Raw genomic sequence first — 57,671 nt, forward strand, 5'->3', positions numbered from 1 at the left:
CAGCCAACGTTGCCGCTGGACCCACGGTTCGCCACCAACGGCGCACGGGTGCAGCACCGCACTGTATTGGCTCCTCTACTGGAGGCTGTATTACTAACGCAGAAAACTGATGAATGGCTGGCTGCCTTTGAAGCCGCCGGTGTGCCTAGCGGGCCAATCAACACCTTGGATCGCGTCTTCGACGACCCCCATGTCAAAGCACGTGGCTTGAAGCAAACGCTTCCCCACAGCCAAGCCGGTCACGTCGATTTAGTCGCGAACCCTATCCGTATCAACGGCGAGTCCATCAGCGCTCAGACTCCCCCACCCTCACTGGGTGAGCACACGCAGCAGGTGCTTGACGAGCTTGGCATTACCAGCGAACAGCGCCACGCACTGCAACAAGCTGGCATTATTTAACGCTCGTTATTCTCCTTTTTTCATATCTACTTAACGATTCATCTTAGCGCCCGCCTGGGCGCTTTTTTGTCGCTACGGCGCACCTATCAATTTCTATACAAAACCTATACGAAAAGTTCACAAGCGACTAAACTGACTTCGTCTATGATTAGATAGTTAAAAAAAATTTTAAATTAACCGGCAACGGCTAACGTAGATTGGCCAGCGAGTAACTTGGCGCACTGCTATAGGGGGATTTCATGGGTCACTGCGCACGGGTAGACGGTAGCTGCAAACGATGCGAGGGGGACCTTCCTTTTGATTTCACTATGGCCTTTCAACCGATTGTAGACGTGTCACTTGCTCGCGTGGTGACACATGAGGCGCTTGTCAGAGGGGTTAATGGCGAATCTGCCTGGAGCGTTATCTCTCAGGTGACTGACGGCCTACTGTATCGGTTTGATCAAGCTTGTCGCGTTAAAGCGATTGAGATGGCAAGCGCTTTGAATATGCCAACGGCGTTATCAATCAACTTTTTACCCAATGCTGTCTACGAACCGGAAGCCTGCATTCAAGCAACGCTTGATATTTCTCGACGCGTTGGATGGCCAATGGAGCGGCTAATTTTTGAAATCACTGAAACCGAACGCGTACGTGACCGCCAGCACCTGCGCAATATCATCGAAGCCTATCGCGAGATGGGCTTTAAAACAGCCCTTGATGACTTTGGCAATGGCTATGCCAACCTGGATCTGTTGACTGACCTAACACCGGACAAGCTCAAAATCGACCGCGAGCTGGTGATGAACTGTGACCATGATACGCGTCGCCAAGCGCTGCTCAACTCCATCATTTTGCTAGCTAAAGAGTTGAACATGACGCTCATTGCCGAAGGGGTAGAAACACGCGAAGAAGCATTATGGCTAGCGCGGGCGGGCATTGTTCGTCAACAAGGCTTTTTCTACGCCAAGCCGGCTATTAATTCCTTAGGCCCAGACCTAACCTCGCAATTATTAGACTTAAGAGAAGAGGTGTACGCAGGCTTAGAAGCATCAAGCTACTGATGCAAGCCTATTGCTTACTGCCTATTACCGATTATCTTTTAACTACTCTCCATTAACTACTATCTTTTAATCAGCGTCTTTTAACGACTGTCTGTCACCTGCTGTCTGTCACCTACTACCCATTACCCCCGTTTTATCGTCTATATAACGAATTTGAAACAATGACGACCGAACCTGTCACATAAACAGTGACACTACACATTTCTCACAGGCACCATCCAACACCCAAAGGAGTTGAGCCATGAGCAACGCCGAGCTAAACGAACTGAAGCAGAAGTATGTCGCAGCGGGCGCCGCCAGCCCCGCCACTGCTTTTGCAGATCGCGCTGAGAATGCTGAGATCTGGGACGCCGACGGCAATCGCTTTATCGACTTCGCGGGCGGTATTGGCGTTTTGAACGTAGGCCACCGTCATCCTAAAGTGGTTGCTGCGGTGAAAGCCCAGCTGGATAAGGTCATGCACACCTGCCAAACAGTGATGCCTTATGAAGGCTATGTAAAAGTTGCTGAAAAACTTAGCCACCTCGTACCGGTTCGCGGCCACGCCAAAGTAATGCTGGCTAACTCCGGTGCAGAAGCGTTGGAAAATGCCGTTAAAATTGCCCGCGCTGCCACCGGTCGCTCTAACGTCATTTGTTTTGACGGCGGTTATCACGGCCGAACGTTCTACACCATGGCCATGAACGGCAAAGTAGCTCCCTATCAAACCGATTTTGGCCCGATGCCAGGCACGGTCTTCCGCGCTCCTTATCCGGTGCCCTACCACGGCGTCAGCGAAGACGAAGCCCTTCGTGGTCTGAAAATGACCCTGAAAACCGACGCCAACCCAAAAGATACCGCCGCGATTGTCTTGGAGCCGGTGCTTGGCGAAGGTGGTTTCTATCCTGCATCTAAAAGCTTCCTGGAGAAGATCCGCGAAATTTGCGATGAGCATGGCATGCTGATGATCATCGACGAAGTGCAGTCTGGCTTTGGCCGAACCGGCAAAATGTTCGCCATTGAACACAGCGGCGTTGAGCCGGACATCATGACCATGGCGAAAAGTATGGCTGACGGTATGCCAATCTCTGCGATTGTCGGCACCGACAAGGTCATGGACGCCTCAGGCCCCAACTCGCTCGGCGGCACCTATACCGGCAGCCCTACCGCCTGCGCCGCGGCACTAGCCGTGATGGAAGTCTTCGAAGAGGAAAATATTCTTGAGAAAAGCCGAGCGCTGGGTGAAAAGCTAGCGGCTCGTTTTGGCGAGTGGCAGACCAAGTTCGACTGCATTGATAATGTACGCAACATGGGCGCTATGGCGGCATTTGAACTGGTCTCGAACAAAACGGATCGCACGCCCAATCCAGAACTTGCCGCAGCGCTGTGTAAGAAAGCCCGTGAGGAAGGGTTGATCCTGCTCTCCTGCGGCATGTACGGCAATACGATTCGCTTTTTGATGCCTGTCACGATTGAAGACAGCGTCCTCAACGAAGGGCTGGATATTATCGAATCTTGTTTGGAGTCGCTGGTTTAGCAGTTACTAGCGCCAACATAGACGCCGCCCAATCGGGCGGCGTTTTAGTTACTTAACCCCGCTTAGTCAGGGCTGTCTCTTACCGAGGACGTCGGTCGCCTTCGAGGAAATTAGCCGTAAAGACCGCTTTGCCGTGAGTCTCGAACGACCACTTCATCACATCGCTTAAAGCGGTCATCACCGCATCGAACTCTCCGAACACCTGGGTACTCATTCGATTAGGGTGAACTTCTAATCCTGTCGCTTCCAAACGTTTTACCACCTCTTTCACCACTGGCTTAAAATCATCGGCCAGTGGGTAATAGCTTAGCTGTACGGAAAGATACATCCTGCCTCCTTATACGCTTTATGCGCGCTTACTGGCTCCCTGTGAAAAGCTCTGCCATGCCGCCAATATAGCCGCCCGTGTCTCATCAGGATGTTCCATAGGGAACATATGAGTACCGGGAACCTCACTGATAGCTAACCCACGACGCTGAAGCCGCTTGACCCGTGTGGGGGTGAGCAAATGCGACTCCTGCCCTGCTACCAGGTGGATCGGCACACCGACGCGACGTGGCAATCCCGATAGATGATCCGGCAGATGGCGAAATATCTCTACCTCAATACCTGGGTCGAAGGTTAGCTCAGCGCTACCGTCATCCAGCAAGCGCGTGCCTGCTTCAATGTAGTCGTTCAATGCCTCTGGGGTAAAGCGGCGAAATAACCCACGGCGGCGCAGCGAGTCAGCCATGGCTTCTCGGCTAGGCCACACACTGCGCCGCCCCTGGGTTTTACCAGCAGGGGTGATGCGGTCCATAAAACCAAATCGCTTCGCCGCTTTCATCACCCAGGCATCCGGCCCCAGCATCAACGGCGGGTCAAGCATAATGACGCCGCAGAAGCGTTCTGGCTGTTTATCTGCCGCCATGGCCATCAGCGTACCGCCTAACGAGTGACCAACACCCAATAACGGCGCGTCTGTAACCGGCAAGTAGCTCAACAGTTCATCGACTAAATTGCCCCAGTTATGGTTCACCGGGTAATCCGGGTGATGCCCCAATCGATCTAGCGGATGGAGGTCAAACGACTCTGCCAGTGGTTCCAGCAGCGTGCGATAGCTTAAGCCAGGAAAGCCATTCGCATGGGCAAACACTAAACGAGGGCGTTGGGTGGCATGGGCAGACATGGTTAGCTCGCAAGGTAGGAAGACAGGAAAGCAGCGTGGCAGCAGCACCCACGCTAACTAGCTAGCAAGTAGACAAACTATCATACGTCTGTTTTAACGCGCCTTTGTATGAGCGTCAATCGACATAAGTATTAACAGGCTAATTAAAACAGCGAGAGTTGCTGAACGGTGGCTTCTTCTGCCAAACGATAGCCCACGCCTAATAGCCGAACGGGCCTCTCCCCTCGCGCCCAACCAATAGTTAACAGGGATTCGAATTGATCCAGGCTAGGTGCTGGGTCGGCGTGTTCAACCGTGGTTTGGGTAAAGTCGTTGAATTTGACCTTGACCATGACGCCACGCACGCCGGGCGCGGGGTCTAGTCTGGCATAGCGCTGCTCTAAGTCGTTGAGCAGATCTGGTAATTGTCGGCGACAGGCTTCCAGGGTGGGTAAGTCCTGGGAGTAAGTTTGCTCGGTGCTGATCGATTTCCGCTCACGATGAGTTTTCACTGGTCGCTCGTCGCGCCCAAAGCTAAGCTCGAACAGCCGATGACCGAAGCGGCCAAACTGTTCGACCAGCTCAGTGAGCGGACGAGACCGCAAATCCGCACAAGTTTGAATACCCAACCCCGCCAATTTTTCAGCCGTGCGCGGCCCTACGCCGTGGATTTTCTTGACCGGCAGTTGCTGCACAAAGCCATCGATATCGTTCGGCGTGATCACAAACAGACCATCGGGCTTGCGCCAGTCGCTGGCAATTTTGGCAAGAAACTTATTGGGTGCGACACCTGCCGAGACGGTAATGCCTACTTCCTGCTTAACCCGTTGGCGAATCGCTTCGGCCATCCGGGTGGCGCTGCCGTTGCACAGGGAAATATCAGTAACGTCTAAAAAGGCTTCATCTAGCGAGAGCGGTTCAATCAGTTCAGTCACATCGCGATAAATCGCAAATACTTGACGCGCCACCGCTTTGTATTTGGCCATATCACCGCGGATAACGGTCAAATGTGGGCAGCGTTTGAGTGCCTGCGCCATGGGCATGGCCGAGTGGATGCCAAATTCGCGGGCGGGGTAGTTACAGGTAGCGACAACCCCGCGCTGCTCAACGCTGCCGCCTATCGCAATAGGCACATCGTTAAGCGCTGGGTTGTCGCGCATTTCAACCGCTGCGTAGAAGCAGTCACAGTCGCAATGAATAATTTTGCGCACAGGTTGCCCTTGCCTCCGCCCTTACCTGTAGATAATCACAGTTTACCACAGGAAAAGCCGAGGTTACGTACCGCAAAACGTTCTTAGTACCTGCTCGTTTTCCGTTGCGGGGGCTGCAAGGCGGCGTGCTTGTGCGGATTCATCAAAGGGCTGGGTGACCACAGCAAGTAAGCTGTGAAACGGCGCAAAATCGCCCTCGTAAGCCGCATCAATAACTTCCTGAACGCGGTGATTGCGGGGAATAACAACCGGATTGGCTCCCCGCATAGCCGCTAAGCGCTCGCTGTCTTGGCTGGCAACCTGTGCGGCTTGCCACTTATCTAGCCATGCCGCCAACTCATTGGGCTGGGTGGTCAGCGCCAGCAGTGCTTCTTTATGCGTTTCACTTGAGGTGCTGGCGTAATGTGTCAGCGCATCAAAGGTGGCGGTCATATCCATCCGCCCCTGGTGCATCTGGCTTTCCAGCATCTCCATTAGCGGTACCGCTTGGTCGCTGTCTGCTGCAAGGCCGAGCTTATCCGCATGCAGGCGGCGCTGCTCGGCATCAAACAGTGGCCCAAAGCGGCGGATGATATCGGTGGCCTGCTCGACGACGGTATCGCCCTCTTCGCGCATCAGCGGCAGCAGCGTTTCGGCAAAGCGGGCTAGGTTCCATTGAGCAATGGCGGGCTGGTTATCAAAGGCATAGCGCTTGCCTTGATCAATCGAGCTGTAGACTTTTTGCGGGTCAAACTGCTCCATAAAGGCACAGGGGCCGTAATCAATGGTTTCTCCGGCAATGCTGCAGTTGTCGGTATTCATCACGCCATGAATAAACCCAAGGCTCATCCACCGCGCCACCAGCGCTGCTTGGCGAGCAACCACCGCCTCTAACAAGGCTAAATAAGGATCGTCTGCACTAGCGGCTTCGGGATAGTGACGCTCAATCACATGGTCGGCCAACGCTTTCAGGGCAGCTTCATCTCTGCGTATCGCAGCAAATTGAAAGGTGCCCACACGAATATGACTGCTTGCCACGCGAGTAAATACTGCGCCGGGCTCAGGCAGTTGGCGCACGACTCGCTCACCGGTCGAAACAGCAGCTAACGCACGGGTGGTGGGTACGCCCATTGCAGCCATAAATTCACTGACCAGATACTCCCGCAGCACCGGCCCCAGCGGCGAACGACCATCACCACCACGGGAAAATGGCGTGCGCCCGCTGCCCTTGAGCTGAACGTCGCGCCGTATGCCATTCTGGTCGATGACCTCCCCCAGTAACAATGCGCGGCCATCGCCCAGCTGCGGTACAAAGTTACCAAACTGATGCCCAGCGTAACCCAGCGCCCGTGGCTCTGCGCCCGGCGGCAACTGATTGCCACTAAACCACTGGGCAAGGGTGGCATCATCAGGCTTACTCTTCAGCCCTGTCTTAACCCCCAGCGTTTCTGCCAGGCGCTCATTAAATGCAATCAGCGTGGGCTGGCTCACTGGCGTGGGCTGGCAGGCCATCCACAGTGGCTCGGGAAGCGTTGCAAACTGGTGTTCAAATGACAGCACGGGCGACTCCGCTGTTGGTGACAATCGTTGCCTAATACCCTAGCACTTTAGTCAAGTAAACGCTGCTGCAAACAGCCGACAGCATGCTCTAACACTGGTGTTAACGGCGCACGCCACTGATGGGTTAATAGCGCATCGGCGCGAGTGACGCCCAACGACAGCGAGGCCACCGGCAAACCCATGGCGTGGGCATCACGGCAGAAGCGGTAGCCGGAATACACCATCAACGAGGTACCCACAGCCAACACGGCATCGGCGTTTTGCAGCCCTGCTTGGGCAGCCAAGCGCCGCGCTGGCGGCACCACATCGCCGTAATAGACAACCTGGGGCTTTAAGATGCCTTGGCAGCGCGGGCAATCCAGCACCTTAAACGTCGAAAAATCAGTTTCTAAATCCGCATCGCCGTCGGGCGCATGGTGGGCATCTAGCGCTGCAAAACGCGGGTTCATCCTGGCCATTTCGCTGTGCATGGCGTGACGCATAAGTTGATAACCGCATGTCATGCACGCCACCACGTCTGCTCGTCCGTGCAGATCAATGACCTTGCTAGAACCCGCCCACTGATGCAGACGGTCTACGTTCTGTGTCACCAACAGCTCCACATAGCCCATGCTTTCAAGCGCCGCTAGCGCTTTATGCGCACCGCTCACTTGGGCTTCACGCATGGCTTTGAAACCGATCAGCGCCCGCGCCCAATAGCGCTGGCGCACGGCAAGTGAGGCCATAAAATCGCCATGCTGTACCGGCGGCGGTCGCTTCCACTGCCCGTCGGCATCGCGGTAATCAGGAATGCCGCTGTCGGTGCTTACTCCCGCGCCAGTAATCACCCACAGTTTAGGGTGGCGCTCAATAAACTCCGCCAGCGCTTTCCCCGCCTGCGCGATGCTATCTGTCATTTCCACGGCCTGCGTCAATGGATCACCCTATGCAACACTGCGACAAGTAACCGATACTGTATGACAATAAAGGGGTATGCAATATGCCCTCGTTATTCAACGTAAGGAGTGTCTCATGCAGTGGGATCACGAGATTATCATTGTCGGCGGTGGCATGGTGGGTGCCGCTCTGGCGGCTCGTTTAGGCCATACCGGCATGTCGGTTGGGCTGGTAGAACGCGGCAGCGCCCCCACCCCGCTCAGCGGCGATTATGACCTGCGTATCTCCTCACTCAATGCCCGTTCATTGGCGTTTGTAAAAGCGAGCGGCACCGTACTTCCCGAAGAGCGCTGCTGCCCGTTTCGTCATATTGATGTCGCCAACCAGGATGGCTCCGGCCACTCGCTGTTTTCTGCCCAGGACAGTGGTATGGACGACTTCGGCATTTTTATCGAAAACCGCACCCTGCAATATGCGTTGTGGCAACGTTTAGAGAATCTTCCCAGCGTGACCTGCTACACCCAGTGCGCACCGCTCAGCACCATGGCGGCCAGCACCGGCCGCATGCTGGAGTTAGATAACGGCAAAACCTTAAGCGCCCGCTTGATTGTTGGCGCAGATGGCGCGCATTCGACGCTACGAGAACTTGCTGGCATTGCCGTTAGTAGCTACGACTACCATCAGCGGGCGATGATTATTAACGTGGAAACCGAGCTACCCCAACAGGATATTAGCTGGCAGTGCTTCACCCCCACCGGCCCGATTGCCATGCTTCCCTTACCAGGCCATCGTGCATCGTTGGTGTGGTATGACAGCGACGAAGCCACCAAAGCCCGCGAACAGCTCTCCAACGACGCCCTAAAAACGACCGTTGAAACAGCCTTTCCCAAGCGGCTAGGCAAGCTAACCCGTGTGGTCGCAAAGGCGAGCTTTCCAATTAGACGCCAGCACGCCAAACGCTATATCGGCAAGCGCTTAGCCCTGATTGGCGATGCCGCCCACGTGGTGCATCCGTTGGCAGGGCAAGGGCTGAATATTGGCCTGCACGATGCCGATACCCTGGCAGAGCTGATCATCAAAAGCCGCGACCCAGGTGACGCTATCAGCCTGCACCGCTTCGAATGCCAGCGCCGCTTGGCCAACCAAGCCATGATTGCCGCCACCGACAGCTTCCATCACTTGTTTACCGGTGCAAAACCGCTACGCCAGCTGGGTGATCTCAGCCTGCACCTTGCCGAACGCGTACCGCTCGCCAAACGCATGATGATGCAACAAGCTAACGGGCTAAACCCATTTAAAATGCGCTAAAGCCGACTACGCTATGAGGGTGGCAACGCAGCCGTTGCCAACAATAATCATAACAATCCCTCATTTAAGGAAGGCGTATGGTTCTCAAGCAACGACACTCTTTATTAACCGTGGTGACAGTTACCAGCCTCGGATTACTGGCAGCATCACCGCTACTGGCCTGGGATGGCGTCGTCGAAAAGCAAACCTTCGAGATGCAAGACTTCACCACTCAAGGCGGCGAGATGATTCCCGAACTTGCGGTGGGTTGGGAAGCCTACGGTGAATTAAACGACGCCCGTGACAATGCCATCTTAATCACCCATTTCTTCTCTGGTACCAGCAACGCAGCAGGTCGTTATGACCCGGATGGCGAGCCAACCGGCTACTGGGATGCCATCATTGGCCCCGGCAAACCACTGGATACCGACGAGTACTACATTATTGCGTCCGATACGCTGGTGAACCTCAACGCCCACGACCCCAATGTCACCACCACTGGCCCCGCCTCTATCAATCCAGACACCGGCGAACCGTGGGGAATGGATTTTCCTGTGGTAACGATCCGTGACTTTGTCGAGGTACAGCGTGCGTTGTTAGAGAGCCAGGGCATTGAGTCACTACACGCGGTCATGGGTGCCTCAATGGGGGCGCTTCAAGCGTTTGAATGGGCCAGTGCTTACCCTGACAAAGTGGATAGGTTGATTCCCGTTATCGGTGGCGGCGTTACCGACCCCTGGTTGCTGGCAACGCTTAGCGCTTGGGCGGCGCCCATCCGCTTAGACGCCAACTGGAATGAGGGCGACTACTATGATGGCGAGCCACCCACCGATGGCCTAAAAGAAGCGCTCAAGATCGTCACTCTCAACGCCAATCACTGGCAGTGGGCCAACGAAACCTTCAACCGCGATTGGGCCGACGAAGAGCGCGATCCCGCTCAAGATATCAACGCCCGCTACGCCATTGAGCAAACGCTGGATGACGTCGCCGCCGCCCGCGCCGAACTTTCTGATGCCAACCATCTGCTGTACTTGGTTCGCGCCAACCAACTCTTTATGGCGGGCCACGGTGATTCACTAGAAGAAGGACTGGCCGCCATCGACGCCCCCACGCTGATGCTGTATAGCGAAAACGACCTCGTCTTCGCCCCCGAAGGCGTGCGCCGCACTGCCGAGCTGATAGAAGCCGACGGCACCGAAGTGACGCTTGAAACCCTGGAAGGCAACCGCGGTCATTTAGATGGCGTCGTCTCCATCGACCAAGCCAGCGAAACGCTGCGGGAGTTTTTGAAATAGCTTTTGAAATAACGAAGTAAGCACTGGCTTCCCTGGAAGCCAGTGCTTGAAGACTACGAAGCGTTGCTAATCGCCCAGTTTCGGTATCACTACTGATAAACGCGCGGAAAAACTACTCGCCCACCACCTCAGAAAAGTGGCCCGTTTTTTCTAAGGTATATTCGCCAAAATCCCGCGCCAAGAAAAGCGAGCCTGAATAGGCGCCCTCAGCTTCTTTGCGGATGTCCTCGATGGACGGCGACGCATTGGGGCTAAACTGATAACGCGGGCTGAAGTGCGTCAGCACCAAATTAGGTAGCTTTATCGATTCGGCAAAAGCTGCGACAAGCTTGGCGTAACTATGCCCCACATCACCGACCTTCTCAGCCATCTCTTCGGTATAGGTGGCCTCATGCACCAGCACCTGCGCCTCTGCACACGCCTCGTTCAATAAGTCAGGTTGATCATTATCCCCAGCGATCACTACTTTCCTGGGCGTGTTCTTGAAGATTAGGTAGTCATGGCTTTTTAACGGCTCACCTGCAAACTCAATATCAACCCCTTGCTTCAACTGCCCCCACAACGGCCCTCTTGGAATCCCCTTTTGCGCTAGCTTTTCCATGTCCAGGGCAGCATCAACCTTTCGCTCCGTAAATGCATAGGCATAAGACGCCACCCGATGTGAAAGGCTGAATGTCTCAACCGCGATGTTCTCAAACTCAACGCTTGGCAGGTCGTCTGAGGCGATAAACTCCAAGGCAAAAGGTAAGCATAGCTGCGTCACCTCACAGGTTGCCGCCAACCAAGTTTTGATACCTGCGGGCGCAACGATGGTCAGCGGCACTTTCCGGCCCCCCATGGCCGCACTCGCCAGAATGCCCGGCAGCCCGTAGCAGTGGTCGCCGTGCACATGGGTAATCAAGATGGCCTTCAACGAATGGAACGACAGCTTGGTATGCAAGACCTGATGCTGGGTGCCCTCACCACAATCAACCAGGTACCACCCCTTACCTTTGCTTTCACGCAAAGCGATCCCGGAGACATTTCTTTGTTTGGTGGGCACACCGGCGGAGGTACCGAGGAAGAGTAGGTTCATATCGCGTCCGTGCTTTCTCTTTAGAAACCTGAACCTAGTCTGGCGGCATACAGATTTCCAATAAGTTTGGTTGCTCAGCTTTTTACGACAGGATGCCAACGACAACAGTCGCAATCGTTAAGCGGCCTCAAAGTCCAATGGCTGCAGGTCGTCCAAATTAATTGTGCTGCGAGCCACCCATAGGTCATACATGTCCTGCATTGATAGCCAGCTCTCCGGGGTACGTCCGAGAACCTTCGACAAGCGCAAAGACATTTCGGGGCTAATGCCACTATCCCCTTTGAGCAACCGTGACAAGGTGGATGGTGAAACGCCCAAGTTGGAAGCAAGCTGACGGGAGCTTATACCAAAAGGTTCTAGGTACACTTCCCGAATAAATTCGCCGGGATGCGGCGGATTATGCATCGTCATTAGTGATAATCCTCATAATCAAGAATGTACGCATTGCCATCTCGAAATTCGAACGTCATGCGCCAATTTCCGTTGATCCAAATTGACCACCGCGCTTTGTCTCTCCCCTTCAAAGGGTGGAGCCTAAAACCAGGGATATCCATATCTTCTACTGACACGGCCGTGTCCAGAGCGGCAAGCTGCATACGCAATTTCTTGGCATGATCCGCCTGTATACCAGAGGTGCTACCACTAGCGTAGAAGCGCTTGAGTCCCTTGTGGCGGAATGATTTAATCATAAACACATCATAGCTTGTTGCGCACCGCGCAACAAGCAGGCTTATATTATTTGAATTACCCGAACCCGAGCCAACAACTTACCCTTTCGGGATTTAGAGTAGCGATAATCTAATTTTTCCAGTGTAGGGAATCGCTCTAGGATTCGTCAGTACATACCTGGCTATACATGGGTTTCCTCTGGGATATGAACCAACAGGTCAGTCACCCCGATATCCACACCCGCCTGAGATAGCAAAGTAGAAACTTGCCCACGATGGTGAGTGTGATGATTAAAGAAATGAAGAACCAAGCTCGAGTATCGTTTATTTGCAGGAATCCCTTTGCTATTGCGATAGCTGAGAACGAAATCCAGGTCACCGTCGGATAGTTCGGTTACCCAATCAATAATTCGCTGATCCAACCAGCTTCGGTGTTCAAATAGACGACCAAAATCTTCAAAGGCAATCTGATCTAGCCTGGTCGGCTTTGGAAGATCAGCAACCTCGCGCAAAGAGGCCGCACAGGAGGGGTGTGTAGCAAACCGTTTGAGCCAGATAGTGTCACCCACTAGGATATGATTTAGGGTTCCTAAGATGGAACCGAAGAAAGCCCCACGGTCTTTGGCTAAATCAGCGGCGGAGAGGTGGCCTGCAGCCTCATAAACCTTTGAGTTCATCCACTGATTGTAGGAAGCCAGCATTGCAAAGTGATCTTTAAGGCTCATCCGAGGTTCCTCTCAGGTATAACGTCGAGCATAGAGGCGCGAGCTTGCGAGCGTCCTGCGCGCGAAGGGCACGTACTGCTGCGCCTAGTCATACTATTTTTCTTTCGGGGTTACCTTCAGCAAGTTAAGTTTGGTGCTCAATACTCTAAGCCCAAGCTCTGACCTGATAAAATTCCTAACCTCAACAACCAACTCAGTATGATTAGCACTTCCTGACAAGGCTATGTCATTCACAAACTTATCGCATAATTCAACTTGTTTGGTATTTCCGTACAAATGAATATAGCTAATCGCTCGCTCAACTTCCCTATAATTACCGAGAATGTCAACATTTCTTCCAAGCTCAATAAAGACATCATATGCTTCAGAAAGGTATTTTAGTCTAATTTCACGCTGCTTATTCCTAACATCACGCGCAGCATTAAGTTTGTGGGCTACAACCCAGCCAATCACTGCCGCCAGAGTGGCAATTGTAGTTGGTATCAATAACTTCCAGTCCATCTTTTGGGTACACCTCACTTTATGTATAACGCCGTGTTAAGTAGTGAGCAACGCTGTCACCAAGCCTAAACCATTGCACCGCAAACACGAAACCCAACCTTGAACTGAAAATACCAAGCGTTGGGTATCACTCTTAAATGCCTTGTTATGTGCTATTTTTACCATCATAGGCTAAAGCAGCACTTTTTAGTTGCTGAATATCTGATGCACACAAATGGCGTTTTAATGCTTCAAATTTTTCTGTAGGCCAATCATATATTTTCAACTGCAAAAGCTCATCAATTACAGATATCTCAAAGCGATACTTGACTAGTTTTGCCGGTGTACCACCAACTACACTATAGGGAGCAACGTCTTTAGTAACAACACTATTGGCTGCAACAATAGCTCCTTCTCCGATAGTGACGCCAGGCATTATCATCGCTCTCATTCCAAGCCATGCACCATCACCTATAAAGGTATCCCCTTTACCAACATATGCTTCATCAATGTAGTCCATAAATGGGTATAAACAGAACCAATCTGCTCGATGGGTATGATTTCCGCCCATCAAAATAATGACTTCCGCGCCAATACAGACATAATCACCAATATGAAGCTTATCGATTTCCCAACGCGGCTCCCACTTACGACTCACTTCGTCACCATGTAGATACCTAATAACCGACTCTTCAAAGCCGTTGTCCCAGCAATCACTGTAATAACTGTGAGTACCCTTTATTGAGATATTAGGATTAGTCACTACTTCATGTAGCAACTGATATTTTGACCAATGTTTATTCTGCATACTAAACCTCAAGCTAATATTAAACAATAAAAACTATTGAGTTAACACTTTGCTCGTCAGTGAATTCGAGGTTGCTTTAATAGAGGAATAAGTTTCATAAAAACACTCTGAGATAGAAGGTAACTGATGATAGCAAATGGCACCAAATTCAGCGGACGATTGAAGCGAAGTATAAACTGTTCCACTGTAGCTGATTGTTTAGTGCCACACCCTATTCATCGCTGCTGTGTTTATCCCTGTTTTTGCGCATACTCTCGAAGCAATTCGGGAAGCTTTTCCTGCGCTGGAAACTTACAAAAACTATGCTCTGCGCCAGTGGTAGCCCACTCCAGTTTTTCATCTGTGTAAGTTTCAATAAATGGTTTGTAGGTTCGAGAATCCTCTAGCAACGTTGAGCGAACATTAACAAAGTTATCCATACCTTCGGGTCGAGTGAACAGCCAGCTCATACAATGCCCGCAGAAATAGTGGCGAGTGTTCCCATGCAGCCCACCGATAACAGGCTCTCCGGTTTTGATTGAGAATGCCTCGCTTGGATAAAGCGAACTCAAGCTAAACGCGCTAGATGTCATTTGCTGACATCCTGTGCAGTGACATGCCATGGTGATCATTGGCTTAGCGCTAACCTCAAATTCTACCTGCCCGCAACGACAATGGCCTTTAACCTTACTTGATGTACTGTCCACTGAAATTTACCTCTAAGTTGGATATGGCTAGCACTCTCCCCCTTCCCCAGTCCAGAGGTTGGGAAAATGGCTATATGGCGCATAACGCCGCGCTCTGCGGAAAATTTTGAGCCGCGAAGCGGTGGAAAAATTTTCCGCCAACCGTGAATGGTTAGGGAGTATGTATACGCTGCAAAATGAACGCAACACGCTCATTAATATTGCCTCGTGGGACTTCCAGTGTTTCGTACCCCCACTGCGAATACCACCTTTTCATACCGTCAAACACCGCTACGGACTCCTCAAACGTTTGATCACGCTCTGAATCAGTATCGTAAATTTCTTTCCATGGCGGCAGAAGAAAGATAACGCTGTTATATGGAAATTTTTGAACGTATTGCGCTATTTCAGCTCGCGTTAATGCGCTCTCCGCATCGAGCATATACAGCGCATCCAGTACTCCGCGATCAAACAACATGGCATAGTCGCAGGAGGCTGCATTCTGATACTTTTCGATATCCGCACTAAGTATCTCTTTGGCAAAAGAGACAGGGTCCGGTCGAGGCGATAACCCCGCCGCTAACCGCTCTTTGATTATTTTCCTAGCGGACTCCGGTGCGAAGCTATATCCACGCTCCGCTAGAGCACTCAGAATGGTCGTTTTTCCACCACCAGGGCCGCCGGTGACTACGAATCGATGGTTCATCTCACTCCTAACGAGGCTGTAGGAAAACTAGATTTCGAGCTGTCTCCCCTGCCTATCATCCTAATTTATTTACTCAGCAAGTTTTGCCCCATGCGGTGAATCAACGGAGTGGCAGAGCCGATCCAGGGCGTGGGTTGCCCACAGGGCAACCAGACTGGGTCGTGCTTCACGATTTGAGGTAAATCTCCGATAGCCATGGGATTGAGCGTCACTTCATAGTAGAAGTCGGCTTACCCCATCACCCGCTCATCCGATTTCAAAAGACGCCACGCCAAATAGGCGAGCTAACGGCAGGGTTGGCGCCTCCCCCCGGTACATTCGGGCGGTTTCAAATGACTCCCTCATGCCATACTGCTCAGCCAATGACACAGCCGCAGGGTTGATGGCTGGCACATCAAGGAAAATCGGGTCCGATGGCGTCGTGCGGGCTCTCAAGGCGAGAAGAAGCGACTCGGCCAATGCCGGGCTGTCCGCTAACAGGGGACCGACCTTGTAACCGTTGCGGCATTTCCGGATAACCCCATAGCCAGACAGCCTGTCATGCTGCATCACGCCCAGTGCATGAGCATCGGGCTGGCTGATCCAGGCACGGGTGAACTGTTCCCTGTTGGCAGGAAAAAAGGGCCGGTCATAGGCGTCAATGGTCTCAAAAGGCAGGCTGGATAGCTCGACGACCCCAGCGTGTTGAGGCGCCTTTCCGCCACCCCTTCCCTCGTAGCGAATGTTGCGATAGGCCAGCGTAAAACCGGATTTCCGGTAATTTTCCTGCTGATCAAAGACACCATCGAGTCCGATGTGCAGGCCTTGAAGATAGCTCATCCCGGCCTGCCATAGTTGAAGCCCATACCCTTGTCCCCGGTATTCCGGCTTGACGATATAGAAGCCAAGAAAACCAAAGGCGTCGTCGTATTTGATCACCGAGATGGTGGCGATAGGCTCGTCGTCAAGCAGGCCGACGAGGAAACCCTTCGGGTCGGCGGAAAAATAGCAGTCGGCATCGTGGAACCCCGGATTCCAGCCTTCCTTTGCGGCCCATTCCATCGCGAGGTCCAACTCTTCGCGACTCATCGCCCTGATCCTGTAGCGGTTATTGTTCATTGGTTGCTCTACGGAACATGAAAACGTCTTTATAGCTTAGGCCTTATCAGAAAAGCGCGCATTGCTAACTAACAGGATCTGTAAATATGCACTGGCAGATGGCCGCTTAGGCTCGAAAACGGTTGATGCAGTCCTCTCACCTGAATCTACCCGATTTATTCCTTTTAGAGCAAAGCCAATTTTGGAAAACAGTCCAAACGTCGCTTGTCGACAAGCCTGTTAGCGGTCAATTAAGGAAGAGCTTGAAATAGTAGAGTTAAGTGACAGCCCTAATACTAATGCCAGTCATTGAAGGCTGACTGGCATTATCCCCTAGCCCCATATAGCAAAGCGGCCACCTCCCGAAGCGTGCACCGCACATCATTCCCGAGTCACCGCACTGTCATTCCCGAGTGGGGTTATCGGGAATCCACCTTGACCTTGACCTTGATCTTGACCTGCAGCAGCCCGAAATCCCAGGTCAACATGGATTCCCGCTAAGGGCCTGCGGGAATGACGGGGGCGGCTCGGAGGACTTGGGTGGAGTCATTTTCAGGCACTTATTAAACAAAAAAACCCAGCCCATCGGCTAATGCCAGTCAGCCTTAACCGACCGGCATTACAGCCCTAAGACTGCTTTTAACTGAGCGATACACACACTAGCTCCCCTCCGAACCATTGCTGTTTTAGCCCGCGCTGTTTTTCCAGCAGGGTTAAGTATGGGCGTAGAAGGTGGTGGCTAGGCAACGTAACGTTAAGTTGACGTAGGCGGCGTTGGAATGGCAGTTGTTCAGCGGGTTGGTGTAGGGGCGTGACGTGCTGGGTAAGCCACTCGATGTCGGGTAGCAGCAGATGTGTGGCGCCGCTGTCTAGGGCTAGGGTCACGCCCTTGGCATCGAAGTCACCGGCGTAGAGGTGTGGCCGATTGGTTTTGCGCCATGCTGTTGTCAGTTGGGCAAAGCCACCACCGTAATGGCTGTCACCACGGTAAACGACCAGCGGGTTAGCGTAGCCGCTCAGCGCTGCTATCTCTGGCGAAAACGCGTAGAAGCTATCCAGGTTTTCCACTTGGACGAGCGCACCAAACACCGCCAGCTTCAAGCCGCTTACATCAACATCGCGTATGCTGCGCGGCTCTGGCGCAAGCCATGCAGAGGGCTGCGGCGGCAAGTTAATCAGCACGCGTTTTGCACGAGGGCCTTCGCGGCGGCTTTTATCCTCTTCAACCCCTTCAGCTGCTTGGGCGGCACTGCTTAAACCACTTAACGAGCGCCCTAGCGGTGCCAAACGGTCACTCTCCAACATGCTGTCGATTTGCGCCATGAGCTTAGCATCAAAACGCAGCGCTTGGCTGGAAAGCCGCATACCTAGGTCAATATCTTGCTGATGGCACCATGCCACTACATCTTCGACCCACTTGCCACGAGATTTTTCTACCACGGGCTGGCGGTTAAGCTCTCGAACAACACTGTTAAGCCCGGCACGGGCGCGGCCTGATAACGTCATACCGCCACCGCCAGTGCAACGTCATGAATCAGGCGCAGATCATTAAATGGGCTGGCAGGTGACTCGTCTTGGTGTAGGCGAAACGCCTGCTGCTCGCTACGTGGCAAGCCCTGGTATTCGGAGATAACCTGAAACAGCCAAATTTCATCGGGCCAATCGAGCTGGCTGTCATACAGATAAGCGAGGGCGCTGATTGGCTCGGCGGGGGGCTGGTCTAACACTGCGAGGTAAAAGCGTTCAACATCTTGTTTAAGCGCCTGCTGGCGCGCAGCGGCGAGGTTATCTTCCGGCGTGAGCGCAGGCACTGCCGACTCAACGGTTTGCGTGGCATGGCGTGGGGTTGGCAACTCATGCAGCAGTTCTGCCAGCACGCGACTTTCCAGCGCGCGATCTAGCGCTGGCGCAGCGGCGGCGTGTAACGGCGCAGCGTGGTTAAACAACGCTGGTACATCGCTGCGTTTGGCGTAATTACTCGGCACAAAGCCTGGATGTTCGCGCATAAACGCGACCATGCCGCTGATCAGGCGGCTGCGTGCCTGCTGTTTGCGAAAGCGTGCCATTAGCTCAATTAACCGCCGTTGCACTTCCCGCAGGCTGGTGTAATGGTGGCTTAAGCGCTGCTGTAGCTGGCTGATGAGTAGCTTGCGCAGGCTGCCATCGCTGCCTACTAACGCAATCAGTTCATCGAAGTCGATCAGTGCCAGGCCATCTAGCAACCTAACAATCTGCTTCTGGGCACGGTCGTTTTCGCGGATCTTATCGCTCAACTGGCTAACAAAGCCGAAATCGCTATTGAGCCGCTGCCAAAGGCTATCAATGGCATCGGCAAAACGACCGTTTAGATCGTCAACTTCCTGGCGCAGGCGCAGCAGTTGCTGCTCCTGTCGCCAATGCTCACCTTGGCTGCGAGCTTCACGGTAGCTGTGCACCAACGAACGCATTAGCTCAAGGGTTTCCGCAACATCGGCATTCACATGGCGGCGGGTTTCGTCGGCCAGCATTTCAGCGATCAGCTCGCGCACCTTGGGAGCGAGCTTTACGCCGCTCTGCTCATCGGGCCGCCATAACACTCGAGCAGCCAACAGCTTGCGCAGCGCACTGTCGTTGAGTCCGTCTAACGGCACGTCATCGCGAGTGTAGCCCTGCATCAGTCGTTCGGCATGCTTGCCCAACAGCGCCAGCCGTTCAGCGCCGGTTTTGAGCAGGCGGCTTTCCAGTTCGCTCACAGCAGCGCCTCCTGGGCACCCTCTTCCCGCTCCGCATCGATGGGCAAGTTTTCCTCATCGCGGATAAAGCGCACCACCTCGATTAGGTAATCAATTTTACCGGTGACCACAAACACCTGACGCTCAGTGTGGGGCTGAAGCAAGTAGCCATGCTCTTTCAAGCGCTTGAATAGCTGCTTTACTTGGGCATCCAACTGGTCGCTCTGGGAACCAAAGAAGCTGTCTGTGGCTAGCCGTTCCAAACGCTCACGCAGGCTTTGGTTGTCTTCGCACTTAGCGCTGAACTCAGCGGGCTTGAGCACGTCGCCAGGGGCCGCTAAGGTGTCGCGGCCTAGCGCTTCTTGAACCAGCTGCAACCATTCCAGCAATGGCAACAGGCTGTTGACCGTGTCACTCAACTGGCGCGATAGCTGCTCCCGAGCGGCCTCGTTCAGCTGTCGCCAAGCTAAAAAGTAGACACTGCCTTCATCATTGCTCGCCAGCCTACGGTTGAGCGGGCGCAGGTAGTCATCAATCGCGTCGCGGGTCTCTTCATTTGCCAGATGGCGAAAGGCGTTGTCATCACTGACGGCGCAGACAAACTCACCAGCCAGCAAGCGTTCCAATAGCGGGCCATGTTCGATCATGCGGTCACCTCTTGCTGACGCTCCTTGATCCGCTGCGCAAGCGGGCTAAGGCGCGGCTCAATACGTTTTAGCAGGCGCTGGCTGGGCTGGTTAGGGTCCCGCTCAATCAGGTAGCGATTAGCAAACAGCAGCAGCACATCCGATTCTGGGTTGGGGAAAGCCCCCACAATGTGGATACGGTTGCTGTCACAAGCGTCGAACAACTTTTCGACATTGTGATAGGCCAGCGTGCCGATTTCATCAATCGGCCAGTGGATAGCGATTTGCGCATCCCCCCGTAGCAGCCGCGTAAACGCCAGCAGGAACTTACATAAAATCAGGTAGGCCATGCCATGGCTTGAAGACTCCAACAACTGGCGGTCGTTTTTGATCACTAGATCAGTGCCGCCTTCGTTTAGATGCAGTTCAAGGCGCAGCAGGCTTTCGAAGCTGTACTGCTGGTCGCTGCGCAGCAAATCGACCACATCGGCCAGTGCATTAAGATAGTCGTCGCTGGGCAGCATCTGGCCAGATTCTCGCCACGCTTTGTAGCGCTGGGCGAACAGCTTTAAAGGCTCCCAGAAGCCTAGTTCATCAATCGTCGATTGAATGCGCACTTCCGCTTTGCTGATACCTTCTAAACGCAGGTCATCCGCCACTTCGTCGGAAAGCCGACGACTTTGCGCACTAATACGGCGGTTTAAGTCACGGAAGACAATAAAGAATTTATCGAGATCATCGCTTAAATTGCGTCCTTCCTGAATCAGTTGCTGCTGTTGATCTTCCAATAGTTTTAGCATGTCGCGCAGCAGCGGCAACACTAGTCGTGGGCTGTCGTTTGGCAGCTTCTCACGTTCACTTTGCAGTGCATCGGCAAAGCCGCTGCTGGCATCTTTAATCAGCTGGCTTTCTACCTCCAGACAGCCTCGGCGCAGCTGTTCAAGCTGCTGATGGCGGCTGGTTAACGCTTGGCGAGCACGCTCAATGCGCTCCTCCATGTCACCCACGGCATTCGCTAAGGGCGCACCCTCTGAAACGATGTCCAAGCTTTCCAACTGGGTCAGTAAAGGCTTTAGGGCTTCTACACTGCCGTGGGCATTTGCGCGCTGAATTTTTAGTTCATTAACCGCCGTTTGATGCGCTTCACGTGCGCTATGGAAGTCATTTTTGAGGCGCGCTTTTTCACGCTTCAACTGTTGATCAAGCTGAACAAGTTCGGCTTCCTGAGCCACTAGCTGGGGCTTGTGCTGGCTCCACTCCACGCGCATAAAGCGTTGGTACTCGGTGAGCTCTTCCTGGCGAGCGGCGATTTTACGAATGCGTTCACTCTGCTGCTCTAAGCGTTTCTTCGTTTCCTGAAGCTGCGCGGGGTCCACGCCCTGCTCGGCAAGCTCCTGGCTGAAGGCGGCTTCTAACTCGCTGCACTGGCGCTGATGTTCCTTGTTGGCGTCGCTAAGTTGCTGCTTGTACTGACGTAGCTGCGCATCCAGGCTATCCAATTGGCTTTGCGCGTCGGCTTTCAACTCCAGCAACTGGCCTTGATGCGTCTCAGCAAGCTCGTCAAGCGCCTGGCGTTTCTCTTCGCGCAGTTCGGCCTGAGCCTGCTCTTGGCGAGTCAACGCCGCTTGGTGCTCGGCTCGGCGAGCCTGCTGACGCTTGGTATGGCGCTCTTGCTGCTGGCGGCGAGCCTCAAGGGCATACTCCACTTCCTGTTCGGCCCGCTGATACCCCATGCGCGCCTGATCTTGCGCCTCATCAGCCTGCTGAACCCGTTCGTTGTGCTGCTTTAGGGCTTTTTCGGCAGCGACACATTCCGTTTGAGCACGCTGTTTAGCGCCATTCGCCTCTTCAATCGCCGCCAGCAAACTGGCTTCGTCTTGAGCGTAATCCGGCAGCGCAATAGCGCTTAGGTCCAGCGCTAGCCCGAACAGGTCATCGCTGGCGTCTTCAGCAAGCTGCGGGGCGAGATCTCGACGTTCAAGCAGTTCTGGGGCAATGACCTTGCCGAGTTGCTGCTCCCAACCAGGACGGTGGTAGCGCAAGAAGTGGCGCAAGCTGCCCTGTTCGGGGTCGCGCTGTTGATAGAGCGCATAGCAGTGTTGTTCAGCTCGCTCACGCTGCTGACGACACTGCACCAACTGCTGCTCGGCGGCATCGCGTTCACGTTTGTGGCTTTCAAGCTCGCGGCGTAGAGCTTCCAACGTGGCCGCAGCGGCGCTGCGTTCCTGCTGTGTTTGGTCTAAACGCGCTTGGGCAAGCTCGGCTTCTTGAGCCTCTTCAACGGTTTGGGTGGGCATTGCCAGCTGCGCTTTTAATTCGGCAAGCTGCTCAACACCCAACTCTAACTGCGCTTGATACTCACCCTCTAGCCGTTGGCGCTCTTGCTGATAACGCTCGTTATGCTGCTGTTCGGCTTGCCATTGCTGCTCTCGGCGTTGGGCTTTTTCCTCGACCAGGGCATCTATCAACTCCTGGTTTTCTTGGGTTTGGCGGGCAAGTGCTTCGGAAAGCTCGCGTAACCGGCCATCTAAGCGCGCCTGGCTCTCTTTTACCGCGTCTTGCATGACCTGCAGATGCTTCTGAAGCTGATCACGCTGTTCACGCCACTGGGGCAAGGCGTTGATGTCTCGCTCCAGGCCAGTCATGTCGGCATCGGCGTAGTGCTCAAACTGGGTTTGCAGATCATTCAGGCGGCGCTGCGTGTGCTGCAAGTCGCTTGCGACTTCACTGTGGCGATCGTTCAGCTCATCGCGCTGCTGGGTGTAGGCATTTTCACGCTGTTGGAACTCGCGCTGGTGGCGGTTTAGCTCACCATCCAGATCCGCAATGCGCTGCTCTGCCTGCTGATGGTCGGCGCTTAGCTGGGGTTTCAACTGCCAAAGCGTGGTCTCTAACTGGGCCAATTCGCGGTCGATACCGCCAAGCTTAGTCAGCGAAGCTTGCAGCGGCTCAAGGCGCATGGACTGGCGCATCTGGGCAATCCACTCCCGCGCTTTGGCACTGCGAATGCGGGTGACCGGCAGCTCGACGCCATCCTCTTCGAAAATTGCCGCCAGCATGGTTTTGAGGGTATCCATCTTGCCCTCTTTCGCATGCACAGCAGAGACCAGTTTTTCGATATGACGGATACGCCGTTCAGGGTTAACCAAACTAAACTGCGCTGCAATTTGGCGCAGCTTTAATCCATCGCGGCTATTACCGTGCAGCTGGGTAAAATCGTTTTGAATCACCGAGCGAAACTCGGAGGTGGCTCCCAATTTGGAAGAGACAGCAATCCCGCTGCGACGCAGTCCGCTAGACCACTGTGGGTACTCCAGCGCTAAGGGGCCTTTTTCAGTTTCGATCAGATAGTCTTCTGGCCGGTAAGGGGCACCGACAAAACGGTACTCCACGCCACCTTCTTGCTTGCGCGTCAGCACGACTTGGCAAACATTGCCTGCTTCGCGGCGGTATTCGTAAACGAGATAGCTTTGACGAGTGGGCAAGTAGAAGGCATCAAACTTCATGCGGGTTTTCGGCACCACCTTATTGGGCAGCTCACCGTAAAACACCGGCACTAACCGCTGAAGCGTGGTTTTGCCTGACGCGTTGGTGCCGCAAATATTGGTGTGGCCATCCACATTGAGTTCAACCACCCCCGACAAGTGGCCGTGAATCATAACGATGCGTAGCAAATGCGCCATGCCGTGTCCTTGATCGTCAAACGTCCGAAAACGCTATCTTGCCAGACCTGGAGCAAGGCGACATCTGTTCAGGTGTGAACTATTGATTTATCTAATGACAATGCACATTGTGATCGACTGCTAACACCATTTGTATTCCTACCTCTCACTCTTCATTCGCTCTCTTAGTCACTCTCCCACGCTGTTGACCACAAAATCCCTAGCAACGCCTATATGGTAGTCAATGGCCTCACGGCAAGCCTCAGAACTGCCGCTACCTAATGCATCCAGCAGCTTAAAGTGACTGGTGGCAATGGTATCGGGGGCTTCGTGGGTTTTGGTGATCAGCGTAATGCACAGGCGAAGTTCGTGGGTTAAGCCATCAAATGCCCGCAGCAGCCGCTCATTACCCGCGTGATGAATCATTAAGCGATGAAACTGCAGATCCTCCTCAATGCGGCGTGTTCCATCATTGCTGACTGCCGCGTCGCACAAAATCTCTACCTGCTGTTTTAGCGCGCGCTCAGCGTCGCTGCTGTAGCGCTCCGATAAGCGTTGGATAGCATGGCGTTCCAGGCATAACCGCAGATCGAAAACATCCTCTAATTCAACGGCATTCAACGCCCTAACAAAAAAACCGCGTCTTGGTTTTGAGATTAAAAGCCCACGACTTTCCAATAAGCGAGCAGCTTCGCGAACCGGCGCACGGCTAACGCCTAAATCCCGGGAAAGCTGCACTTCTGAAAGCCGCTCTCCAGGCAAAAAGTGTTGCTGGATAATCGCTTGCGTCAAATAGTCGGCCACCTGCTCAACAAGGTTTTGCTGTTGAATAAAGCCGCCAGGAGCCACTGGGGAAGAGGCCATAGAGTTTACTCTTATTAGGTATTACGTACTTTTAGTATGACGCAAAAAAGCATTCTGTCGACGGCCGATTGACGACTGTCGACAGTTTTACAAACCAATGCTATGTTCAAAAAGGCCTCATATAACGATCTATAACCAAAATCCATAACAACAACTGGGCTGTTTTGTATCACGCCTCGCTCGCCTAACAATAACGTAAATCCATTACGTGACAGGCTTTGGCCTAGTAACCGAGGAGCAGAAACAAAATGAGAACACCTTTGGCTTTGGCAATTTCCGCTGCAGCACTCGCTTTTTCGTCGGCTGCCCTGGCAGACGACCCGAAACAAGGTGGTACGGTTAACACTATTATTCAGCCAGAACCGCCAGGCTTAGTGCTGGGAATGGTGCAAAACGCGCCTACGCGCACCGTGGCAGGCAATATCTATGAAGGGTTGCTGCGCTACACCACGGATCTGGAACCCATGCCGCAGTTGGCTGAATCATGGGACGTCAGCGACGATGGCCGCACCTATACTTTTCACCTAAGGGAAGATGTTACCTGGCACGACGGCGAGCCATTCACCGCTGACGACGTGGTATTTTCTGCCGATGTTTTCCACCGCGAACTGAACCCCAGTGCGCGGGCCGTTTTACAACATGTGGAAAGCATCGAAGCAACGGATGACCACACGGTGGTATTTACCTTAACCGACCCCTTCGGCCCATTCCTGATCTCCTTTGAGGCAGGCACCTTCACCATGGTGCCTGAGCACCTGTATGCGGGCACCGACTTCCGCAACAACGAACACAACGACCATCCGATTGGCACAGGCCCTTTCAAGTTTGCTAATTGGGAACGCGGCACCGTGATCGAGCTGGTTAAAAACGATGACTACTACGAAGACGGGCTCCCCTATCTGGATGGCGTCAACTGGCACATCATTCCTGATGGTGGCTCCCGTGCCGTTGCCTTCGAGAACGGCACTATTGATGTACTACCCAGCGGTACCGTTGAGAACTTTGATATCCCGCGTTTATCCGCGATGGATAACGTCTGTATGACGGAAGAAGGCCACGAATACTTCAGCCCCTTCGCCATGCTGTGGATGAACAACCGTGAAGGCCCCACCGCCGACAAACGCTTCCGCCAAGCAGTGATGTATGCCATGGATCGCGAGTTTGCCAAAGATGTGCTGTGGAATGGCTTAGGCAATGTGCCGCTCTCAGCCTTTGGCTCCAACGCGCGTTTCCAACATGACGGTTTAGAACCCTACGATCACAACCCAGAGCGCGCTCGTGAACTGTTGGCAGAAATGGGTTACGACGGTGAAGAGATCACTATTCTGCCGCTTCCTTACGGTGAAACGTGGACCCGTTGGGCTGAGGCCGTACAACAGAATCTGCGTGAAGTGGGCATTAACGTAAGCACCCAAGCCACCGACGTGGGCGGCTGGAACCAGCGCCTGGGCGATTGGGATTACGACCTCGCCTTTACCTACCTATACCAGTACGGCGACCCGGCACTGGGTATTTCACGCACCTACCTGTCCGACAATATTGCCAAAGGCTCGCCCTGGAATAACGTCGAAGGCTACGAAAACGAGCGTGTCGACGAGCTATTCAACGAGGCCGCCACGGCTTTCCCCGACGAAGAGCGCGAAGCGCTTTACAGTGAAGTTCAGGAAATCCTGCACGAAGATGTGCCCGTTGGCTGGCTGATGGAACTGGGCTTCCCGACCCTGTACCGCTGTGATGTGCAGAACCTCGTCACTTCCGGCGTGGGTGTCAACGACGGCTTTAAAGATGCTTGGCTAGATCGCTAAACCCAAGCCACCCAGGTAGCGAGAGCTACCTGGGTTTTTTAGCTATGTCTTGAAGGTATTAGCCAGGAAACGACTTATGGTTTACGCGCGCCTCATTCTGATGCGGCTGTTTAAAGCCGTGATTGTGCTGTTTTTAATCGTTATTTTTAACTTCCTGCTGATTCAGTTAGCCCCCGGTGACCCGGCCGCGATTCTGGCTGGCGAAGCGGGTGCCGCGGATCAGGAGTTTCTCAACCAGCTGCGCGAGCGGTTTGGACTCGATCAGCCGATGTACGTGCAGCTGTGGCGCTACGTATCGGGTATCGCCATGCTCGACTTTGGCTACTCCTATCGGCTTGGTGTGCCCGTCTTTGATCTGATTATGGATCGTTTGCCCGCCACGCTGCTGCTAACCGGTACGGCGTTTGTGCTCTCGCTGGTACTCGGCATTGTGGCAGGTTCCATGGCGGCGGCGCGGGTTAAAAAGCCCTCTGGCTCACTGATTATGGCGCTAGCCCTGGTGTTTTATGCCACACCGCTGTTTTGGGTAGCGCTGATGTCGGTGGTGGTGTTTTCCGTTTACCTCGGCTGGTTGCCCGCTTACGGTCTTTACACGGTTGGCGCTGACCACACTGGCTTCGCGCTTGTGCTTGATGTCGCCACGCATTTAATACTGCCTGCCACCACGCTGGCGCTATTTTTTATGGCGATTTATACCCGCATGACGCGCACCTCGATGCTCGATGCAGCCCAGCAGGACTTCGTTAAAACCGCCCGTGCGAAGGGTTTAAAACCTAGCGTCATTCAGCGCCGACACATTCTTCGCAATGCCTTACTGCCGATCATCACCCTGGCAGGCTTGCAGGCTGGGCAGATGGTTGGTGGCGCTATTTTGACGGAAACCGTGTTTGCCTGGCCGGGTATCGGGCGGCTGATGTTTGAAGCGTTACAGCAGCGTGACTACAACCTGCTGCTGGGGATTTTCTTCTTCTCGGCGGCGTTAGTGATTGTCTTCAATATTATTACCGACTTGGTTTACCGCCTGGCTGATCCGCGCATCAAGGGGGCCTCATGAGCTTTTTCGCACGCTTTGCGCAAAACCGTGGCGCCCTGGTAGGGCTGATTATTCTGCTGCTCATTATCGTCATGGCGATTCTGGCGCCGCTGCTATTTCCCGAGTCTCCCTGGCGCATGGTTCAGCGGCCCTTTTTGCCGCCGCTTTCCCAAGATGGCTTTCTGCTCGGCACCGATACCATGGGTCGCAACGTCGCCGCAGGCTTAATGCATGGCGCCTGGGTATCGCTGCTGATTGGTTTGGTATCCACTAGCGTTGCCCTGCTGATTGGCGTGCCACTGGGGGCGATTGCGGGGTACTACGGGGGCCTGATTGACGACGTACTTATGCGCTTTACCGAGTTCTTTCAAACCATCCCCAACTTTGCCCTGGCAATAGTGCTGGTAGCGATTATGCAACCCAGCATCACCTCCATTGTGCTGGCGATTGCGCTGGTCAGTTGGCCCCCGGTTGCCCGTTTGGTAAGGGCAGAGTTTATGTCGTTGCGGCACCGTGAATACGTTGAAGCGGCTCGCTTAGTCGGCCAAACCAACAGCACCATTATCCTGCGCCAGATTCTGCCTAACACGCTGTCGCCGATTATTGTGCTGGCCTCATTAATGGTCGCCACCGCTATTTTGCTGGAATCGGCGCTGTCGTTTTTAGGCTTGGGCGATCCCAATGTGATGTCCTGGGGCTACATGATTGGCGCGGCACGTACGGTTATTCGCCAAGCGTGGTGGCTGAGTTTCTTCCCTGGTGTGGCGATTCTACTCACCGTTCTGGCGTTGAACTTAGTCGGCGAAGGGCTAGACGATGCGCTTAACCCCAAACTTTCCCGCGAGCGCTAGGAGCCCTTCATGACGGTCACTATTGATTCTAAAAAACAGCACCCATCAGTTGAAACAGTGCTTAGCATTCGTGACTTAAGCGTGGCGCTACCCAAAGGGGCCGACCGTGCCTTGGCGGTGGAAAACGTTAGCTACGACGTTAATCGCGGCGAAATCATGTGCGTGGTAGGGGAATCCGGCTCGGGGAAATCAATGGCCGCCAACACCGTGATGGGCTTGCTCCCTAAAGGCGTGCGCCCCGTTCAAGGTGAGGTTAACTTTCTCGGCCAAGACGTCATCACCCTAACCGAGAAACAGCATCGCGCTCTGCGCGGCCTTAAAATCGGCATGATTTTTCAGGAACCCATGACCGCACTTAATCCGTTAATGCGAGTGGGCGCCCAAATCGCCGAGGTGTTTGAAGCGCATGGTCAACTGACCCCGAAACAGCGCCAGGAACGTGCCCTGGAGCTGTTGATTGAAGTGGGTATCCCACAGCCAGAAAAAGCTATCAGCGCCTACCCTTTTGAGCTATCCGGTGGTCAGCGGCAGCGCGTCATGATCGCCATGGCATTAGCCCTTGAGCCCGTGCTGTTGATCGCCGACGAACCCACCACCGCGCTGGATGTGACTACCCAGGCGCAGATCCTTGAGCTTATTCGTGATTTACAGCGCCGCCGTGGTATGGCGGTGATGTTTATCACTCATGATTTTGGGGTCGTGGCTGAAATCGCCAACCGCGTCTGTGTCATGCGCCATGGTAAAATTGTCGAAATCGGCGAAGCCAAAGAGGTGCTGGAAAATCCGCAAAACACCTACACAAAAGCACTGATTGCCGCCATTCCCAGCAATGCAGTGCCACCCCACCGTGAAACAAGCCAGGTGGCTCCGCTGCTAGAGATCAAACAGCTTAATAAAGTCTTTCGTTCACGCGGAGGCTGGTTTAAACCTGCCCGAGAAGTCCGCGCACTGGATGATATCTCGCTAACTCTGGCCCGCGGCGAGACCATGGGTATTGTTGGTGAATCGGGATCGGGGAAATCCACCCTTGGCCGCTGTGTGGTGCGCCTTGAACACCCAGACAGCGGTGAACTGTTGCTCGATGGCGTTAATCTTTCACAGCTAAAAGGCGACGCGCTGCGTCGTGAACGCCACCGCGTGCAGATGATTTTTCAGGACCCCTACGCCTCGCTTAACCCACGCACTCGGGTCGGCATGGCGATTGCGCAAGGGCCGATGGCCAATGGCACACCCAAAGATGTGGCACTCAAGCAGGCAGGAGAACTACTTGATCTAGTCGGCCTTGGCGCAAGCGCCGTGGAGCGCTACCCACATGAGTTTTCCGGCGGGCAGCGTCAGCGCATTGGCATTGCTCGTGCGTTAGCGCTAAACCCTGAACTGATTGTCGCTGATGAAGCGGTCTCGGCACTGGATGTGTCTATTCAAGCCCAGGTGCTTGAACTGCTTGAAGAACTGAAGCAACGGCTGGCGCTTTCACTGCTGTTTATTACCCACGATTTACGGGTAGCCGCGCAAATTTGCGACCGCATCGTGGTGATGCAGCATGGCCGTATTGTTGAGCAAGGCAGCGCTGAGCAAATATTCCTTCAACCGAAAGAAGCCTATACCCAGTCACTGCTTGATGCGATTCCTGGTCGTCAAGCGCCAGTGGCGGCTACCGCCTAATCACTGAACCGTTAACCTCTTTATCAAGGAACACCCATGCAGATACCCCTGGAGGCGCTGCGCACACTTGTTGGTTCTGCCCATGTGCTCACGGGCGATGATGTCACTAGTCGCCGTGTTGACTGGATGACCGGCGCGCCCTGCCAAGCAGGCGCCATCGTGCGTCCGGCAGACACCGAACAGTTAGCGGCTGTCATGCAGGCATGCCATGCGCTTAAACAGCCCGTCGTGACCCACGGCGGCTTAACCGGTTTGGTCCATGGCGCGGAGGCGAGCCCAGAAGAATTGGTCATTTCCCTGGAGCGCATGACCGCTATCGAAGAGATTGATCAGGTCGGCGGTACGATAACGGTGCAAGCGGGCGCCCCCCTTCAGCGGGTTCAAGAAGCCGCTAACGAGGTAGGTCTGCAGTTCCCGTTGGATTTAGGCGCACGGGGAAGCTGTACGATTGGCGGCAATATCGCGACTAATGCTGGCGGTGTCAGGGTGATTCGCTACGGCATGATGCGCCAGCAGGTGCTGGGGCTTGAAGCAGTGATGGCCGACGGGCGTGTTGTCAGCTCCATGAATCGCATGCTGAAAAATAATGCAGGGTTTGATTTAAAGCAGCTGTTTATTGGAAGTGAAGGCACCCTGGGGATTATTACTCGCGCCGTGCTGCGGCTTCAGCCGCCTACCCCTAGCGAACAAACGGCACTGGTGGCTTGCCACTCGTTTGACGCGCTAACCGGGCTATTAAGCCATATGGGCAAAGCGCTTGGGGGTGGCCTGGGGGCGTTTGAGGTAATGTGGCAAAACCACTATCGCCTGCTCACTGAAACGCTGGCGAGGCACACGCCTCCGATTCCGCCAGAGCACCCTTTCTATGTGATTATCGAATCGCTCGGCAACGATGAAACTCACCATGCAGAACAGTTCCGCGAAGCGCTTGAACAGGCATTTGAACACGACTTAATCGTCGATGCTGTGATTGCCCAATCAAGCACTCAACGCGATGGTCTCTGGGCGATACGAGAAGATATTGAAGGGCTAGTCAAGGGGCTGGCCCCCGTCCTGACCTTTGATGTCAGCCTCCCCATTGCCGATATGCAGCGCTATACCGATGCATTAGAGAAACAACTGGTACAACGCTGGCCAGATGGCCGCCTGGTGGTATTTGGCCATCTTGGCGACGGCAACCTGCATATTTCTATTAGCGTTGGCAGCGATGCGCCAGAAGAGCGCCACGCGGTAGAAACACTGGTTTACGAGCCACTTAAAGCACTGGGAGGCTCTGTTTCAGCAGAGCATGGCATTGGTTTGGAAAAACGCCCCTGGCTTAGCACCTGCCGCTCTCAGGCGGAAATTGAATTAATGCACACACTGAAGCAGGCGTTTGACCCACATCAGTTGCTTAATCACGGTAAAATTTTGAGCTAAAAACTTTCACTATTAGGATATCGATATGCCCTCCTACCCCCATCATCTTACGGGTGAAGGTCCCCTTAATCCGTTTCCTGGGATTAAAGTTCTGGAGCGCCGCATTGGTCGCGAGATCCCTCATCGATTGGGCTCTAATGAAGGGCTGGATATGCCCCATCGTGCGCTACGTGAACATTTTGGCGATGCTGTCGCCGAGCATGTGTACTGTTACGGCGATGCGGAAGCTCTCGGCGTTCGCCAGCGGCTTAGCGCCCAGCAGGGCATACCGCTCGATCACCTGCTGGTGGATGCTGGCGCCGATAGCCTAATCGCGTTAGCGCTACGCACCACCTGCACACCGGGCGACACCGTGGTTAGCACGGCAGGTACTTATCCAACCTTTGGTTACTTTGCCAAAGGCCAGGGTTGCCACTTAGTAGAACCTAGTTATGTTGAAGCCCCAGGGCTACTTGCTCCTGACTTAGAAGCGCTAGCGGCGGCAGCACACCATGAAAATGCTCAGCTGGTTTATTTAGCCAACCCCGATAACCCTAGCGGCCATCTGCATAGCGACAGTGCCATTCTCAAGCTGCGCGACGCACTGCCGGACACCTGCTGGCTGCTGCTGGATGAGGCGTATGGCGATTTTCGTGATGATGCCAACAGTGACTTCGCCGCCAAGGCACTTCCAGGTGTCATTCGCCTACGCACGCTGTCAAAAGCCCACGGTTTAGCAGGCTTACGCATTGGCTATGCGATTGCTGACCCTGACGTGCTCGCCTTGATGATGAAGGTGCGCATTCACTACGCGGTATCCACCTTTACCCAGGCAGCCGCAGAAGTCGTGCTCGATCACCCAGCCGAAGTCCAGCAACATATTGCGGAAGTAAAAGCACGCAGGGAACAGTTAGTGGCTCATTTCCAAGCACTGGGTGCCGACGTACTGCCGAGCGCGACCAACTTTATCGGCATTCGCTTACCAACTGCCGAACTGGCCGAGCGGGTAAACCGCGAGCTACTGGAAGCCGGCAGATTAATCGCCCGCCCCACTCACCCGGCACTTGGTCATGTCCTGCGCATTACCGCCGTCGCGGATGCTTTGGAGCCAGGGCAGTTGGCGATTCTTGAGCAGGCCATTAAAGAGAATGCCTGATGGCTATCAGGCATTTTTCAAACGTTAGCGAATAGCGGGCAACGAACCTAGGCGGGCGTTAACCAGTGCTTGAAGGCGGCCAGCTCGCCGCGCACTGCTTGGCGATACAGCCGCTGCAAGCGCGCGGTCACACTGTCGTCCGGTATCGGCGCGTCGACAGCCGGCGCGCCCGCCCTTACCCCAATGCGACGGCCATCCAGTTCACGCAGAGGAAGAATTTCCGCAGCGGTGCCGGTTAAGAACGCTTCATCGGCGGTATACAGCTCATCGCGAGTGATGCGGCGCTCGCGCACTTCAATGCCCAGCGCCTCGCGGGCCAACTGAATCACGCTGTCGCGGGTGATGCCCTGCAAGCAGGACGTCACTTCGGGCGTGTGCAGTACACCATCGCGCAATAAGAAAACATTAGCGGCGGACGCTTCGGCTACATAGCCTTCCGGATCGAGCATGATGGTTTCATCAAACCCTGCTTTCACGGCGGTATTCAGCGCCAGCATCGAATTCACATAATGACCGCTGGTCTTGGCACGGCACAGGCTGATATTGACGTGGTGGCGCGCCCAGGAAGACGTCAGCGCACGTAACCCACAGCGTGTTGCCTGCGGCGACAGATACGGCCCAAGATCCCAGGCAGCAATCATCACATGGGTGCTTAACCCTTTAGCCCGTAGGCCAAGGCCTTCCGCGCCAAGAAACACCGTTGGCTTAAGATAAGCGTTAGTTAGCTGATTTTTACGCAGGCACTCCTGCTGAGCCTCGATCAGCGCCTCTTCGCTAAAAGCGATCGGAATATCTAAGGAGTGGGCGCTCTCTGCTAAGCGGCGGGTATGCTCAGCCACGCGAAACAGTGCCGCTCCTTGCTCCCCTTCATAGGCGCGCACGCCCTCAAAGCAGCCCATTCCATAGTGCAGCGTATGGGTGAACACATGAACCTTGGCCTCTCGCCAAGCCAGCCATTCACCATCCTGCCAAATCCAGCCATCGCGATCATAAAGCGGTGTCATTGCGTGCATTGCTCCCACTGTTGGCGCCAGCCGTCAATTAGCGCTTGCTGGTGCGGTTGTAAGGCTTGATATCCCCAGGCAGCAATTTCATCGTTTTGCGGGTCGGGGACACTAATGGTGCTACCTGCCAAGGTTTGAATAACGCTATGTCCACATAGCGGTACATAGCCTTCTGAGTAACCACCTTCATGGACGAAGACCAGCTTCCCCTGACAGCAACGGGCGGCAAGTGCTTTTAGCTGTGCGGTCATTTCGGCAAACGCGGCACTGTTGAGCAGCATCTTGCCTAGCGGGTCTTTGGCACAGGCATCATAGCCACAGGCCACTACGATTAAGTCTGGGTTAAAAGCTTCCAGGGCTGGCAACACCAGCGACTCCATCGCATAGCGATAAGCGCCCAAACCACAGCCCGGCGGCAGCGGTAGGTTAAGATTCGCTCCCAGCCCCTCGCCTTCTCCCTGCTCTTCAAAACTGCCTGTATCAAGGGGATAGTTCGCGGCTTGGTGAACGGAAACGGTAAACGCCTCAGGTTCGGAGTAAAACGCCGACTGCTGACTATTACCGTGGTGTACGTCCCAATCAAGAATCGCTACCCGCTTCACTTGCCCCAAGGCTCGGGCACGCATCACCGCTACCGGGATATTGCCCAGCAAACAGAAACCACGCCCCTGATCCGCCTCGGCGTGATGCCCCGGTGGGCGGCAAAGCGCATAAGCGTTATCGACATGCCCAAGCGCCACGTCCTCTACCGCTGCGACTGCAAGCCCCGCCGAGTGCCTTGCGGCAGCCCAGCTGCCAGGTGTAAAGGGGGCGCAGTCACCGCCATTACCACCACCACTCGCATCGGCGTCTGCCAGCATTTGCAGGTAACGTGGGGTGTGAAAGCGCAGCAGGTCTTGCTGCGCGACAGCGGGTGGTTTGACCACTCTCAGTTCATCTATCAGGCCGCTGACTTCAAGAATATTCTTCAGTCGCCGCTTGCTTTCGGGGCTTTCCGACGCAGGCTGAGGCTGCAGAAACTCACCGGGAGCAGAGAAAACACCAATTGCCCCCTGGTCGTGCCAAAAGCAGCGTTCGTGCCAGTAAAACCCTGTCTTACTCATTGAGCGTCTCTCAACTTCTCTGATAACCGCGCATAAAGGCGGCAAGGTTAGCGCTTAGCTGCTCAGTCGGATAGCCGCCCTCTTGAATCACCACGGTGGGCTGCGACAAACCGCTCAACAGCTCACCCAATGCGACAAAGGCTTCGGTTTCCACGCTTAACCCGGCAAGCGGATCATCCTTGTGGACATCCAGCCCCAAAGACACCACGACCGCCTCTGGCTGGTAACGGTTGAGCTGCTCAATCAGCGCGGCCACCGCGTTAAGATAGGTCTCGCCATCACTGCCCAATGGCAGAGGCAAGTTGACGTTGGCGCCTTCACCCTCTTCGCACCCTATCTCGTCCACGCCACCCCAGAAGAAGGGATAAAAAACACTTGGGTCGACGTGTACAGAGCCAGTCCAAACATCCCCGCGGGAGTAGAAAATATCCTGAGTACCGTTGCCGTGATGCAGATCCACGTCAATGATCGCTACTTTGGCAAACTTCTCACGCAGTACGCTGGCAGCCAAGGCAGCGTTATTCAATAAACAGAAGCCACCCGCATTATCCGGCCCTGCATGATGACCCGGTGGCCGACACAAGGCGTAAGCGCGGGCGAGCGATGCCCCATTCATCACTTCCTCAGTGGCAGCCACGGCTGTCGCAGCCGAAGCCAATGCCCCTTGGAAGCTTGTTTCGCTTATTGGGCATGCCATATCGTGCAAATGCCAGCCCGCCTGGCCAACGGGATGGCTCGGGTAGTGGCTAGCACCACCACAGGGATGAACGTTCGGGGCCACCAGCGCTGCCGCATTAGGTAGTGCTTGCCAACGCTCATAAATCGTTTCCAAAAAGCGCAAATAGCGCGGCGTATGAATCTGCTCAAGACGTTTACGCAACATCGGCGAGTCAGTTTCGCTAGGTGCCGTCAGGCTCAAACCAGCCGCGGCCAACCCTTTGCTTAGCAGCTCAGCACGCACCGGCCCTTCCGGTGATGGCGCTGGCTGTCCACGCAGCAGAAAGGTCGGCGGCGCATGGTAATCCTGGTCAGGGTGGTAAAAGCACTTCATGTGTTGCACATCCGCCTTTTAAAGTAGTGAGGGAATCCAGGTTGAAAGCGCAGGAAATGCCGCTAACAGCACAATAACGCCAATAAAAGCCACATAAAATGGTAGTGATGCCACAATGGCCCGCTCATAAGGCACTTCGGCTATTCGGGCCGCCGTCATCAGCGTCATCCCCACTGGGGGCGTCACATTGGAAACGTTAAGCACCACAATCATCAATATGGCGAAATGCAGCGGGTCAAAACCCAGCTGAATCATGGCTGGCACAAGTACGGGCGCAACCACTACGAGCGCAGGTAACACGTCCATCACCGTACCAATCACCAACAGTAGTAAGCACACCAGCATTAACTGCAGGAATGCAGCATCACTGAAGGTGGTAATAAGCCCGGCAGCGTCTCTGGCAATCCCTGAGCGCGTTACAAACCAGCCCAGTACCGCCGAGGTGGCAAGCAAGAAAAACACCACCCCAGAGAAACGTACCGTCACGACCAGCGCATCCCAAATTTTTCGCCAAGTGAGATTCCGATAAAATACGACGCCAATCACGATGGCATACACTGCCGCAAACCCAGAGGCTTCAGTGATAGTGGTTAAGCCCGACAGAATGCCACCCAAAATAATCAGCGGCACCACCATGGCAGGCAGCGCAACCACAAACGACATCAGTGCTACCTTAAACGGCGTGGGCGCCTGTTTGGGATAACCCCGTTTCCAGGCTAGGAAAAAACTCACACCTAGCAGCGCTAAAGCCATCAACAGCCCAGGTACAATGCCACCCGCGAAAAGGTCGATCACCGAAATATCACGCAGCAACGTTGCATACACCACCATCACCACGCTGGGTGGAATAATCGGCCCAATAATCGATGAACACGCCGTAACGGCGGCCGCGTACTCGGCGTCGTAGCCCTGCTTTTTCATTTCGGGAATCATGATTTTGCCGATTGCCACGGTGTCAGTAACAGCGGCACCGGTTAACCCGGCAAAAAACACCGATACCGAAATATTGACGTGGGAAAGTGCACCACGAACACGGCCAAACAACGAATTATTAAACGCAATCAGCTTGTGGGTTAGCCCGCCCTGATTCATTAGCTCGGCGGTAAAAATAAAATAAGGCACCGCAATTAACAGAAACCCTGAAACCCCTGAAAACATGCGGTCAGCAATGATGCCGAGCATGCGTTCTCCCCCCAGGGAGAAACCACCAGCCAGCCCGGACATAGCCATGACGACCGCCACGGGAGCCCCAATAAACAGCAACAGCACAAATACAATAATCGTAGGCGTCATGGGCGAGCCTCCTCTTCAGAGCTCTCAAGCAGCTCATCGATCACATCATGCTCGCTTGTAAAGTGCTCAAGCAGTGCAAAGCCGTGAACGAGATGCAGCAACATAATCAGGCCGCTGATAGGAACAACAATGGCCGTCACTTTGCTAGGAATGCGGATTTGATCCGACACCATGTAGACCTGCGTCGCGTTGGTGAAGTAGCCCCAGCCATACCAAGTGAGCATGAGTGCAAATAAGCCGAGAACTGCCAGACACATCACCGCCGCTATTTTCACCATGATTTTGGGCAGGCTACGCACTAGCAGCGTCATCGCCACATGCTCGCCATAGCGCAGTGAAATGGTCATGGAGAGAAAGCCTATCCATGGCAAAAAAAGCCGGGCCAGCGAATAGGTCCAACTCAGCGTGCTGCCGGTAAACAGTTTGTAGAGAAAGGCGGTAAAAGAAATGCCCAGCATCGATAAAATACAGCCAACGCATAACACAATCGCCGCCTGATTGATGTGATCGCTTAGGCGGCGTAACGGGGGTAAAACGCTCATGGTGATTCCTCACGCTGGGGCAGCCTTGCTACCCCAGCGTTTGTCCGTCGCTAAGTCTTACTGGCCGTAAATGCGCAGATCATCATCTGCAAGCTGCTGACCAACCCGCTCGACTTCGTCAAGCAGCCCCTGCACACGGGCTTCATCCATACCGAAGTCATCGACAATCCACTCTTTCCAAGCGGGTCGAGCAACCTCTGCCATGCGTTCCCGTTCGGCATCAGGCATCAGGTAGCACGCTTCGAAACGTTCGCAGGACTCCACCCAACTGGCGGTGGAAAGCGCACCCGACATACCGTGGCTTAGCTGAATCGCTTCGCGGGCAGAGCTGATTAACGCCTGTTGATGCGTTTCCGGTAGCGACTGATACCAGGATTCACTGACGACCCAAGGAGCACTGTTGTATACATGCCCTGTCAGGGTGGTGTAGTCCGTTACCGCATCAAAATTGAACGTGGTATTCAGCACGGGAGCGTTAAACTGGCCATCCGCCAGCCCCGTTTCAAGGGCAGTAATCAGCTCACCCCAAGGGAGCGGCGTGGCAGAAGCACCCAGTGAGCGCATGATAGCGACGTGAGCAGGGTTCTCTTCGGTACGGATATTGAGCCCTTCGAGATCTTCCATGGTCTCAATCAAGCGCACGTTGTTAGTGAAGGCTACAAAACCACCGCCATCATCGAACGTACCTAAGTAGCGCATATTGGCATCTTCAACGGTGCCGGACATGAAGTCAGCAAACCATTCGCTGTCAAAGAAGCTCCACGCTTGGCGCCAGCTGGTAAACAAGAAAGGAGCCGTTACCGCTTGGTAGTCACCATAAAACGACGACATCGCACCCGCTGACATAATGGTCGATTGCAGAGTACGGCCACCCTGCACTTCTGAGCCGTTTTCTACTTCTGAACCTAACTGACCACCACCAAAAATAGAGACCTCAAGATCGCCATCGGTACGCGCTTCCACAAGGTTTTTGAAATGCACCAGGGCAGGATAGATTTCGTTATTCTTCATATCCTCTGGAAGCTGGGTGGCGATGACCATTTCATAGGACTGCGCTTGGGCAGTGGCACTGGCAATAGCCAGTGGCAGAGCCGCCATGGCAGCGAATAAAAAAGATTGTGTAGGTTTCATAACTTACCTCGTTTTGGTTATTAGCTGGTTTGCGTTATGACTGACGTTTCCACTCGTAAGCGATTGTTTTATTATCGTTATCATCCAAGCCGTAGACGGCGAACGCGACTGCTCCCTGTGAGTTACTGGCTGTTAGCTACTGGTTAATGGCCTCCCACACTTCAATGGCCGCTGCTAAGTCTTCAAGCGACGCGCCAACTGACTTAAACAGCGTGATGGTTTCAGCAGAGCGCCGACCTGGCTTGGTTCCCGCAAGCACCTCAGCGAGCTCTGCCTTGATATCCTCGAAACGGAACGCACCTTCATCGATTGCCTGAAGAATATCGCCGGCTTCGCCCTTAGCCCCGGCATAGGTGTCCACAAACACGTCAGCTCGACGCAGGCACTCAGCATTGGTTTCGCGCATTTGGGGACGGAAAGCGCCGATAAGATCAACGTGCGTGCCCGGTGTTAACCACTCACCTTTAATTAGCGGCTCTGTGGAGAGCGTGACGCAGCTGACAATATCAGCCTGTACAACCGCGTCTTGCAGATCACTAACGACCTGGGTGTCAAACCGGTCGGCATAGGCCTCGGCGATAGCAGAAGCCTTTTCAGGATTTCTGCCCCATACCAACACGCGTTTGATTGGTCGAATGCTGGCATGGGCTTCAATGACCATAGGGGCCAACTTACCAGTCCCCACCACCAGTAGCGTTTCCGCTGTCTCGTTGGCTAGTGCTTGTGCCGCCAAGGCAGAAGCAGCCGCTGTACGCCGGCGCGTTAGTTCACTGCCATCAATGCACGCCAGTGGTTGACCGTGTTTACCTTCACTAAGCAAATACAGTCCTGAAATAGCAGGAATATTGTGCTGGGCGTTCTGAGGAAAGACGTTGACCATTTTGACGCCGATATAGCCTGCTGGCTCCCAGGCAGGCATCAACAGCATGGTGGCTTCACCGTCGGGACGATGCATCGCGTGATGATGGCGTGGCGGAGATTCAACGCCGTTCACAAAGGTGGTATGTAGCCGCTTAATCAAACCTTTCCAGGTTAGATAGCGTTCCACTTCCGCCGCAGACACAACCCGCATATCAGGCCTCCGGCAGCGCAGCAACAACCATGATTTCTACTTTCCATTCCGGCTTAGCAAGCTTGGCTTCAACCGCTGCACGTACGGGCGGGCGGCCAGGCACTACCCAGGCGTCCCAAGCAGCATTCATCTGGTCAAACTCGGCCATGCTGGTGACCCAAATTTGCGCCGAAACCAGCTGCTCTTTCGAGGTACCTGCCTGGGCTAACAGTTGGTCAATGCGCGCGAGCACTTGCTCGGTCTGGCCACGCATATCAGCCGTTGCATCACTGGGCACTTGGCCAGCGAGATAAACGGTGCCGTTGTGAATCGCGACTTGGCTCATGCGGGCATTGCTGTCTTGATAGGTAACGCTCATGGTGTCTCTCCAAGGAAAATGAGGTTCCTTTTGAGACTACGATGATGATGAGCGGCGTGCTTGCCCGAAACTCTGGCAAATTTGCCCGTAAGTGTTGTAACTCATCGAGCAATAATTTCTGTTTGCCAAGCTAGCGGTCTGAGGAGGGGGCAATCTCAAAGTAACGCCGATAGGCGCGAGAAAAGCTTCCTTGGTCACGGAAGCCAACCAGCATGGCAATATGGCCCAGGCTTAGTGCGCTGTGCCGAACCAACGTACGGGCGTGTTCAAGCCGTCTGCGCTGAACATATGCTAATGGCGTCACACCGGTTAGATCACGAAAGCAGGCATGAAAGTGTCCAGGGCTTAGCGCACATAATGCGGCTAATTGCTCAACCCGAATATCGTCCGCCAAGTGCTGATCCAGCCATGCATCCAGCCTTTCCAGGTCAAGCCGTTCACTGATACAGCGAACACCAATCTGATCGGCAACTTGCTTCGGCTCATCTTGAAGGTACATATACAGCGCTCGAAGCAGCAGCACGGCAATTTCATTTTGCAGCGCGGGACACTGCTCCAGCTGGTTCGTTAAGGCATGGGTCAGCTGATTAAGCGCTGGAGGCACGGTAAAAAAACGGGGTTTGTCGAATAGCCGCTCGATTTCACTGCCTTTTTCTAACACTGCTAAGTGCTTAACAGGAATGTCCAACACCAGCGTGCGATTACCGCCATCGCCTTGGTACTCATGGTGTCGAGACGATGGGATCAAGCAGCCGCGGCGTGCCGTGACGCGCTCGCTCTGCCCTTCCATAGCAAGCTCAGTCACGCCACACGTTGCCAGAATTAACTGATGAAAATCGTGTGAGTGAGATACCTGTTCGGGGGCTAAATTGCGGTTATGCAGCTCAAACTGGACCATGAACGTACCGTTTGGTTCTACGTTGACGATTGCACTATAAAACGTCTGCCAGTTGAAAAGCGAGAAAGCTCCCATTACCCCCGAGAGATATCACCAATCACTAACCTGATTTGCTCTCGCAACCAACTCAGTCCGACATCCTTATCCGTCCATATCGCCCAATTCATAGTTACCGGTGGGAAATTAAGCGGAATCGGCATTTCACAAAATGCCAGCCCGAATAACGGTGCATACTGCACGGCAATCCTTCTAGGCACTGTTGCCACAACAGGTGCATTGCGTGCTGCAGCAAGCAGCGGCATAAAATCAGGCGCCGCTAAGATGACATTGAGCTCTATTCCCAATGCTTCCAAAGCATCACCGACACAGCCCGCGACATTTGCCGTCTGGGACAGAACAGCATGCCGGGCGCCAAGATAATCGTCACGCGATAATGGCGGTACCAATCGACACAGATCGGCATTAAAGCAGCATGCCACGTTGGATTCGAACAGGACTTCCCCTAGATGACGAGACTGTTTACAGCCAATAGCCAGATCAATTTCGCCCGAATCCATCATCATATCCACTGTTTCTACCGTAATCGCGCGACTTAGCAGCCTAACCCCTGGTGCCGTTGATTGCAGTCGATCCACCAAGGCCGGTAGCAGAACCATCTCCATTTCACCGGCAATGCCCACCCGAAAAATCCGGTCTGCTGTTTGCGGCTCAAAACTATCCGATGACTGAAGCGCATTTTGCGCCTGCGTCAACGCTACTCGCACCGGCCCAGCCAGCGCTCGAGCTTTGGCCGTTGGCTGCATTTTTTGCCCGACACGAACGAAAAGATCGTCCTGCAATAACACCCGCAGTGTCGATAAATTATGGCTCATTGCCGACTGACCAATACGGAGTTTCTCGGCTGATTTGGTGACACTCAGCTCTTGCATCATTGCGTCAAACGCGACCATAAGATTGAGGTCGAAGGAGCGTAAATTGAAATGATCAATATTATCCATGATTGGCATCGATTTGATTACTGACCAATGAGAATATACCTTTTCCTCATCGCGTTACAAACCGCCGGTTGAATTCTGGCCTGTTGATTGAGAGAGGTTTTTTTATGCTGTCACGCCGAGATATGCTTAAAGGTTCGCTGGCTGCTATTGCCGTTGGTGCCGCCGCCAGCACTGTTTTTATCCCATTACACGCTGCAGCCAGCGCACCGTTAGTTGGCACGCAGGCGCCGGGCTATTACCGCTTGATGGTGGGTGATGTCGAAGTCACCGCACTCTCGGATGGTACGGGCCTGTTTCCGATCGCCGACCTTTACCTGAATATCACCCCCGAACAGGCTCGCACAGCACTTGCCAATGCGTTTCAAGGCACGCCAACCCATCTGTCAGTTAATGCTTATCTGCTGAATTTCGGTGATCGGCTGATTCTTCTGGATGCAGGGACCGGTGATCTGATGGGCCCAGCCTTGGGCAAACTGACAAACAATATCATCGCATCGGGCTATCACCCCGACCAGATCGATGATGTGGTAATTACCCACATTCATTCCGATCATGTCGGCGGACTCGTTCTAAACGGTGAAAAGGTGTTTGCCAACGCGCTGGTCCATGTACCGAAACTGGATGCGGAGTATTGGCTTAGTGCCGAAAATCGTGACAAGGCCCCAGACGACGCCAAGCCGTTCTTTGATCAGGCGGTCTCGTCAACCAAGCCCTATATCGACAGCGACACACTTAGAACCTACGACACGGATATGCCAGCCATTCCAGGCGTGATTAATTCAACCCATCGTCCAGGCCATACCCCTGGTCACAGTGCCTTATGGTTTGAAAGCAAAGGCGAAAAATTCGTCTACTGGGGTGATATCACGCACGGCGATGTCATTCAATTCGACGTACCAGACGTGGCAATTGCCTTTGATGTTGACCCGGCTCAGGCGGTCATCACTCGTGAAGCGGCCTTTGCCGAAGCGGTAGCGGAGAAATACATGGTGGCTGGTTGCCATATCGCATTCCCAGGCATCGGGTACGTGGTCGAAGACAGCACGATGTTTGACTGGGTACCCGTCAATTATCGCGCTGACGTCTGACCTGTCGCCATTATTTGCACCTGCACGACAAACGATTGATCACTGTTCGAGATATTCCTGCTTTCGGCGACATGATGATACCCCTCACCAACAAATCTGGTTTTTTGCATTAGGCGCCTGTCTTTGAGCCTAAGCCGTGGGCAGGTATCATCAGTCAGCCAATGGACATCTCGGGGAGCGAGAGGATGAGCAAGAAGGAAGTCACCCGCAAGCGTATTCGTGAGGCTGCCTGGGCGCTGTTCTCCGAACGCTCCTTTTCCTCTACTACCACTCGTGAGATCGCTCGTCGTGCTAGTGTCGCCGACGGCACTGTGTTCAGCCACTATCCCAACAAGATTGATATCTTGCGGGAGGGTATGGAAGAGCAGATCAGCCACATCGCTAAGACCTTCCTCGCGAGTTGGGCGGGCGGCAACGAGCATGAAGCATTAGTTGAGCTGGCCTCCCACTTCTATCGCTATTACTTCGATCATATCGCCTTGAGCCGTAGCCTGCTGAAAGAGGCACTCTGGGACCTTGATTATTTACGCAACGTCGACGATTCACTGCTGCCTTGTATCTTAAGCGCAACGACTTTGCATGACGCCACTCGTATGCGCCTGATCGAAAACAGCTACCTCATGACACTTGTCCGCCATCTTAGCCACGATAAGCCTTGCCGAGAGGCTGCCATCAACGACTTTCGAGCCGAGCTCACGGTTATCTTACCCACCAATTAAGACCTTCCCCACCGTATTCCAGGTCTCATCTCGAAGGCCGACCAGGGCAAAGTTGCTTGACTTTTTGAGCGCGCTCAATTAAAAATTGAGCATGCTCAAAAATAGAGAAGCCTCATGCGACATATAATTGTGAAATCCATCGACTACCTGGTTGGCATGCCATTCCTCGTGCTGTTCTGTTACATCATCGGCCCCATCATCGGCTTGGCATTGGGATTCAGCGGGTTGCTTGCACTGTCATTGCTCACAGGCCGAAAGGGAATAAAAGCCTTCTATCGCGGCATGATATTAGGGGTAGGTTCTGACGGCCTTCCAGCGTCAGATAGGCAAGTACAGGATCAAAAGTTGACTGCAGGTCAGGATCGCCCTGTCACCTGATTGATCGGCTGAACTCCTTCAAGACAATAAGGAGGAGATCACTGTCGTTTTAAAAAGAGGGTTTTAAAAAGAGAGGTTTATGCACAACACCTTATTCGTTCACGCTAGCCCGCATGGCAAGCATGCGCTGGGCTATCGCCTGGCTCAAAAGATCCTAGCCGAGGAGACAGCCAGAAACTCAAACGTGGGGTTGATAGAACGCGATTTACTTGCCGCTCCGCTGTCGCCACTAACCCACCATTACTCCTCGGCGCTACTCAGCCACAACATCGGCGATCGTGTTAACGCTGCCCTGTCAGAGTCCGAGCAACTGATTCGTGAGTTGGAGCAGAGCGACCGCTTATTAATCACGCTGCCTATGCACAACTTCAGCGTACCGGCAGCGCTGAAACTCTGGATAGACCACGTGGTGCGTATTAATCGCACATTTATTGTCTCAGAGGGCAAACAAGGGTTATTGCACGATCGCCCCACCACCGTTCTGGTGAGCTCGGGCGGTATGTTACAAGGCGATAACCCACAACCGGATTTTCTCACTCCCTACCTTACCCTTATTCTCAACACCATCGGCATTCGGGATGTCCACTTCGTATATCTGCAGGGCTTAGTGTTCGGCGAAGCCGCGATCGCCAAAGCGTGGCAACAGGCGCAGACCACGCTAATCGAAGCTGGCGTACTGACTAATGACGTGTCATCGATTTAAAGCCCAGCCACTATTGGTGATGGCGATCAATAAGCGCTGCCAACTGCTCATAGCCTTCTTCGCAGGCAGGGCTGGATAGATTGGTTACGCCTAGCAGTAACCCTTTTAGCGCCCCGGCTTGGGTGGCATACCAGGGAGACAGCGGCATCGGGGCCAAGTTAAAAGCTTGGGCAGCCTCGGCAATAGCAACGTCGTCCATGTCATCCTCCAAGGCGAGCATCAGTGACAGCCCTGCCATATCGCTCAGTGAGACCGATCCATCCATGAGTGCCAGTAGCCCATCTCGTCGCTGTCTATACAAGCGTTTCATACGTCGAATATGACGCAAGTAATGACCATCGCGCAGAAACTCCGCCACGGCTAGCTGGCTCGGCAGTGCAGACGCGGGTGATAAGGCGGCAGCCGTATCACCAGCGCGCTCTGACAGCTTGGCCGGTACGACCATAAAACCGAGCCGCAAGCGTGGGCTAATGGTCTTACTGAAAGTACCGATGTGAATCACCCTTCCTTCACGATCCAGCGAGGCCAGTGCCGGTGTTGCTTGTCCGCTTAGCTGCAGTTCGCTTAGATAATCATCTTCGATGATCCAACCCGCATTTTCTCGAGCCCATATCAGTAGTGCTTGGCGTCGATTCAGCGACAACTGCATCCCCAAGGGGGCTTGCTGGCTTGGCGTTACAATCGCTAAGCGGGCATCCGCAGCCAGCGCTATGCCTTGCTCCACACACATTCCCTGATCATCCACCGGAACGGGAACTGATGTATACCCTGCCAGCGACAAGGCATGCCGAGTCAGCGGATAGCCTGGGTTCTCAACCCACACCCGCCGTGAATCTAGGCGCAGCAAGTGCAATGCCAAACCCAGCGCGCCCGCATAACCATTGGTAATGATGATTTGCTCGGCAGAGCAGAGTAGCCCTCGAGATACCGCTAGATAGGCAGCAATTTCCTTGCGCAGCTGAGACTCGCCTCGAGGATCTGGATAACGCAGCGACTCAGCCACTGCCTTTCGCGTACAGCGCAGCATGATGCGCGACCACTGCTTAAAGGGAAACGCGTCCTGAGCTGGCACGCCCACTTGAAAAAGCTTGGGAACACTATCCAGATCCTGATACAGGTCAGGCAGTGGCAGGCGAGAGGCCACCGCGGCCATCTCTGGCACTGCGGGTAGCACGGAGCTAACAAAGGTGCCTGCAGCCCCCTTGGAAACAACTAGCTGATCATCGCTGAGCCGGTCATAGGCCGTTTTAATGGTGCCCCGCGAAACACCCAACTGCGCGCCAAGATCACGCCATGAAGGCAGCCGCGCGCCCTCATACAAATGCCCTTGTCGAATAGCATCCGCAATGCTGAAGCGTATTTGCTCGGAAAGAGACTGCTTGCCCTGGCGATCAAGCGAAAAGCGAAGTTTGTTCATAACGCAATGGTACATAAAAACCAGTCATTCTTGGTTCTTTTTTTAGACCATGATGCCATTCACAATCCTGCTCATGCTCCACACTACTTTTATCGGTCTGAAACCTTGTTCTCGTTCTTTGAACTAGCCCAAAGCAATTGCGCCAGACCTGAACCCTTTACCCAGAGGACCTCCCCTATGCGAATAAACAGCACCAGGCTTTCAACGGCGATACTGCTCGCCATGTTGCTCGGCTATGTTGGCCCTTCACTAGCGACCGAGACCACTGAACAACCGGAATCTGACCAGACCTATGATGCCGACGCCGATGGCGAACAGCGCGCCAAAGCGGCTGGCGAGTCGCTGATTGGTCAACCCGGCCCCGAGTTAAGCATTACCACGCTGGAGGGTGACACCATCGATCTCAGCACCCTGTATGGCGTCAAACCGGTGTATATAAAGTTTTGGGCAACCTGGTGCGTACCTTGCCGTCAGCAGATGCCCGGCTTTCAGGCCATCCAGGAAACACATGGTGACGACATTCAGGTCATCGCCGTTAACACTGGCTATGCAGACAGCGCAGCATCTGCGCGTGCATATCGCGAAGAAATGGGCCTGACGATGCCTATTACGGTAGATGACGGCACGTTGGCCGAAGCACTGAATCTTCGCGTCACTCCGCAGCACGTACTGATTGATCGCAGTGGCCACATCACTCACATTGGCTATCGTGACGATCAAGCCCTGGAAGAGGCATTACAAGCAGCACTGACAACCACTGAACCCGACTCATCAGCAGCCACCCACGGTGCCCCAGCCGAGGATATCGACGTCAATGCGTTCGCGGTAGGCGAGACGGTTAGCCAGATGAATATCACCACGCGTGACGGCGACACCATCGACCTATCCCGCACAGCGACAGATAAGCCCCTGGGCATGGTGTTCTTTGCTTCATGGTGTGAGTCCTACCTTGCCGAGAGCCAGCCGGCCACCGCTTCTGCTTGTCGCCGCGTTCGCGAAACCGTCAACCAACTGAGTAAAGACTCGGACACTCAATGGGTAGGCATTATTTCTGGACTCTGGACCAAAGAGTCCGATGTCGAAAGCTATTTAGATACCACCGAGACGGCGTTTCCCGTGCTACTTGATGCCGATGGTGACATACACCGCCGCTTCGGCATTCAACAGATACCCACCGTTGTGCTTATTGATGCCGATGGCAAGGTAGCCGACAAGCTTGGACCACAAGACCCCGAGTTCGCCGAAACCATCGAACGCATCAGCCAATAACCTACCGCCATTTCGCGCCAGCCACGGCGCGATATACCCCTCAATGGAGCAGCCCGTCTCAAGCGGGCTGATAACCAATGCCCCGATCCCTTTACCGCTATTGTGTCCTCTTTTATCTGGCGTTAATGCTGCTCCCCCAGATCGGGGCTGCTCAAGAGTTTCCCGGCACTTCGGGCGAGACACTCATTAAGAGCAGCTTGATAGCGGAAACGAACCAACCCGCAGCCGGCACCTCCAGCACGTTAGCCGTTTTCATGGAGCCGCAATCGGGTTGGCATGGGTATTGGAAACAGCCGGGCAGCATTGGCCTGGCACCGCAGTTCGACTGGCAATTACCGGATGGTGTCAGCGTGGGCGATGCCAGCTTTCCAGTGCCACATACGCTGATGACCGGCGACTTGATGAATCATGTCTTTGAGCATCCTTACGCGCTACTAATCCCCGTTGAGATAGATGGTTCGGTCGCGCCGGGAACGCCTCTTCCAATCACCGTCGGTTTGAACTATCTCGCTTGCCGTGCGGATGCCTGCGTTCCCGAACAATCGACGCTAGCCATTACCCTCACCGCAGGCGATGGCCATATTACGCAAGAGCGCAAAGCGCGCTTCGATGAGTGGCGGCGTGAGTTACCCAGGCCGCTGGGCTCGCAAGCCAGCTTTATGACGACCAACGATGCTCGGCTACGAGTCAGCATCCCCTTGCCCGCTAGAGTGAAGCTGAATGATCCACACTTATTCGTCGACACCGACAACGTCGTGGATCCCGCGGCTGAACAAATATTCAGCCGTGAAGGCGATGTCTTGATTGTTGAAACTCAGCGGGCTAACTCCTGGTCGGCAAATAGCCCGCCCGATGCGTTCGAGGCGCTGTTGTCACTGGGAACTGGGACTGGCTTAACACTGGTTAGCCATAGCACTGAGATGCAAGCGGCGAGCACAAACGGATATCAGAGTGCCCCCGCCTCCAGTACCACCATCGCCAGTACCACCGACGAACAAGGCAGCCCTACTCTGCTGCTGACAGCATTCTTCGGCGCCCTATTGGGCGGTGTTCTGCTCAATATCATGCCCTGCGTTTTCCCGATCCTCAGCCTCAAGGTGCTTAGCCTTGCGCGTTTAACCGGTGGTCAGCGCGAAGCCCGACGCGAGGCGTTAGCCTATACCGCTGGCGTGGTTATCGTTTGTTTAATACTTGGCGCGACGATTATCGCCTTACGTGCGGTGGGTACTCAGGTTGGCTGGGCCTTCCAACTGCAAGACCCGCGAGTCATCCTGGTGCTGACCCTGTTGACCGCGGCCATCGGTTTTAATCTGGCCGGCCTTTTTGAGCTGGGATCCATCAATGCCGGTGGCAAGCTAGCAAGCCAGGGCGGTGTAGCCGGTGCCTTCTGGACAGGCGTACTGGCCGCCTTCGTCGCAACGCCTTGCTCGGGTCCCTTTATGGCCACGGCTCTTGGCGCAGCCTTGGTACTCCCCACGTTTGCCGCACTGACAGTATTCGCTGGTTTGGGCCTGGGCATTGCCCTGCCATTTTTGCTGCTTGGGTTCGTACCAGTGCTGCGACGCCTACTTCCCCGTCCTGGTCCTTGGCTTGCCAACTTCCGGCATTTCATGGCCATCCCCATGTTCCTAACCGCTTTAGCCTTGGCTTGGGTGCTTGGCCGCCAGCTCAGCCACAACGGCATGATTGCGAGCCTCGCTCTGATCATGTTGCTAGCGATAGGGCTTTGGTTTACCGGACTACGTCAACGAAGCGCCAAGCGATTGAGCTGGCTTCCGGCAGGACTCGCTGCTGGGCTCGCGCTGACTGGAAGCATACTCGTTCCTGGCACCCTTACCCAGCAAGCGGTAGCCCCCAATCCGCTCGTAAGTTCAGTCGACACACACTCACTCGACTTCGATGCGGACCGATTGACCGAGCTTCGTCAACAAGGTCACGCCATTTTGGTCTACTTCTCGGCAGACTGGTGCGTCACTTGCAAGATCAACGAACAGCGGGCCATCAACACACCCCGCACGCAGCAAGCATTCGAACAGGCGGAAGTGATCACAATGAAGGGCGATTGGACTAATGGAGACCCCGCCATTACCACTTTCTTGGAGCAGCACGGCCGTTCAGGGGTACCTCTCTACTTATGGTACGCACCAGGCGCAACAGAGCCTGAAGTTCTTTCACAGCTTCTTGCACCTAATACCTTATCTATGTTGGCGAGCAAATTGGATTAACTCTCTCTTATCCAGTATCGCCATATTGAAGATATTTTTAATTCTGCAAAGAGCAATGCCACACAGAAATAAAAATAAGCACTTGAATATTAACGAAAAAATTACAATTACTAATTTTCTATATTACGAACGTTCTGAAAAGACACCACGGCAGTAGAGACACGGTTTTAAGCAAGACACCCTGACTCAGAGCGAGCACACAGCGTATGAACTCAACGCGTTTAACTGCTAAGCCAAAACAGTTTCCGAAGGACGCTCCCGCGCCCCGAAAAACCACTACCTAAGGAAGATTTCCATGAAAAAATCAGCTTCACTCACCGCCGTTGTCGTAGCTTTTTTATCCAGTGCTGCGCTCGCCGAACAGGGTTCTAGCCAGCTCAATCAGATAGAGCAGCCAATTTCCAGCACTCACTACAGCCATAGCGAGCTTACTATGAAGCCAATCGACCTCATCGCATTGAATGGCGATGCGGCCAAGAACGAGGTTATGGATGTATCTACCTCGCCAGAAGACACACCAGCTCAAAGGGAATACACGCCGTCAGAACTCAATACGTTTAATCGCTAAGCTACATCTTTGTGATAGTCCCTACGGGGCGATAGTAAAATACCCTTACTAACCTGAACTGACCCCCAATAATTTGGCGCACCACAAAAAAGGGCTTAGCGATAAATCGCTAAGCCCTTGAATTTGGTGCCGGTGGCCAGACTCGAACTGGCACACCCGTAAAGGCGGCGGATTTTGAATCCGCTGCGTCTACCAATTCCGCCACACCGGCAATGGCTGCGCATTATACGTAGATAACCTCACAGGTCAATCACATTGACTGACTTTATCTATCTAAAGCGCTATCCTATGCCGCCTGTTTGACCACTGATAAGAGCCATTTCCATGCAGCGCGCGGATTTTCATTTCGAGCTACCCGACGAGCTAATTGCTCGCTACCCTTCTGAGCAGCGCAGCGACTGCCGTTTGCTATGCGTGGATGGCCAAAGCGGCGCGCTTGAGCATCGCCGGTTTGCTGATTTACTTGAACTACTCGAACCCGGCGACTTGCTGGTATTCAATGATACGCGCGTCATTCCAGCACGCTTGCACGGTCACAAGGCTAGCGGCGGTAAAGTAGAAATGCTGCTGGAGCGCCCGCTGGATAGCCACCGCGGTTTGGCACATATCCGTTCGAGTAAATCACCTAAGCCTGGCACCGAGCTGATCTTTGAAGGCGACATTCATGCGGTGGTTGAAGGCCGCCGCGATGCACTGTTTGAGCTGCGCTTTTTAGGCGACACGCCAATGATTGCGCTGCTTGAAAAGCATGGCCATATGCCACTGCCGCCCTATATCACCCGTGACGATGAGCTGAGTGATCGGGAACGCTATCAAACCGTGTATGCCCGCCGCGACGGTGCAGTAGCAGCGCCCACCGCGGGGCTTCACTTTGACCAACCGTTGTTGGATGCCCTGGCCGAGAAAGGCGTTAACAGTGCCTTTGTGACTTTGCACGTCGGCGCCGGCACCTTTCAACCCGTGCGCGTCGACAACATCCTTGAACACCATATGCACAGCGAGTGGATTGAGGTTTCTGAGACCGCCTGTCAACAAGTGCGTGACACTCAGGCTGCGGGGAAACGGGTCATTGCCGTCGGCACTACCAGCGTGCGCTGCTTAGAAAGCACTTGCCTGAAAAGTAGCGACGGCCAGATCGCCCCCTATAGCGGCGACACCGATATCTTTATCTACCCTGGCTACGAATGGCGCTGCGTGGACGCCCTAATCACTAATTTCCACCTGCCCGAGTCGACCCTGTTGATGCTGGTCTCTGCGTTTGCAGGCTATGACCACATGATGCGGGCATACCGCACGGCAGTTGACGAGCGCTACGCGTTCTTTAGTTATGGCGATGCCATGCTGCTGACCCGCTAAACACGATACGTCCAGCGCCTTAACCGATTATTGACGAGTTATTTAGATGCGAAACGAATGTTTTATGCGCTTTGAGCGCCTAGCCGACGATGGCCGTGCACGCCGGGGGCGCCTGCACTTTCCCCGCGGCACCGTCGAAACCCCTGCCTTTATGCCGGTGGGTACCTACGGCACGGTGAAGGGCATGACACCAGACTCCGTGAAAGAGATTGGCGCAGAAATCATTCTCGGCAATACCTTTCACCTATGGCTGCGCCCAGGCACCGACGTTATTGAAGCCCATGGCGATTTGCATGACTTTGCCCAATGGGACAAACCTATCTTGACCGACTCCGGCGGTTTTCAGGTTTTTTCCTTAGGCGAAATGCGCAAAATTACCGAGCAAGGCGTTCACTTCCGCTCACCGGTAGATGGCAGCAAGGTATTTATGGGGCCGGAAGAGTCCATGGCCGTGCAGCGCTCGCTGGGCTCTGACGTGGTGATGATCTTCGACGAGTGCACGCCGTACCCAGCCACCTTTGAAGAAGCCGAAAAATCCATGGAGCTTTCGCTGCGTTGGGCAAAACGCTCACGCGATGCTCATGGTGATTCGCCTTCAGCGCTGTTCGGCATTATTCAAGGCGGCATGCACCCAGAACTTCGCGAACGCTCACTAAAAGGGCTGCTCGAGATTGGCTTTGATGGCTTGGCCATTGGCGGTCTGTCAGTAGGCGAACCCAAAGAAGAGATGATCAAGGTACTCGATTATCTGCCGACGTGGATGCCAGACGACACCCCTCGCTACCTGATGGGCGTTGGCAAACCAGAAGACTTAGTAGAGGGCGTGCGCCGTGGCGTCGACATGTTCGATTGCGTGATGCCTACTCGTAATGCGCGCAACGGCCACCTGTTCACCTCAGAGGGTACGGTCAAGATCCGTAACGCCAAGCACCGCTTTGATACCCAACCGCTTGATGCCGAGTGCGACTGCTATACCTGTAAGAATTTCTCACGGGGCTACTTGCACCACCTGGATCGTTGTAACGAAATGCTGGGTTCCATGCTCAATACCATCCATAACTTACGCTACTACCAGCGGGTAATGGCTGATTTGCGCGCGGCAATCGAAGCGGGTACATTGACGACCTTTGTGGAAGGCTTTTATGCCCAGCGCGGCCTGCCAGTGCCTCCCCTAGCGAATTAATCGCCATCCGCCATTGGCGGGTGGTTTAATCGGTTCACCCATTGAGTTTTCTAACCCAGGAGTTCTCTGCAATGCTGGATTTCTTCATCTCACCAGCCCATGCCCAAGAAGCCGCTGCCGGCGGTGGCATCGCGCAAATTGTTATGCTGGTTGGTTTTGTGCTGATTTTTTACTTCCTGCTGTGGCGCCCCCAGGCAAAGCGCGCTAAGCAGCACAAACAGCTGGTTACAGGCTTGGCCAAAGGCGATGAAGTCGTCATCGGTGGCGGCCTTGTTGGTCGTGTTACCAAAGTTAATGATGAGTTCCTAACGCTGGAAGTTTCTGAAGGCACCGAAGTTAACGTGCAGAAAAATGCCGTTGCTGCCGTACTTCCTAAAGGCACTATTAAGTCCATCTAACGCCTGCATCTCCCCCCTGCCGATCCAGTGCCAGCCACCCCGGCAGGGGTGACATGGTAGCCACGATGGTGAACTTTGCTGTGCGCGGTCTGTCCGTGCACAGCAATTCCGTTTGTAATTGAAGGCAGGGCTTGCATGCTCAACCGTTACCCCCTGTGGAAGTATCTGCTGATACTGGTCGTCCTGGTGGTTGGCCTTATCTATTCGCTTCCCAATTTATTCCCCGCAGATCCCGCCATCCAGGTTAGCGATGCCCAGGGCGACTCGCTGGATGAACGGCAAATATCCCGCGTTGAAGAAGCGCTCATTGATAGCGATATCGGCATTAAAGCCATTGAAGAAACGAATGGCCAATGGCTAATTCGCCTTCAGAGTGATGATGATCAGCTAGACGCCCGCGATATTGCCGCAGATGTATTGGGTAGTGACGCGACTGTCGCACTCAACCTCGCTGACGCCACCCCTGGTTGGCTGCAAGCCTTTTCCGCATCTCCCATGACACTGGGCCTCGATTTACGTGGAGGTGTGCACTTCTTACTCGAAGTAGATATGGATGCCGCCCTTACCCAGCGCTTGGAAGTGAATGCCAGCGCCATGCGTGAACTGCTACGTGGGGAGCGCATTCGCTATCGCAACACCACCATCGACGAGCGTTCACTTTCAATCGCCTTTGGCAGTGCAGAAGACCGCGATACTGCCCGGCGCTTGATCAGCCGCGACTTCCCTAATTTTGAATACAGCAATGAAGGCGATGGTCGTGCTTCCAACCTAGTCATGACGCTCAGCGACCAAACGGTTAACGAGATTCAGGACTATGCGATCAATCAAAACTTAACCACGCTACGCAACCGCGTTAACGAGTTGGGTGTCGCTGAGCCGATGGTTCAACGCCAAGGGCCTAGCCAAATCGTGGTTGAGCTGCCCGGCGTTCAAGATACCGTGGCTGCAAAGCGTATTGTGGGTGCAACGGCAAACCTAGAGTTTCGCCTGGAAGCTCGCAACGATACGCCTGACACGGAAACCGAACGTCTAGAATTCCGTAACGACCCTGCACGCTCGGCAGAGCTGATGCGCGATGTCATTATTACCGGTGATAGCGTATCCAGTGCCAGCAATAGCTTTGATGAAAATGGTCGTCCGCAGGTCAACATTAACTTGGACGGCACCGGCGGTACATTAATGAACCGCGCCACGCGAACCAACATCGGTCGCAATATGGCGGTATTGTTCATTGAACATAAAAGCGAAGATCGCGTAGAAATCGACCCCGAAACGGGCGAAGAAACGATTATTCGCGAGCCCTACGTCGAACGCGGCTTGATCAGCCTTGCTACCATCCAAAGTGCACTAGGTAACAGCTTCCGCATTACCGGCTTAGACTCACCGACTGAAGCTGCTGAGCTTGCTCTTCTGCTCCGCTCTGGTTCACTGGCCGCCCCTATCTACTTTGTCCAGGAACGCACTATTGGGCCAAGCTTAGGTGCCGAAAACATTGAACGTGGCCTGCTATCAGTACAAATCGGCTTGTTACTGGTCGTGCTGTTTATGCTGGTGCGCTACAAAGTGTTTGGGGTATTTGCCAACATCGCCCTAGCGCTAAACCTAACGCTGCTCGTCGCGGTTATGTCGATGCTGGGCGCTACGTTAACACTACCAGGCATTGCCGGGATTGTGCTGACGCTAGGCATGGCAGTTGATGCCAACGTGCTGATATTCGAGCGTATACGCGAAGAATTGCGCAACGGCATGTCGATTCAGCAAGCAATCCATGCGGGCTACGAGCGCGCTTTCACTTCTATCGTGGATGCCAACATCACCACGCTGCTGGTAGCGGTGATTCTGTTCTCGATCGGTACCGGCCCAGTGAAAGGGTTTGCCGTTACGCTCTCCATTGGCATTTTGACATCCATGTTCACGGCACTACTGGTAACGCGCGCCATGGTCAACCTGACCTATGGCAGCAAGCCCGTCAAAAAGCTGTGGATTTAAACACATGGATCTAAATGGCATAGATTTGAAAAGCATGGATCTGAACCACGTGCTTAGCCCAGAATTTAAGAGGTGGTAATGAAACCCCTATCACAACTGCGAATCGACTTTATGGGGCGGCGCAACCTTGCGTTTATCGTCTCTGCCTTGATGCTAATCATCTCGATTGGCGCGATTATTTTTCAGCAGCTAAATCTCGGACTGGACTTCACCGGCGGCACCCTGGTGGAAGTGCGCTACGGCGCAGTCCCGTCCTTAGACGCGATTCGCCAATTGCTCGAAGACAGTGGTTTCCAAGACGTGTCGGTGCAAACGTTTGGCGCATCAACAGAAATACTTATCCGCATTCAGCAAGCGTTCGATGCGGATGTCGGTAACGATGTTGTCAGCCTGCTACGTGCCAATGGCGATAGCGTTAATCTTGTGCGGGCCGAATTTGTCGGTGCACAGGTAGGCGACCAACTTCGCGACCAAAGCGGCTTAGGCCTTCTAGTGGCATTGGGCGTGGTGATGCTTTACGTTGCCTTCCGCTTTCAATATAAGTTTGCTCTTGGTGCCCTGCTAGCCTTGCTGCACGATGTCATCATTGTTGTTGGCGTCTTCGCGCTGTTCAAGCTTGAGTTCGATCTAACAGTACTGGCAGCGATTTTGGCCGTTATCGGTTACTCGCTAAACGATACGATTGTTGTCTATGACCGTATCCGCGAGACCATTCGAACATCGCGTATTGATGATATGCCGCAAATCTTCAACGAAGCGATCAATGCCACCCTGTCCCGCACGCTCGCCACCTCTGGTACTACGGTACTGGTGTTGCTGGCGCTGCTGCTATTAGGCGGCGACATGATCGAGAACTTCGCTATTGCGCTGTTAATTGGCATCGTGGTGGGTACGTTCTCATCAATTTATATCTCAGGTGCGTTACTGATTCCGCTCAAGCTTTCACGGGAAGACCTTATCCCCACCAAGAAAGAGACGGACGAAGAGGAAGAAGAGCTGCCGTAAACCAGCAAAAGCAATCCGCAACAAAAAGGCTCTGCCGATAAAATCGACAGAGCCTTTTTAATGCGTGGTCATCGAGCAGACTGTATCAATCGCTTTTACCACTTACCATTTTTACGAACTTAAAAATGCGGTGCCAATTGTTTAATCAAGGCTTTGTACAAACGCGGGCCAGCGGCCATCAGCTGACCTTCAGCGGCCACTGTCGGCTTGCCGTCAGGCGTACCCATCAATGCACCGGCTTCTTTCAGCAATAGCGTTCCCACCTGCATATCTTGCTCTTCAAGTCCCAGAACAAAGACGCTGTCCACACGCCCACAGGCCAGCTCACAAATATCCAGCAGGCCGCTACCAGATGCCAACATGGCGTCTACTTGGGGGGCTAACTGCTGAGTAATGGTCAGGTAAGCTGGCAAATGGCTGGGGCGCAACCAGGTTTCTGGCAGGCTCATCGCTATCCGCGTACCGCTAATCGCGGTAGGTTTGCTTACACGCATGCGCTTATCGTTATGCTGAGCACCGCGGCCGCGGCTGGCGATATACTCATCGTCAGAAAACGGACAGATAATTACCGCGTGTTCGGGGCGATCTTTAACGAGACACACCACTGAGAGAGCAAAGCCCTTACCTGCCACCGCTAAATTGGAATAGCCGTGCATTGGTTCAATTTTCCAGACGATATCAGCGCCTTCGCCTTCACCCGCTTTATGGGGCGTATAGCGGCCACTGAAGCCGTGCAGGGGATACCCACGCTGCAGCTGCTGAACAATGGTGGCCTCTGCTTTGCGAGCGGTGTCTTCTAGCAAGCGGTCGAGGTTAAATTCATCGTGAGCATTTTCAATGCGTTCACGAACACGTAAAAAGTGTTCAACAGCGCCACGCGCAGCGCGCAGCGTAAATTGGACCATAGGATTCATGATCGGGCCTTGTCACAGTGATGTTAAAGAACGGAGGCAGTGGCAGGACTGCTTTGGCGGGCAATTCTAACAGAGCCCCCTCGGGCATGCTATCGACTCATGCTAAACTGCGCGTTTTCCGTACTTGATTACCGAGCCCATTATGCTTGAGCGCATCCGTATTGTTCTTATTGGCACTAGCCATCCTGGTAATATTGGCGGCGTCGCCCGCGCCATGCACAACATGGGCTTAGCCGATTTAGCCCTGGTGGCGCCGCGCTGCGAGGTGATTACCCAAGACAGCATTTCCCGCGCTTCGGGAGCCGACCACCTGCTGCATCAGGCAAAAGTCCACGCCTCTCTTGAAGACGCCGTTGCTGACTGCACGCTTGCTGTGGGCGCTAGCGCCCGTTCGCGCACGCTGCCCTGGCCAATGATTTCCCCACGCGAGCTGGCCGAGCGCCTGCCCAGCGAATGCCAGCCCGACAATGCACGTGTCGCGCTGGTGTTCGGCCGCGAGGACAGCGGTTTAACCAATGCCGAGCTGCAGCGTTGTCATGCCCACGTGCATATTCCCACCAATGCAGATTTCAGCTCGCTAAACCTGGCTGCCGCCGTTCAGGTGATTGCCTATGAGTGCCGTATGGCATGGCTAACTCAACAGGATAGCGCCAGCACCGCTGAAGAGCCGGATGATGCGCTGGTCACCCATGCCGAACTAGAGCGCTACTTTGAGCACTTG

At 54.1% G+C, this 57,671-nt stretch carries 55 protein-coding genes and 1 tRNA gene (2 of these 56 cut by a window edge); 24 read left to right on the forward strand and 32 right to left on the reverse strand.

The genetic code is table 11. The features are described 5' to 3' along the window. From CEK60_RS11180 to gabT, 3 genes are all read left to right on the forward strand, one after another. A protein-coding gene (locus tag CEK60_RS11180; protein WP_089039092.1) for a CaiB/BaiF CoA transferase family protein crosses the window boundary here: on the forward strand, positions 1–399 show its final stretch. It extends 816 nt beyond the left edge of the window; only the last 399 of its 1,215 coding nucleotides appear in the window; its start codon lies beyond the left edge, outside the window; the stop codon is at positions 397–399. 239 nt (positions 400–638) lie between these two features. Continuing rightward, entirely contained in the window at positions 639–1,442 is an 804-nt protein-coding gene (locus tag CEK60_RS11185; RefSeq protein WP_089039093.1) for an EAL domain-containing protein, read from the forward strand. 241 nt (positions 1,443–1,683) lie between these two features. Beyond that, positions 1,684–2,958: a 4-aminobutyrate--2-oxoglutarate transaminase gene (gabT, locus tag CEK60_RS11190; RefSeq protein WP_089039094.1), complete on the forward strand. Its 1,275-nt coding sequence runs from the start codon at positions 1,684–1,686 to the stop codon at positions 2,956–2,958. Between the two features lie 79 nt (positions 2,959–3,037). Here gabT and CEK60_RS11195 read toward each other — a convergent pair whose 3' ends face one another. The 5 genes from CEK60_RS11195 to CEK60_RS11215 form a co-directional block, all read right to left on the reverse strand. Beyond that, entirely contained in the window at positions 3,038–3,286 is a 249-nt protein-coding gene (locus tag CEK60_RS11195) for a YkoF family thiamine/hydroxymethylpyrimidine-binding protein (RefSeq protein ID WP_089039095.1), read from the reverse strand. Positions 3,287–3,304: 18 nt separating this feature from the next. Then, positions 3,305–4,126: an alpha/beta fold hydrolase gene (locus CEK60_RS11200; protein WP_089039096.1), complete on the reverse strand. Its 822-nt coding sequence runs from the start codon at positions 4,124–4,126 to the stop codon at positions 3,305–3,307. A 143-nt stretch (positions 4,127–4,269) separates the two neighbouring features. Beyond that, positions 4,270–5,316 (reverse strand): DNA polymerase IV, encoded by a 1,047-nt coding sequence (gene dinB / locus CEK60_RS11205; protein WP_089039097.1) that lies wholly within the window; start codon positions 5,314–5,316, stop codon positions 4,270–4,272. Positions 5,317–5,379: 63 nt separating this feature from the next. Then, positions 5,380–6,855: a protein adenylyltransferase SelO gene (locus tag CEK60_RS11210; RefSeq protein WP_198361356.1), complete on the reverse strand. Its 1,476-nt coding sequence runs from the start codon at positions 6,853–6,855 to the stop codon at positions 5,380–5,382. 47 nt (positions 6,856–6,902) lie between these two features. Beyond that, positions 6,903–7,751: an NAD-dependent protein deacetylase gene (locus tag CEK60_RS11215; RefSeq protein WP_089040904.1), complete on the reverse strand. Its 849-nt coding sequence runs from the start codon at positions 7,749–7,751 to the stop codon at positions 6,903–6,905. Between the two features lie 115 nt (positions 7,752–7,866). Here CEK60_RS11215 and CEK60_RS11220 point away from each other — a divergent pair, with 115 nt between their 5' ends. Further along, positions 7,867–9,039: a UbiH/UbiF/VisC/COQ6 family ubiquinone biosynthesis hydroxylase gene (locus CEK60_RS11220; RefSeq protein ID WP_089039099.1), complete on the forward strand. Its 1,173-nt coding sequence runs from the start codon at positions 7,867–7,869 to the stop codon at positions 9,037–9,039. Positions 9,040–9,116: 77 nt separating this feature from the next. After that, positions 9,117–10,313, forward strand: a complete 1,197-nt coding sequence (locus CEK60_RS11225) for an E22 family MetX-like putative esterase (RefSeq protein ID WP_089039100.1) — start codon at positions 9,117–9,119, stop codon at positions 10,311–10,313. 112 nt (positions 10,314–10,425) lie between these two features. Here CEK60_RS11225 and CEK60_RS11230 read toward each other — a convergent pair whose 3' ends face one another. The 14 genes from CEK60_RS11230 to CEK60_RS11295 form a co-directional block, all read right to left on the reverse strand. Further along, complete coding sequence (locus tag CEK60_RS11230) at positions 10,426–11,388, reverse strand: ribonuclease Z (protein WP_089039101.1); 963 nt, start codon at positions 11,386–11,388, stop codon at positions 10,426–10,428. Between the two features lie 117 nt (positions 11,389–11,505). Beyond that, positions 11,506–11,799, reverse strand: coding sequence for a HigA family addiction module antitoxin (locus CEK60_RS11235; RefSeq protein ID WP_089039102.1), 294 nt, complete (start codon positions 11,797–11,799; stop codon positions 11,506–11,508). Further along, positions 11,799–12,077, reverse strand: a complete 279-nt coding sequence (locus CEK60_RS11240) for a type II toxin-antitoxin system RelE/ParE family toxin (RefSeq protein ID WP_089039103.1) — start codon at positions 12,075–12,077, stop codon at positions 11,799–11,801. The genes CEK60_RS11235 and CEK60_RS11240 overlap by 1 nt, the downstream gene beginning before the upstream one ends. Before the next feature lie 161 nt (positions 12,078–12,238). Beyond that, positions 12,239–12,781 (reverse strand): DinB family protein, encoded by a 543-nt coding sequence (locus CEK60_RS11245; RefSeq protein WP_089039104.1) that lies wholly within the window; start codon positions 12,779–12,781, stop codon positions 12,239–12,241. Between the two features lie 93 nt (positions 12,782–12,874). Further along, positions 12,875–13,282 (reverse strand): hypothetical protein, encoded by a 408-nt coding sequence (locus CEK60_RS11250; protein ID WP_089039105.1) that lies wholly within the window; start codon positions 13,280–13,282, stop codon positions 12,875–12,877. 145 nt (positions 13,283–13,427) lie between these two features. Continuing rightward, complete coding sequence (locus tag CEK60_RS11255; RefSeq protein ID WP_089039106.1) at positions 13,428–14,069, reverse strand: CatB-related O-acetyltransferase; 642 nt, start codon at positions 14,067–14,069, stop codon at positions 13,428–13,430. Positions 14,070–14,299: 230 nt separating this feature from the next. Continuing rightward, positions 14,300–14,755, reverse strand: coding sequence for a GFA family protein (locus CEK60_RS11260; RefSeq protein WP_446718628.1), 456 nt, complete (start codon positions 14,753–14,755; stop codon positions 14,300–14,302). Positions 14,756–14,906: 151 nt separating this feature from the next. Continuing rightward, entirely contained in the window at positions 14,907–15,440 is a 534-nt protein-coding gene (locus tag CEK60_RS11265; RefSeq protein WP_089039108.1) for an AAA family ATPase, read from the reverse strand. 246 nt (positions 15,441–15,686) lie between these two features. Continuing rightward, positions 15,687–16,508 carry a GNAT family N-acetyltransferase gene (locus tag CEK60_RS11270; protein WP_232471376.1) on the reverse strand — a complete coding sequence of 274 codons (822 nt, stop codon included), beginning with the start codon at positions 16,506–16,508 and terminating at the stop codon, positions 15,687–15,689. Positions 16,509–17,156: 648 nt separating this feature from the next. Then, complete coding sequence (locus tag CEK60_RS11275; protein ID WP_089039110.1) at positions 17,157–18,023, reverse strand: DUF7281 domain-containing protein; 867 nt, start codon at positions 18,021–18,023, stop codon at positions 17,157–17,159. Continuing rightward, the gene (locus CEK60_RS11280) at positions 18,020–19,249 is read right to left on the reverse strand and encodes a hypothetical protein (RefSeq protein WP_089039111.1); all 1,230 of its coding nucleotides are present in this window, start codon (positions 19,247–19,249) and stop codon (positions 18,020–18,022) included. Before CEK60_RS11280 ends, CEK60_RS11275 begins: the two co-directional genes overlap by 4 nt. Continuing rightward, positions 19,246–19,875: a condensin complex protein MksE gene (locus CEK60_RS11285; RefSeq protein WP_038481552.1), complete on the reverse strand. Its 630-nt coding sequence runs from the start codon at positions 19,873–19,875 to the stop codon at positions 19,246–19,248. Before CEK60_RS11285 ends, CEK60_RS11280 begins: the two co-directional genes overlap by 4 nt. After that, positions 19,872–23,537 (reverse strand): ATP-binding protein, encoded by a 3,666-nt coding sequence (locus tag CEK60_RS11290; RefSeq protein ID WP_089039112.1) that lies wholly within the window; start codon positions 23,535–23,537, stop codon positions 19,872–19,874. The genes CEK60_RS11285 and CEK60_RS11290 overlap by 4 nt, the downstream gene beginning before the upstream one ends. Positions 23,538–23,705: 168 nt before the next feature. After that, positions 23,706–24,380 (reverse strand): GntR family transcriptional regulator, encoded by a 675-nt coding sequence (locus tag CEK60_RS11295; protein ID WP_089039113.1) that lies wholly within the window; start codon positions 24,378–24,380, stop codon positions 23,706–23,708. Between the two features lie 248 nt (positions 24,381–24,628). On the opposite strand from CEK60_RS11295, the gene CEK60_RS11300 reads away from it, so the two are divergent. The 6 genes from CEK60_RS11300 to CEK60_RS11325 all read left to right on the forward strand — a co-directional run bounded on the left by CEK60_RS11300 (position 24,629) and on the right by CEK60_RS11325 (position 32,288). Next, positions 24,629–26,185 (forward strand): ABC transporter substrate-binding protein, encoded by a 1,557-nt coding sequence (locus CEK60_RS11300; RefSeq protein WP_089039114.1) that lies wholly within the window; start codon positions 24,629–24,631, stop codon positions 26,183–26,185. Between the two features lie 76 nt (positions 26,186–26,261). After that, positions 26,262–27,239 carry an ABC transporter permease gene (locus tag CEK60_RS11305; RefSeq protein ID WP_089039115.1) on the forward strand — a complete coding sequence of 326 codons (978 nt, stop codon included), beginning with the start codon at positions 26,262–26,264 and terminating at the stop codon, positions 27,237–27,239. Next, positions 27,236–28,069, forward strand: coding sequence for an ABC transporter permease (locus tag CEK60_RS11310; protein ID WP_089039116.1), 834 nt, complete (start codon positions 27,236–27,238; stop codon positions 28,067–28,069). Before CEK60_RS11305 ends, CEK60_RS11310 begins: the two co-directional genes overlap by 4 nt. 9 nt (positions 28,070–28,078) lie before the next feature. Then, complete coding sequence (locus CEK60_RS11315) at positions 28,079–29,734, forward strand: ABC transporter ATP-binding protein (protein ID WP_089039117.1); 1,656 nt, start codon at positions 28,079–28,081, stop codon at positions 29,732–29,734. A gap of 36 nt (positions 29,735–29,770) precedes the next feature. After that, positions 29,771–31,153 (forward strand): FAD-binding oxidoreductase, encoded by a 1,383-nt coding sequence (locus CEK60_RS11320; RefSeq protein WP_089039118.1) that lies wholly within the window; start codon positions 29,771–29,773, stop codon positions 31,151–31,153. A 25-nt stretch (positions 31,154–31,178) separates the two neighbouring features. Continuing rightward, positions 31,179–32,288: a pyridoxal phosphate-dependent aminotransferase gene (locus CEK60_RS11325; RefSeq protein ID WP_089039119.1), complete on the forward strand. Its 1,110-nt coding sequence runs from the start codon at positions 31,179–31,181 to the stop codon at positions 32,286–32,288. Between the two features lie 47 nt (positions 32,289–32,335). On the opposite strand, the gene CEK60_RS11330 is transcribed toward CEK60_RS11325, so the two are convergent. From CEK60_RS11330 to CEK60_RS11375, 10 genes are all read right to left on the reverse strand, one after another. Then, entirely contained in the window at positions 32,336–33,292 is a 957-nt protein-coding gene (locus CEK60_RS11330; protein ID WP_038481525.1) for a branched-chain amino acid transaminase, read from the reverse strand. Next, positions 33,289–34,395 carry a class II histone deacetylase gene (locus CEK60_RS11335; RefSeq protein WP_089039120.1) on the reverse strand — a complete coding sequence of 369 codons (1,107 nt, stop codon included), beginning with the start codon at positions 34,393–34,395 and terminating at the stop codon, positions 33,289–33,291. Before CEK60_RS11335 ends, CEK60_RS11330 begins: the two co-directional genes overlap by 4 nt. Before the next feature lie 10 nt (positions 34,396–34,405). Further along, the gene (locus tag CEK60_RS11340) at positions 34,406–35,446 is read right to left on the reverse strand and encodes a histone deacetylase family protein (RefSeq protein ID WP_089039121.1); all 1,041 of its coding nucleotides are present in this window, start codon (positions 35,444–35,446) and stop codon (positions 34,406–34,408) included. Positions 35,447–35,464: 18 nt separating this feature from the next. Then, positions 35,465–36,739 carry a TRAP transporter large permease gene (locus tag CEK60_RS11345; protein WP_038481516.1) on the reverse strand — a complete coding sequence of 425 codons (1,275 nt, stop codon included), beginning with the start codon at positions 36,737–36,739 and terminating at the stop codon, positions 35,465–35,467. Continuing rightward, positions 36,736–37,281, reverse strand: coding sequence for a TRAP transporter small permease (locus CEK60_RS11350; RefSeq protein ID WP_089039122.1), 546 nt, complete (start codon positions 37,279–37,281; stop codon positions 36,736–36,738). Before CEK60_RS11350 ends, CEK60_RS11345 begins: the two co-directional genes overlap by 4 nt. 57 nt (positions 37,282–37,338) lie before the next feature. Further along, positions 37,339–38,412 (reverse strand): TRAP transporter substrate-binding protein DctP, encoded by a 1,074-nt coding sequence (gene dctP, locus CEK60_RS11355; protein ID WP_089039123.1) that lies wholly within the window; start codon positions 38,410–38,412, stop codon positions 37,339–37,341. Positions 38,413–38,548: 136 nt separating this feature from the next. After that, entirely contained in the window at positions 38,549–39,484 is a 936-nt protein-coding gene (locus tag CEK60_RS11360; RefSeq protein ID WP_089039124.1) for an ornithine cyclodeaminase family protein, read from the reverse strand. 1 nt (position 39,485) lies between these two features. Next, positions 39,486–39,842, reverse strand: a complete 357-nt coding sequence (locus tag CEK60_RS11365; protein WP_089039125.1) for a RidA family protein — start codon at positions 39,840–39,842, stop codon at positions 39,486–39,488. Between the two features lie 130 nt (positions 39,843–39,972). Then, complete coding sequence (locus CEK60_RS11370) at positions 39,973–40,740, reverse strand: helix-turn-helix transcriptional regulator (RefSeq protein ID WP_089040905.1); 768 nt, start codon at positions 40,738–40,740, stop codon at positions 39,973–39,975. A gap of 74 nt (positions 40,741–40,814) precedes the next feature. Continuing rightward, complete coding sequence (locus tag CEK60_RS11375) at positions 40,815–41,738, reverse strand: LysR family transcriptional regulator (RefSeq protein WP_198361357.1); 924 nt, start codon at positions 41,736–41,738, stop codon at positions 40,815–40,817. A 104-nt stretch (positions 41,739–41,842) separates the two neighbouring features. On the opposite strand from CEK60_RS11375, the gene CEK60_RS11380 reads away from it, so the two are divergent. The 4 genes from CEK60_RS11380 to CEK60_RS11395 all read left to right on the forward strand — a co-directional run bounded on the left by CEK60_RS11380 (position 41,843) and on the right by CEK60_RS11395 (position 44,626). Continuing rightward, positions 41,843–42,826, forward strand: a complete 984-nt coding sequence (locus CEK60_RS11380; RefSeq protein ID WP_089039127.1) for an MBL fold metallo-hydrolase — start codon at positions 41,843–41,845, stop codon at positions 42,824–42,826. 185 nt (positions 42,827–43,011) lie between these two features. Beyond that, a complete protein-coding gene (locus tag CEK60_RS11385) occupies positions 43,012–43,545 on the forward strand; it encodes a TetR/AcrR family transcriptional regulator (RefSeq protein ID WP_157698032.1) in 534 nt (177 codons plus the stop codon). A gap of 114 nt (positions 43,546–43,659) precedes the next feature. Next, positions 43,660–43,923, forward strand: coding sequence for a hypothetical protein (locus tag CEK60_RS11390; protein ID WP_089039129.1), 264 nt, complete (start codon positions 43,660–43,662; stop codon positions 43,921–43,923). Between the two features lie 79 nt (positions 43,924–44,002). Further along, complete coding sequence (locus tag CEK60_RS11395) at positions 44,003–44,626, forward strand: FMN-dependent NADH-azoreductase (RefSeq protein WP_089039130.1); 624 nt, start codon at positions 44,003–44,005, stop codon at positions 44,624–44,626. A 10-nt stretch (positions 44,627–44,636) separates the two neighbouring features. Here the strand turns inward: CEK60_RS11395 and pdxR are convergent, their stop codons facing one another. Beyond that, on the reverse strand, positions 44,637–46,043 hold the full coding sequence (gene pdxR, locus CEK60_RS11400) for a MocR-like pyridoxine biosynthesis transcription factor PdxR (RefSeq protein WP_089039131.1): 1,407 nt from the start codon (positions 46,041–46,043) through the stop codon (positions 44,637–44,639). 177 nt (positions 46,044–46,220) lie between these two features. On the opposite strand from pdxR, the gene CEK60_RS22135 reads away from it, so the two are divergent. From CEK60_RS22135 to CEK60_RS11420, 3 genes are all read left to right on the forward strand, one after another. Continuing rightward, on the forward strand, positions 46,221–47,312 hold the full coding sequence (locus CEK60_RS22135) for a TlpA family protein disulfide reductase (protein WP_198361358.1): 1,092 nt from the start codon (positions 46,221–46,223) through the stop codon (positions 47,310–47,312). Positions 47,313–47,389: 77 nt separating this feature from the next. Continuing rightward, positions 47,390–49,537 (forward strand): protein-disulfide reductase DsbD family protein, encoded by a 2,148-nt coding sequence (locus tag CEK60_RS11415; RefSeq protein ID WP_198361359.1) that lies wholly within the window; start codon positions 47,390–47,392, stop codon positions 49,535–49,537. A gap of 295 nt (positions 49,538–49,832) precedes the next feature. Then, positions 49,833–50,105, forward strand: coding sequence for a hypothetical protein (locus CEK60_RS11420; protein ID WP_089039132.1), 273 nt, complete (start codon positions 49,833–49,835; stop codon positions 50,103–50,105). Positions 50,106–50,229: 124 nt separating this feature from the next. Here CEK60_RS11420 and CEK60_RS11425 read toward each other — a convergent pair. Further along, positions 50,230–50,316, reverse strand: a tRNA-Leu gene (locus tag CEK60_RS11425). Between the two features lie 113 nt (positions 50,317–50,429). On the opposite strand from CEK60_RS11425, the gene queA reads away from it, so the two are divergent. The 5 genes from queA (at position 50,430) to secF (ending at position 56,036) form a co-directional block, all read left to right on the forward strand. Next, positions 50,430–51,461 (forward strand): tRNA preQ1(34) S-adenosylmethionine ribosyltransferase-isomerase QueA, encoded by a 1,032-nt coding sequence (gene queA, locus CEK60_RS11430; RefSeq protein ID WP_089039133.1) that lies wholly within the window; start codon positions 50,430–50,432, stop codon positions 51,459–51,461. Between the two features lie 64 nt (positions 51,462–51,525). Beyond that, positions 51,526–52,644, forward strand: a complete 1,119-nt coding sequence (gene tgt / locus CEK60_RS11435) for a tRNA guanosine(34) transglycosylase Tgt (protein WP_089039134.1) — start codon at positions 51,526–51,528, stop codon at positions 52,642–52,644. 71 nt (positions 52,645–52,715) lie between these two features. Next, positions 52,716–53,042, forward strand: a complete 327-nt coding sequence (yajC, locus tag CEK60_RS11440; RefSeq protein WP_009722127.1) for a preprotein translocase subunit YajC — start codon at positions 52,716–52,718, stop codon at positions 53,040–53,042. A 135-nt stretch (positions 53,043–53,177) separates the two neighbouring features. After that, positions 53,178–55,031, forward strand: coding sequence for a protein translocase subunit SecD (gene secD / locus CEK60_RS11445; RefSeq protein WP_089039135.1), 1,854 nt, complete (start codon positions 53,178–53,180; stop codon positions 55,029–55,031). A gap of 78 nt (positions 55,032–55,109) precedes the next feature. Further along, on the forward strand, positions 55,110–56,036 hold the full coding sequence (gene secF / locus CEK60_RS11450) for a protein translocase subunit SecF (protein ID WP_038481479.1): 927 nt from the start codon (positions 55,110–55,112) through the stop codon (positions 56,034–56,036). A 119-nt stretch (positions 56,037–56,155) separates the two neighbouring features. On the opposite strand, the gene CEK60_RS11455 is transcribed toward secF, so the two are convergent. After that, a complete protein-coding gene (locus CEK60_RS11455) occupies positions 56,156–56,950 on the reverse strand; it encodes an inositol monophosphatase family protein (protein ID WP_089039136.1) in 795 nt (264 codons plus the stop codon). A 142-nt stretch (positions 56,951–57,092) separates the two neighbouring features. On the opposite strand from CEK60_RS11455, the gene trmJ reads away from it, so the two are divergent. Then, on the forward strand, positions 57,093–57,671 hold the 5' portion of the coding sequence (trmJ, locus tag CEK60_RS11460) for a tRNA (cytosine(32)/uridine(32)-2'-O)-methyltransferase TrmJ (protein ID WP_089039137.1). It continues 168 nt past the right edge of the window; only the first 579 of its 747 coding nucleotides appear in the window; it begins with the start codon at positions 57,093–57,095; the stop codon falls past the right edge of the window.

Origin of the sequence: Halomonas sp. N3-2A, from assembly GCF_002216165.1 — a bacterium.
Taxonomy (GTDB): domain Bacteria; phylum Pseudomonadota; class Gammaproteobacteria; order Pseudomonadales; family Halomonadaceae; genus Vreelandella.

Bases quoted from the DNA above. Each gene is read 5' to 3' on its own strand.
- CEK60_RS11185 (WP_089039093.1), top strand. From the start codon at position 639: ATGGGTCACTGCGCACGGGTAGACGGTAGCTGCAAACGATGCGAGGGG.
- gabT (WP_089039094.1), top strand. From the start codon at position 1,684: ATGAGCAACGCCGAGCTAAACGAACTGAAGCAGAAGTATGTCGCAGCG.
- CEK60_RS11195 (WP_089039095.1), bottom strand. From the start codon at position 3,286: ATGTATCTTTCCGTACAGCTAAGCTATTACCCACTGGCCGATGATTTT.
- CEK60_RS11200 (WP_089039096.1), bottom strand. From the start codon at position 4,126: ATGTCTGCCCATGCCACCCAACGCCCTCGTTTAGTGTTTGCCCATGCG.
- CEK60_RS11215 (WP_089040904.1), bottom strand. From the start codon at position 7,751: ATGACAGATAGCATCGCGCAGGCGGGGAAAGCGCTGGCGGAGTTTATT.
- CEK60_RS11220 (WP_089039099.1), top strand. From the start codon at position 7,867: ATGCAGTGGGATCACGAGATTATCATTGTCGGCGGTGGCATGGTGGGT.
- CEK60_RS11225 (WP_089039100.1), top strand. From the start codon at position 9,117: ATGGTTCTCAAGCAACGACACTCTTTATTAACCGTGGTGACAGTTACC.
- CEK60_RS11230 (WP_089039101.1), bottom strand. From the start codon at position 11,388: ATGAACCTACTCTTCCTCGGTACCTCCGCCGGTGTGCCCACCAAACAA.
- CEK60_RS11235 (WP_089039102.1), bottom strand. From the start codon at position 11,799: ATGACGATGCATAATCCGCCGCATCCCGGCGAATTTATTCGGGAAGTG.
- CEK60_RS11240 (WP_089039103.1), bottom strand. From the start codon at position 12,077: ATGATTAAATCATTCCGCCACAAGGGACTCAAGCGCTTCTACGCTAGT.
- CEK60_RS11245 (WP_089039104.1), bottom strand. From the start codon at position 12,781: ATGAGCCTTAAAGATCACTTTGCAATGCTGGCTTCCTACAATCAGTGG.
- CEK60_RS11250 (WP_089039105.1), bottom strand. From the start codon at position 13,282: ATGGACTGGAAGTTATTGATACCAACTACAATTGCCACTCTGGCGGCA.
- CEK60_RS11255 (WP_089039106.1), bottom strand. From the start codon at position 14,069: ATGCAGAATAAACATTGGTCAAAATATCAGTTGCTACATGAAGTAGTG.
- CEK60_RS11265 (WP_089039108.1), bottom strand. From the start codon at position 15,440: ATGAACCATCGATTCGTAGTCACCGGCGGCCCTGGTGGTGGAAAAACG.
- CEK60_RS11270 (WP_232471376.1), bottom strand. From the start codon at position 16,508: ATGAGTCGCGAAGAGTTGGACCTCGCGATGGAATGGGCCGCAAAGGAA.
- CEK60_RS11275 (WP_089039110.1), bottom strand. From the start codon at position 18,023: ATGACGTTATCAGGCCGCGCCCGTGCCGGGCTTAACAGTGTTGTTCGA.
- CEK60_RS11285 (WP_038481552.1), bottom strand. From the start codon at position 19,875: ATGATCGAACATGGCCCGCTATTGGAACGCTTGCTGGCTGGTGAGTTT.
- CEK60_RS11290 (WP_089039112.1), bottom strand. From the start codon at position 23,537: ATGGCGCATTTGCTACGCATCGTTATGATTCACGGCCACTTGTCGGGG.
- CEK60_RS11295 (WP_089039113.1), bottom strand. From the start codon at position 24,380: ATGGCCTCTTCCCCAGTGGCTCCTGGCGGCTTTATTCAACAGCAAAAC.
- CEK60_RS11300 (WP_089039114.1), top strand. From the start codon at position 24,629: ATGAGAACACCTTTGGCTTTGGCAATTTCCGCTGCAGCACTCGCTTTT.
- CEK60_RS11305 (WP_089039115.1), top strand. From the start codon at position 26,262: ATGGTTTACGCGCGCCTCATTCTGATGCGGCTGTTTAAAGCCGTGATT.
- CEK60_RS11310 (WP_089039116.1), top strand. From the start codon at position 27,236: ATGAGCTTTTTCGCACGCTTTGCGCAAAACCGTGGCGCCCTGGTAGGG.
- CEK60_RS11315 (WP_089039117.1), top strand. From the start codon at position 28,079: ATGACGGTCACTATTGATTCTAAAAAACAGCACCCATCAGTTGAAACA.
- CEK60_RS11320 (WP_089039118.1), top strand. From the start codon at position 29,771: ATGCAGATACCCCTGGAGGCGCTGCGCACACTTGTTGGTTCTGCCCAT.
- CEK60_RS11325 (WP_089039119.1), top strand. From the start codon at position 31,179: ATGCCCTCCTACCCCCATCATCTTACGGGTGAAGGTCCCCTTAATCCG.
- CEK60_RS11330 (WP_038481525.1), bottom strand. From the start codon at position 33,292: ATGACACCGCTTTATGATCGCGATGGCTGGATTTGGCAGGATGGTGAA.
- CEK60_RS11335 (WP_089039120.1), bottom strand. From the start codon at position 34,395: ATGAGTAAGACAGGGTTTTACTGGCACGAACGCTGCTTTTGGCACGAC.
- CEK60_RS11340 (WP_089039121.1), bottom strand. From the start codon at position 35,446: ATGAAGTGCTTTTACCACCCTGACCAGGATTACCATGCGCCGCCGACC.
- CEK60_RS11345 (WP_038481516.1), bottom strand. From the start codon at position 36,739: ATGACGCCTACGATTATTGTATTTGTGCTGTTGCTGTTTATTGGGGCT.
- CEK60_RS11350 (WP_089039122.1), bottom strand. From the start codon at position 37,281: ATGAGCGTTTTACCCCCGTTACGCCGCCTAAGCGATCACATCAATCAG.
- dctP (WP_089039123.1), bottom strand. From the start codon at position 38,412: ATGAAACCTACACAATCTTTTTTATTCGCTGCCATGGCGGCTCTGCCA.
- CEK60_RS11360 (WP_089039124.1), bottom strand. From the start codon at position 39,484: ATGCGGGTTGTGTCTGCGGCGGAAGTGGAACGCTATCTAACCTGGAAA.
- CEK60_RS11365 (WP_089039125.1), bottom strand. From the start codon at position 39,842: ATGAGCGTTACCTATCAAGACAGCAATGCCCGCATGAGCCAAGTCGCG.
- CEK60_RS11370 (WP_089040905.1), bottom strand. From the start codon at position 40,740: ATGGTCCAGTTTGAGCTGCATAACCGCAATTTAGCCCCCGAACAGGTA.
- CEK60_RS11375 (WP_198361357.1), bottom strand. From the start codon at position 41,738: ATGGATAATATTGATCATTTCAATTTACGCTCCTTCGACCTCAATCTT.
- CEK60_RS11380 (WP_089039127.1), top strand. From the start codon at position 41,843: ATGCTGTCACGCCGAGATATGCTTAAAGGTTCGCTGGCTGCTATTGCC.
- CEK60_RS11385 (WP_157698032.1), top strand. From the start codon at position 43,012: ATGAGCAAGAAGGAAGTCACCCGCAAGCGTATTCGTGAGGCTGCCTGG.
- CEK60_RS11390 (WP_089039129.1), top strand. From the start codon at position 43,660: ATGCGACATATAATTGTGAAATCCATCGACTACCTGGTTGGCATGCCA.
- CEK60_RS11395 (WP_089039130.1), top strand. From the start codon at position 44,003: ATGCACAACACCTTATTCGTTCACGCTAGCCCGCATGGCAAGCATGCG.
- pdxR (WP_089039131.1), bottom strand. From the start codon at position 46,043: ATGAACAAACTTCGCTTTTCGCTTGATCGCCAGGGCAAGCAGTCTCTT.
- CEK60_RS22135 (WP_198361358.1), top strand. From the start codon at position 46,221: ATGCGAATAAACAGCACCAGGCTTTCAACGGCGATACTGCTCGCCATG.
- CEK60_RS11415 (WP_198361359.1), top strand. From the start codon at position 47,390: ATGCCCCGATCCCTTTACCGCTATTGTGTCCTCTTTTATCTGGCGTTA.
- CEK60_RS11420 (WP_089039132.1), top strand. From the start codon at position 49,833: ATGAAAAAATCAGCTTCACTCACCGCCGTTGTCGTAGCTTTTTTATCC.
- queA (WP_089039133.1), top strand. From the start codon at position 50,430: ATGCAGCGCGCGGATTTTCATTTCGAGCTACCCGACGAGCTAATTGCT.
- tgt (WP_089039134.1), top strand. From the start codon at position 51,526: ATGCGCTTTGAGCGCCTAGCCGACGATGGCCGTGCACGCCGGGGGCGC.
- yajC (WP_009722127.1), top strand. From the start codon at position 52,716: ATGCTGGATTTCTTCATCTCACCAGCCCATGCCCAAGAAGCCGCTGCC.
- secD (WP_089039135.1), top strand. From the start codon at position 53,178: ATGCTCAACCGTTACCCCCTGTGGAAGTATCTGCTGATACTGGTCGTC.
- secF (WP_038481479.1), top strand. From the start codon at position 55,110: ATGAAACCCCTATCACAACTGCGAATCGACTTTATGGGGCGGCGCAAC.
- CEK60_RS11455 (WP_089039136.1), bottom strand. From the start codon at position 56,950: ATGAATCCTATGGTCCAATTTACGCTGCGCGCTGCGCGTGGCGCTGTT.